Origin of the sequence: Xylanibacter muris (assembly GCF_013166605.1) — a bacterium.
Classification (GTDB): Bacteria; Bacteroidota; Bacteroidia; order Bacteroidales; family Bacteroidaceae; genus Prevotella; species Prevotella muris.
On record NZ_JABKKF010000005.1, the window covers coordinates 115,344 to 173,014 of the forward strand.

At 47.0% G+C, this 57,671-nt stretch carries 57 protein-coding genes and 2 pseudogenes (2 of these 59 cut by a window edge); 19 read left to right on the plus strand and 40 right to left on the minus strand.

The genetic code is table 11. From position 1 onward, the window contains the following. The 15 genes and pseudogenes from HPS56_RS06840 to HPS56_RS06905 form a co-directional block, all read left to right on the plus strand. Positions 1-1,008: the 3' portion of a hypothetical protein gene (locus HPS56_RS06840; protein WP_172275422.1), read on the plus strand. Its footprint begins 564 nt before the window's first position; 1,008 of the gene's 1,572 nt are visible here — the last part of the coding sequence; its start codon lies beyond the left edge, outside the window; the stop codon is at positions 1,006-1,008. Positions 1,009-1,011: 3 nt separating this feature from the next. Next, complete coding sequence (locus HPS56_RS06845; protein WP_172275423.1) at positions 1,012-2,400, plus strand: toprim domain-containing protein; 1,389 nt, start codon at positions 1,012-1,014, stop codon at positions 2,398-2,400. Next, a complete protein-coding gene (locus HPS56_RS06850; RefSeq protein WP_172275424.1) occupies positions 2,397-2,894 on the plus strand; it encodes a PH domain-containing protein in 498 nt (165 codons plus the stop codon). The genes HPS56_RS06845 and HPS56_RS06850 overlap by 4 nt, the downstream gene beginning before the upstream one ends. Beyond that, the gene (locus HPS56_RS06855; RefSeq protein ID WP_172275425.1) at positions 2,875-3,582 is read left to right on the plus strand and encodes a hypothetical protein; all 708 of its coding nucleotides are present in this window, start codon (positions 2,875-2,877) and stop codon (positions 3,580-3,582) included. Before HPS56_RS06850 ends, HPS56_RS06855 begins: the two co-directional genes overlap by 20 nt. Positions 3,583-3,596: 14 nt before the next feature. After that, positions 3,597-4,280: a hypothetical protein gene (locus tag HPS56_RS06860; protein ID WP_172275426.1), complete on the plus strand. Its 684-nt coding sequence runs from the start codon at positions 3,597-3,599 to the stop codon at positions 4,278-4,280. 12 nt (positions 4,281-4,292) lie between these two features. Beyond that, positions 4,293-4,958 (plus strand): hypothetical protein, encoded by a 666-nt coding sequence (locus HPS56_RS06865; RefSeq protein WP_172275427.1) that lies wholly within the window; start codon positions 4,293-4,295, stop codon positions 4,956-4,958. Positions 4,959-4,983: 25 nt separating this feature from the next. Continuing rightward, the gene (locus HPS56_RS06870; RefSeq protein ID WP_172275428.1) at positions 4,984-5,814 is read left to right on the plus strand and encodes a M23 family metallopeptidase; all 831 of its coding nucleotides are present in this window, start codon (positions 4,984-4,986) and stop codon (positions 5,812-5,814) included. Between the two features lie 23 nt (positions 5,815-5,837). Next, the gene (locus tag HPS56_RS06875; RefSeq protein ID WP_172275429.1) at positions 5,838-6,119 is read left to right on the plus strand and encodes a hypothetical protein; all 282 of its coding nucleotides are present in this window, start codon (positions 5,838-5,840) and stop codon (positions 6,117-6,119) included. Positions 6,120-6,128: 9 nt separating this feature from the next. After that, a pseudogene (locus tag HPS56_RS13530) lies at positions 6,129-7,227 on the plus strand (hypothetical protein); the annotation flags it as partial. A 128-nt stretch (positions 7,228-7,355) separates the two neighbouring features. Beyond that, positions 7,356-7,952 (plus strand): annotated as a pseudogene (locus tag HPS56_RS13535) (hypothetical protein); the annotation flags it as partial. 27 nt (positions 7,953-7,979) lie between these two features. Beyond that, complete coding sequence (locus tag HPS56_RS06885; protein WP_172275431.1) at positions 7,980-10,241, plus strand: MutS N-terminal domain-containing protein; 2,262 nt, start codon at positions 7,980-7,982, stop codon at positions 10,239-10,241. Positions 10,242-10,250: 9 nt separating this feature from the next. Next, entirely contained in the window at positions 10,251-11,807 is a 1,557-nt protein-coding gene (locus HPS56_RS06890) for a glucosaminidase domain-containing protein (protein WP_172275432.1), read from the plus strand. A 12-nt stretch (positions 11,808-11,819) separates the two neighbouring features. Further along, a complete protein-coding gene (locus HPS56_RS06895) occupies positions 11,820-11,996 on the plus strand; it encodes a hypothetical protein (protein WP_172275433.1) in 177 nt (58 codons plus the stop codon). An 84-nt stretch (positions 11,997-12,080) separates the two neighbouring features. Beyond that, entirely contained in the window at positions 12,081-12,692 is a 612-nt protein-coding gene (locus tag HPS56_RS06900; RefSeq protein WP_172275531.1) for a hypothetical protein, read from the plus strand. 5 nt (positions 12,693-12,697) lie between these two features. Next, positions 12,698-14,380, plus strand: a complete 1,683-nt coding sequence (locus HPS56_RS06905) for a zincin-like metallopeptidase domain-containing protein (RefSeq protein WP_172275434.1) — start codon at positions 12,698-12,700, stop codon at positions 14,378-14,380. Positions 14,381-14,477: 97 nt separating this feature from the next. On the opposite strand, the gene HPS56_RS06910 is transcribed toward HPS56_RS06905, so the two are convergent. From HPS56_RS06910 to HPS56_RS06965, 12 genes are all read right to left on the minus strand, one after another. Next, positions 14,478-14,852 carry a hypothetical protein gene (locus HPS56_RS06910; RefSeq protein WP_172275435.1) on the minus strand — a complete coding sequence of 125 codons (375 nt, stop codon included), beginning with the start codon at positions 14,850-14,852 and terminating at the stop codon, positions 14,478-14,480. A 10-nt stretch (positions 14,853-14,862) separates the two neighbouring features. Beyond that, positions 14,863-15,117, minus strand: coding sequence for a hypothetical protein (locus HPS56_RS06915; protein ID WP_172275436.1), 255 nt, complete (start codon positions 15,115-15,117; stop codon positions 14,863-14,865). Further along, complete coding sequence (locus HPS56_RS06920; protein WP_172275437.1) at positions 15,114-15,590, minus strand: hypothetical protein; 477 nt, start codon at positions 15,588-15,590, stop codon at positions 15,114-15,116. The genes HPS56_RS06915 and HPS56_RS06920 overlap by 4 nt, the downstream gene beginning before the upstream one ends. Before the next feature lie 438 nt (positions 15,591-16,028). Continuing rightward, positions 16,029-16,511 (minus strand): hypothetical protein, encoded by a 483-nt coding sequence (locus HPS56_RS06925; RefSeq protein ID WP_172275438.1) that lies wholly within the window; start codon positions 16,509-16,511, stop codon positions 16,029-16,031. Positions 16,512-16,971: 460 nt separating this feature from the next. Then, positions 16,972-17,553 carry a hypothetical protein gene (locus HPS56_RS06930; protein WP_172275439.1) on the minus strand — a complete coding sequence of 194 codons (582 nt, stop codon included), beginning with the start codon at positions 17,551-17,553 and terminating at the stop codon, positions 16,972-16,974. Positions 17,554-17,911: 358 nt separating this feature from the next. Beyond that, positions 17,912-19,324, minus strand: coding sequence for an OmpA family protein (locus HPS56_RS06935; RefSeq protein WP_172275440.1), 1,413 nt, complete (start codon positions 19,322-19,324; stop codon positions 17,912-17,914). Positions 19,325-19,377: 53 nt separating this feature from the next. Then, positions 19,378-20,835, minus strand: a complete 1,458-nt coding sequence (gene mobV / locus HPS56_RS06940) for a MobV family relaxase (protein WP_172275441.1) — start codon at positions 20,833-20,835, stop codon at positions 19,378-19,380. Positions 20,836-21,053: 218 nt separating this feature from the next. Further along, positions 21,054-21,899: a MarR family transcriptional regulator gene (locus HPS56_RS06945; RefSeq protein ID WP_172275532.1), complete on the minus strand. Its 846-nt coding sequence runs from the start codon at positions 21,897-21,899 to the stop codon at positions 21,054-21,056. Continuing rightward, on the minus strand, positions 21,889-22,479 hold the full coding sequence (locus HPS56_RS06950; protein WP_172275442.1) for a hypothetical protein: 591 nt from the start codon (positions 22,477-22,479) through the stop codon (positions 21,889-21,891). Before HPS56_RS06950 ends, HPS56_RS06945 begins: the two co-directional genes overlap by 11 nt. After that, positions 22,470-22,871 (minus strand): hypothetical protein, encoded by a 402-nt coding sequence (locus HPS56_RS06955; protein WP_172275443.1) that lies wholly within the window; start codon positions 22,869-22,871, stop codon positions 22,470-22,472. Before HPS56_RS06955 ends, HPS56_RS06950 begins: the two co-directional genes overlap by 10 nt. Further along, entirely contained in the window at positions 22,868-23,314 is a 447-nt protein-coding gene (locus HPS56_RS06960) for a hypothetical protein (protein WP_172275533.1), read from the minus strand. Before HPS56_RS06960 ends, HPS56_RS06955 begins: the two co-directional genes overlap by 4 nt. Before the next feature lie 27 nt (positions 23,315-23,341). After that, complete coding sequence (locus HPS56_RS06965; protein WP_172275444.1) at positions 23,342-24,391, minus strand: hypothetical protein; 1,050 nt, start codon at positions 24,389-24,391, stop codon at positions 23,342-23,344. A 238-nt stretch (positions 24,392-24,629) separates the two neighbouring features. Here HPS56_RS06965 and HPS56_RS06970 point away from each other — a divergent pair, with 238 nt between their 5' ends. Beyond that, positions 24,630-25,244 carry a recombinase family protein gene (locus tag HPS56_RS06970; RefSeq protein ID WP_172275445.1) on the plus strand — a complete coding sequence of 205 codons (615 nt, stop codon included), beginning with the start codon at positions 24,630-24,632 and terminating at the stop codon, positions 25,242-25,244. Between the two features lie 422 nt (positions 25,245-25,666). Here HPS56_RS06970 and HPS56_RS06975 read toward each other — a convergent pair whose 3' ends face one another. The 8 genes from HPS56_RS06975 to HPS56_RS07010 all read right to left on the minus strand — a co-directional run bounded on the left by HPS56_RS06975 (position 25,667) and on the right by HPS56_RS07010 (position 31,253). Further along, on the minus strand, positions 25,667-26,347 hold the full coding sequence (locus tag HPS56_RS06975; RefSeq protein WP_172275446.1) for a DUF1281 family ferredoxin-like fold protein: 681 nt from the start codon (positions 26,345-26,347) through the stop codon (positions 25,667-25,669). A 450-nt stretch (positions 26,348-26,797) separates the two neighbouring features. Beyond that, positions 26,798-27,055: an LPD11 domain-containing protein gene (locus tag HPS56_RS06980; RefSeq protein WP_172275534.1), complete on the minus strand. Its 258-nt coding sequence runs from the start codon at positions 27,053-27,055 to the stop codon at positions 26,798-26,800. A gap of 400 nt (positions 27,056-27,455) precedes the next feature. After that, the gene (locus tag HPS56_RS06985; RefSeq protein ID WP_172275447.1) at positions 27,456-27,839 is read right to left on the minus strand and encodes a single-stranded DNA-binding protein; all 384 of its coding nucleotides are present in this window, start codon (positions 27,837-27,839) and stop codon (positions 27,456-27,458) included. Positions 27,840-28,532: 693 nt separating this feature from the next. Further along, positions 28,533-28,790, minus strand: coding sequence for a DUF8466 domain-containing protein (locus HPS56_RS06990; protein ID WP_172275448.1), 258 nt, complete (start codon positions 28,788-28,790; stop codon positions 28,533-28,535). Between the two features lie 8 nt (positions 28,791-28,798). Next, positions 28,799-29,128, minus strand: a complete 330-nt coding sequence (locus HPS56_RS06995) for a molybdenum ABC transporter ATP-binding protein (protein ID WP_172275449.1) — start codon at positions 29,126-29,128, stop codon at positions 28,799-28,801. A 12-nt stretch (positions 29,129-29,140) separates the two neighbouring features. Continuing rightward, the gene (locus HPS56_RS07000) at positions 29,141-29,317 is read right to left on the minus strand and encodes a ribonuclease P (protein WP_172275535.1); all 177 of its coding nucleotides are present in this window, start codon (positions 29,315-29,317) and stop codon (positions 29,141-29,143) included. Positions 29,318-30,207: 890 nt separating this feature from the next. After that, on the minus strand, positions 30,208-30,795 hold the full coding sequence (locus tag HPS56_RS07005; protein WP_172275450.1) for a tyrosine-type recombinase/integrase: 588 nt from the start codon (positions 30,793-30,795) through the stop codon (positions 30,208-30,210). A gap of 128 nt (positions 30,796-30,923) precedes the next feature. Beyond that, positions 30,924-31,253, minus strand: a complete 330-nt coding sequence (locus HPS56_RS07010; RefSeq protein ID WP_216655768.1) for an SH3 beta-barrel fold-containing protein — start codon at positions 31,251-31,253, stop codon at positions 30,924-30,926. Between the two features lie 159 nt (positions 31,254-31,412). Between HPS56_RS07010 and HPS56_RS07015 the strand changes: the two genes are divergently transcribed. After that, complete coding sequence (locus tag HPS56_RS07015) at positions 31,413-31,679, plus strand: hypothetical protein (RefSeq protein ID WP_172275451.1); 267 nt, start codon at positions 31,413-31,415, stop codon at positions 31,677-31,679. Continuing rightward, on the plus strand, positions 31,666-32,565 hold the full coding sequence (locus HPS56_RS07020) for a hypothetical protein (protein WP_172275452.1): 900 nt from the start codon (positions 31,666-31,668) through the stop codon (positions 32,563-32,565). Before HPS56_RS07015 ends, HPS56_RS07020 begins: the two co-directional genes overlap by 14 nt. Before the next feature lie 2 nt (positions 32,566-32,567). Here HPS56_RS07020 and HPS56_RS07025 read toward each other — a convergent pair whose 3' ends face one another. From HPS56_RS07025 to HPS56_RS07120, 20 genes are all read right to left on the minus strand, one after another. Next, positions 32,568-33,584, minus strand: a complete 1,017-nt coding sequence (locus tag HPS56_RS07025) for a hypothetical protein (RefSeq protein WP_172275453.1) — start codon at positions 33,582-33,584, stop codon at positions 32,568-32,570. A gap of 26 nt (positions 33,585-33,610) precedes the next feature. Then, complete coding sequence (locus HPS56_RS07030) at positions 33,611-33,778, minus strand: hypothetical protein (protein ID WP_172275454.1); 168 nt, start codon at positions 33,776-33,778, stop codon at positions 33,611-33,613. A gap of 269 nt (positions 33,779-34,047) precedes the next feature. Further along, entirely contained in the window at positions 34,048-35,385 is a 1,338-nt protein-coding gene (locus HPS56_RS07035; protein ID WP_172275455.1) for a tyrosine-type recombinase/integrase, read from the minus strand. Positions 35,386-35,576: 191 nt separating this feature from the next. Beyond that, a complete protein-coding gene (gene guaA / locus HPS56_RS07040) occupies positions 35,577-37,121 on the minus strand; it encodes a glutamine-hydrolyzing GMP synthase (protein ID WP_172275456.1) in 1,545 nt (514 codons plus the stop codon). Positions 37,122-37,157: 36 nt separating this feature from the next. Beyond that, on the minus strand, positions 37,158-37,901 hold the full coding sequence (locus tag HPS56_RS07045; protein ID WP_172275537.1) for a nucleotidyltransferase family protein: 744 nt from the start codon (positions 37,899-37,901) through the stop codon (positions 37,158-37,160). 84 nt (positions 37,902-37,985) lie between these two features. Continuing rightward, positions 37,986-39,527, minus strand: coding sequence for a RapZ C-terminal domain-containing protein (locus HPS56_RS07050; RefSeq protein ID WP_172275457.1), 1,542 nt, complete (start codon positions 39,525-39,527; stop codon positions 37,986-37,988). Positions 39,528-39,653: 126 nt separating this feature from the next. Then, the gene (gene porE, locus HPS56_RS07055; protein ID WP_172275458.1) at positions 39,654-41,711 is read right to left on the minus strand and encodes a PorE family type IX secretion system protein; all 2,058 of its coding nucleotides are present in this window, start codon (positions 41,709-41,711) and stop codon (positions 39,654-39,656) included. A gap of 99 nt (positions 41,712-41,810) precedes the next feature. After that, on the minus strand, positions 41,811-43,871 hold the full coding sequence (locus HPS56_RS07060) for a DNA topoisomerase 3 (protein WP_172275538.1): 2,061 nt from the start codon (positions 43,869-43,871) through the stop codon (positions 41,811-41,813). Positions 43,872-44,453: 582 nt separating this feature from the next. Next, the gene (locus HPS56_RS07065; protein WP_172275459.1) at positions 44,454-45,626 is read right to left on the minus strand and encodes an MFS transporter; all 1,173 of its coding nucleotides are present in this window, start codon (positions 45,624-45,626) and stop codon (positions 44,454-44,456) included. Positions 45,627-45,703: 77 nt separating this feature from the next. After that, positions 45,704-46,351: a DUF1349 domain-containing protein gene (locus HPS56_RS07070; RefSeq protein ID WP_172275460.1), complete on the minus strand. Its 648-nt coding sequence runs from the start codon at positions 46,349-46,351 to the stop codon at positions 45,704-45,706. A gap of 157 nt (positions 46,352-46,508) precedes the next feature. Further along, positions 46,509-47,255, minus strand: coding sequence for a DUF1349 domain-containing protein (locus HPS56_RS07075; protein ID WP_172275461.1), 747 nt, complete (start codon positions 47,253-47,255; stop codon positions 46,509-46,511). Between the two features lie 128 nt (positions 47,256-47,383). After that, positions 47,384-48,151 carry a response regulator transcription factor gene (locus HPS56_RS07080; RefSeq protein ID WP_253952409.1) on the minus strand — a complete coding sequence of 256 codons (768 nt, stop codon included), beginning with the start codon at positions 48,149-48,151 and terminating at the stop codon, positions 47,384-47,386. Between the two features lie 235 nt (positions 48,152-48,386). After that, positions 48,387-49,598 carry an MFS transporter gene (locus HPS56_RS07085; protein WP_253952410.1) on the minus strand — a complete coding sequence of 404 codons (1,212 nt, stop codon included), beginning with the start codon at positions 49,596-49,598 and terminating at the stop codon, positions 48,387-48,389. Positions 49,599-49,653: 55 nt separating this feature from the next. Continuing rightward, positions 49,654-50,598, minus strand: coding sequence for a DMT family transporter (locus HPS56_RS07090; RefSeq protein WP_172275463.1), 945 nt, complete (start codon positions 50,596-50,598; stop codon positions 49,654-49,656). A gap of 76 nt (positions 50,599-50,674) precedes the next feature. Further along, positions 50,675-52,918: a S9 family peptidase gene (locus HPS56_RS07095; RefSeq protein WP_172275464.1), complete on the minus strand. Its 2,244-nt coding sequence runs from the start codon at positions 52,916-52,918 to the stop codon at positions 50,675-50,677. Positions 52,919-52,955: 37 nt separating this feature from the next. Continuing rightward, on the minus strand, positions 52,956-53,591 hold the full coding sequence (locus tag HPS56_RS07100; protein WP_172275465.1) for a lactate utilization protein: 636 nt from the start codon (positions 53,589-53,591) through the stop codon (positions 52,956-52,958). A 23-nt stretch (positions 53,592-53,614) separates the two neighbouring features. Then, positions 53,615-54,757 (minus strand): cytochrome d ubiquinol oxidase subunit II, encoded by a 1,143-nt coding sequence (cydB, locus tag HPS56_RS07105; protein ID WP_172275466.1) that lies wholly within the window; start codon positions 54,755-54,757, stop codon positions 53,615-53,617. A gap of 93 nt (positions 54,758-54,850) precedes the next feature. Next, positions 54,851-56,434, minus strand: coding sequence for a cytochrome ubiquinol oxidase subunit I (locus HPS56_RS07110; RefSeq protein WP_172275467.1), 1,584 nt, complete (start codon positions 56,432-56,434; stop codon positions 54,851-54,853). A gap of 18 nt (positions 56,435-56,452) precedes the next feature. Beyond that, complete coding sequence (locus HPS56_RS07115) at positions 56,453-56,683, minus strand: DUF4492 domain-containing protein (RefSeq protein WP_172275468.1); 231 nt, start codon at positions 56,681-56,683, stop codon at positions 56,453-56,455. A gap of 31 nt (positions 56,684-56,714) precedes the next feature. Continuing rightward, a complete protein-coding gene (locus HPS56_RS07120; protein ID WP_172275469.1) occupies positions 56,715-57,143 on the minus strand; it encodes a glycosyl hydrolase 53 family protein in 429 nt (142 codons plus the stop codon). A 358-nt stretch (positions 57,144-57,501) separates the two neighbouring features. Between HPS56_RS07120 and HPS56_RS07125 the strand changes: the two genes are divergently transcribed. Further along, on the plus strand, positions 57,502-57,671 hold the 5' end (the start) of the coding sequence (locus HPS56_RS07125) for a DUF8429 coiled-coil domain-containing protein (RefSeq protein WP_172275470.1). The gene runs 703 nt beyond the window's last position; only the first 170 of its 873 coding nucleotides appear in the window; the start codon lies at positions 57,502-57,504; its stop codon lies off the right edge, out of view.

The following is a 57,671-nucleotide window of genomic DNA, read 5'->3' on the forward strand; positions in this document are numbered from 1 at the left end:
CAGCGTGACGTGCTGCAGGACTTGCAGGCGGTCATCACGCCGATGGTCAGCCACCCGCGCAGTCAGGAGCCGGCACGGCCTTACAAGGAACTGATCACCTCTCCGGTCTATTTCTCCAACGAGAAATGGCAGGAGTGTCTTGCTTCGCACGGGCTTATCGTCGATGCCGAGGCACGGACGCTTACCGTACAATCCGAAAAGGCTTCAGCCGATATGGTGTACGACCTGACGGATGATGAGATTGTCGTGCTGACCTCCAATTCCATCGAGGAGCAACCCATAGAGAAACGGCTGGAAATTCTGAACAACGTTATAGGAGCCGATTTTTCCGAAAAGGTGACAATGGGGCATATCGACAGCGAACAGCGCATATCCATAGCCCTGCATCCCGAAGTGCAGCAGGATTTGGAACACCGGCAACGGCATGAACAGGAATTATTCGTGCCGCAGGAAACAGCCGGACAGCATGAGGATATGCAGAACGGAATCGGTGCGGCTGTGGACGGGCGTGACCTGCAGTTGCTTAATGAGGGCAAAGGCTGGTATCGGGAAGAAAAACACGGTCGGGAAGTCGAGGTCGGCGAGATTACCGTACAACCGGCAGAAACAGAGGGTAAGTATAAGATGACCGCCGTTATAGACGGACAGGTTATCAGTCACGAGATCACCCAACGGGACTACGACAAGTTTCTTGCAGTGGATGATTATCATCGGATGAAGCTCTTTTCCAAGATTTTCAGCGAAGTGGACATGAAGACACGCCCGGAAGCGCAAAGAGGCATCGGCACGAAAATCTTTGCCGCCCTGACCGCAGGTGCGGTAGTCGCAGCGGATGTCGCGCACGGCTTCCACCATCATCACCATGCGCCGGAGTTCTATGGTGAACGTTTCGGCGGCCCCCCGCGCCCGTACTTCAAGCCCGGTGTCGATACGCCGAGGGATGTGGCTATCCGATGCTTCGAGGCGGAGATGAACCGTGAAGTCAATGACATGAGAATGGGGAGGTAAGGTATGAGAGAGGGCGAACTGACTTATAACGATTTTTTAAGCAGGCTGAACATTCAGGACTTGCTTATAGATGCCGGCTACCACCTGAACCGCCGAGACGGTCTGCGCTATCCCTCGTATGTCCGGTTGGACAGCGACGGACGGCGCATCCGCAACGACAAGTTCATCGTGACGCAGCAGGGCAAGTGCTGTTTCAAACCGCAACAGCAGAAATCATATAATATCATTTCCTTTATCAAGGAGCATCCGCATTTCTTCGCGGAGTACCATGCAGGCATCTCTCCGGACAGGCTTGTGAACCTCGTATGCAACCGGTTGCTGAACCATCCCATAGCGGAACGGGAAACACGGATTGTCCGTCCAAAGCAGGACATCAAGCCATTCAATATAGAGGACTACGACATCCACAAGTTCAATCCGCAGGATCGGGCGACACAAAAGAAGTTCTATCCCTTCTTCAAGCATCGGGGCATCGACCTTTACACGCAATACGCCTTTCATCGGGATTTCTGTCTGGCGACGAAGCATCGTGCGGACGGCACGCAGTACACCAACCTGTCGTTTCCCATGACACTGCCGCAGGGTGACGGAACGGTTGTGGGCTTCGAGGAACGCGGACGGCAGCGCATGGACGGTAGCGGCAGCTATAAGGGCAAAGCCGAGGGGAGTAATTCGAGTCAAGGTCTGTGGATTGCCAGCCCTGCCCGGACACCTCTTTCGGAAGCCAAGCATATCTACTGGTTCGAGAGTGCCTACGACGCAATGGCTTATTACCAACTTCATCAGGCGCAGAACAAGGATTTGCGTAAAGCGGTATTCGTATCTACGGGCGGCAACCCGACAGTCGAACAGATGCGCGGTGTGCTTTCCGCCGCCCTTCCAGCCCGGCAGCATATCTGTTTCGATACCGACCTTGCAGGGATGGATTTCACCAAAAACCTGATGGATGAGAAATGCCGGGTGGTTCGTTCCATTATCGAGGAAACACCCGAACGCAAGCCCTATCTTGATACTGTTCCAAATGGCAAGGACTTGGACAGTGGCGACATCGAACGGCTGCCCAAGGAATTGCAGTCGAGTTATGGAAAGTACGAATCCGCCTGGGAAGAAGCCATGTCCATGCGTTCGAGCGGCCTCTGTCACCCGGACGACATACAGGATCAGGTAGATATAACGAATCGGCATTACAAGGAGTTCCGTGAGGGACTACGGGAGTTTCTCGGTTTAGACAAGGCAAAGGATGTATCCTGTGTCCGCGAACAGCCTACCTATCCCCACAAGGACTGGAACGAACAACTGTTGGCTGAACAGAAACAGGAAGAATCGGTCGATGAAACGCAGGACAGAGAGCGACAGTCCGAGGAAGAACAACAAACACGTTTTCACCGATGATGCCCAATCAGTCCATAGTACGCTTTCAGAGTATCGTGCTGCAACCGTACCGGATGCAATTCGTTATCGACGAACTGCCTGCCATTATCGTGTGTGCCGCAGGATGGATTTACGGAGGGATGGAGGAACAACCATTCTCTTCTTTTGCCGTATGGGTCGCCGTTTTGCTCTCCCTTGTGCTGCTGTACCGGTTCATCTATCTGCGCCGGATACGCTATTATATAGGCAGCGAGCAGATTATCAGCAAACACGGGGTATTGTCCCGAAAGACGGACTATATGGAGCAATACCGCATTGTGGATTTTGTGGAACACCAGAGCCTCATGCAACAGCTTTGCGGATTGAAGACGGTACGCATTTTCTCTATGGACAGGAACACGCCCCGACTTGATTTGGTCGGCATCAGGCGCAATCTTGATGTTGTGACGCTCATCCGCGAACGGGTCGAATACAATAAACGAAAAAAGGGAATTTATGAAATTACGAATCGCTAACCAGCATATCGTAGCCGTGCTTGTGGCGGCGCTTGCCGGTTTGCTGCCACAAGCGGCAAAGGCACAGATCGCGGCGTCCAATCCGTTGGAATGGATGGCGTTGGCAGAGGGCAACGAGGTGATAAACGGCCAAATCGAGAAGCAGATAAAAGGCCAGACGCAGACGGCATTGCTGCAGAACAGCATCGCCGCCGAGTTCAACCGCATCCACAAGTGGGAGAAGCAGTACAACAGCTATCTCAAGACGGCCAGCGGTTATGCGTCGTCACTGAAAGCCTGCACACACCTATATAATGATGGTGTAAGAATCTTCATTACGCTGGGAAAACTGGGTAAAGCCATCCGGAATAATCCGCAGGGCATCATCGCCGGCATGAGCATGAACAACCTGTATATCGAAACGGCGACAGAGCTGGTTTCAGTCTTCACGCTCCTGAATGAAGCGGTAGCCAAGGGCGGCAATGAAAATATGCTCACGGGTGCGGAACGCAGCAAGACACTATGGGCATTGAACGACAAACTTTCCGCTTTCAGCAGGAAGCTGCACCTGCTCTATCTGAGCATACGGTATTATACCCTCAATGACTTATGGAACAATGTGACGGCCGGAATGCTCGACCGCAACAACGGGGAGGCGGCACGTATGGCCATGTCCCGCTGGCGCAGGGCGGCCGCTCTCGCACGATAAAAACGGAACCGGATATGAAAAGGACAATTTGGATAGGTATTCTATTGCTGTGCATCGGTATCGGCAAGGTGCAGGCTCAGAACGACCCCGTGCTTGCCGGTATGATTCTGCTATATACCGATAAGGCAGAAAAAGAGCTGAAGAATCAGGAAAAGGTCATGCTGATGCAGACCACCGGCCATCTGTGGACAAAAGAGGAAGTGAAAGCCACGACCGACCTGCAGCGGGAGTTCAACAATTACCTGGACTCCTTCCGCTCGATTGTCTGCTATGCGGCGCAGATTTACGGTTTCTACCATGAAATATCGAGGCTGACGGACAACATGGGCGACTTTACCAGACAGGTAAGCCGGAACAGCCCCAATGCGCTGGCCGTAGCCCTTTCGACACAGCGCAATAAGATTTACCGGGAACTGATTATGAACAGCGTGGAAATCGTGAATGACATCCGCATGGCGTGCCTGTCGGATAACAAGATGACGGAAAAGGAGCGCATGGAAATCGTCTTCGGCATCCGTCCGAAACTCAAGATGATGAACAAGAAACTGCAACGGCTGACCAAGGCGGTGAAATATACCACGATGGGCGATATATGGAGGGAGATTGACGAGGGTTCCCGCCCCGTCACCGACAAACGGGACATCGTGGAAGCTGCCAAAAGACGCTGGAGGCAGATCGGAAGAAATGTAAGACCTTAAAAAAGAAGAAATATGGGATTCTGGAACACAGTATTGAAATACGGTGGCAAGGCCGCAAAAGGTGTCGGTACGGCAACGACGGCGACCGGCAAGAGTGTGGGCAAGGCAATACTGACCCCCTCGCAGACATTACGCGGCGCAGGTCAGGCCGTCAAGACCGCGACCATCGGCGGAGCGGTCGGTTATGTGGGTTGGGAAAAGCTGACCTCCGACAAAAGCGTCGTCCGTATCGTGAGCGATGCCGTTGTCGGCGAATCCGTCACGGACGCTATCGCAGGCACGGCAGACAATGTGCGTGAGATGAAAGACAAAGCCGGAGAAGCGGTTAATGCGGTAAGCGGTGCGGTGGCCGGTATCGACAACAAGCTGAACGGTGTGTCGAATTTTCTGCGCGGAGCTTCCGGCGGCGGTCTCTCCGATATGTTCGGTAATTTCTTCCGCAACCTCGGCAGCGGCAACGTATCGGGATTGAGCATTGCGGGGTTAATCGCCGCCGCATTCCTCATATTCGGACGCTTCGGGTGGTTAGGCAAGATTGCAGGTGCGTTTCTCGGCATGATGCTTATCGGCAACAATGCCGGTGTCTTTCGTTCCTCGGCTCCGGAGAGCGTAGCAAGAGGGCAATCACCGTCCGTTCCGGTCGAGGAACAGAGCCATAGCGTAGGTATGAGAAGATAGCATAACGAACCAACGACAATAAGGAATGAAATATACAGAAGAAATGATCCTGCACTCCGAAAGCGGCTACTGTATGCCTTTCGAGGAACCGCAGGGAAAGGATGTGGAGCTGTCGCTCGGTTACGGCGAGCAGACAGATTCCGCTACGGGAGAGAAATTCTTTCATCACGGCATCGACTTCAACGTGCGGTGCTATATGCTTTCGGCTATTGCCAGCGGTATCGTGTCGGGCGTAGGCAACGACCCCGTACACGGCATCTGTCAGACCATCCGCTACGGGGCGTATGAGGTGACATACGGGCACTTGTCGAACGTCTTTGCCCAGTTCGGGCAACGTGTCAAGGCGGGACAGACCGTAGCCCTGAGCGGTGAAAAACTGCATCTTGAAGTCCGCTTCAAAGGCGAGGAACTGAACCCGTTGGAGTTCCTGACCATGCTGTACGGGAATATCCGGGCCATGCGTCAAGCCGGAGGGTACGAAACGAATTCCTCATTCAATTCGGGCATGGCATTCCAAACTGATTACGAAAAGGATAAGAGGGAAATAGAGGAACTGATGCTGCGCTTCCTGCCGTATTACATGGAAGATTTGCAATGTGGAGCGTACAAATTGCCCGAACATACGGAACAGTCGCTCCGCCATATCTTTACGATGGGCGCGATGAAGGAGTATTTCTACGAGAATATGCCGAGTATGTCCAATCCGCTCGGATTGGGACACAAGGCGATGCCTCTTGCCTGCAAGGTGCAGAACCTGCTCATCGGGGACTTCCTGAACTATCTTGCTTTGCGGCATGATGTTTACCTCTCCACAATGGGCGGCGACGTAAAAAAAAACTTTATGACGAAGCCGTAACGTCCGGTGGTCTCATCGACCCGTTGGCGGAACTGGATATCGACATACAGAGTTTCGATATACCGAGGATTGTTTCGGTATATCCCGACCGGGCTGGCGTGCGGTGGTGGACGAAAGCATGGTTCAATAACCGCGAAGAGGGCGAAACCTCCGTAGAGATAGAACGGGAACAGGCCATACGCTTCATACACGACAACATTGAAAAGGACGCATGGCTGGAAGAGTTCTTTCCCCGCCAGATGGAGGTTTACCACAACGCCATCGAGCAGACGAAAGAACAACTGTTGAAACAAATAAATATATAAGGACACTATATGGATGGAATCAAGCATAGCCGGCAATTTGCGGAGATAGAACGCCTTGTGAGCGACTATTTCCAGTGCCACCTCGCACCCGTCATGTCGAAGACACAGGCTTACCTCACGAAGAAGCAGGGCGAGGAAATGAAGGAGTATTCCACCTCTTTGGGCGGCATCCTGAGCATGATGGCGTCTTCGGCACAACCGATGAGCGACCCTTACCATGTACTCAAGGTTACGGGCGAGTGGAACTCGAAAAAGACGGAGGATTACATCGAAATGTGCAAAGATAAGATTTCCAAGGCTGCCGATATACAACAGGATCTTGCATATCTGGCCGGGAAATGGCGCGATTCCGTCGTGCAGGAGGTGGGACGGGAACGGTACGACGCCCTGTCCGAACAGCTCGGCGGCGACCTTGCCTACGCATACATGGACTACCGTGTGGAACAACTGATGATTGACAAACTGGTCAAGGAACGTATGCCCAAGTCCTCGGCCGACTACATCATAAGAAAGGCAGCGCAGTCGAGCCTTCTCGGACTGTCACAAACGTTGAGCCGTTCGCCGCTTGCCGAAGAGATTGAAGCTCGCGGGGAAGCGGCCTACCGTCCCAGCAAACTGGAAAAAGGAGCCGGACACGTATTGGGCGCATCGGCGGATGCCGTCATGATGGGCGGCGTGGGTTCGTGGGCATCGCTCGCCAAGTTCATCGGTGCGGATGTGGCAATATCGGCTGTTGCCTCCCGCTTCGAGCCGAAGAAACCTGAAACGCTCTCTGTAGAGCAGTGCATCAGCAAAGGGGTGTTCGGTAGCAGGCAAAACGTGTTCGACGGTTTCCGTAAGGAAGCGGCAACGATACAGACCGGAAAGAGCGAGCTTATAACAGCAACCAATGAACAATTAAAGAAGAAAATACCGGTCTTGAATTTTGATTTTTCAGGATGGATGCACTCATGGAACAACAATCCTTTCGGGATAAACGGATTCAGTGAATTTAAGATAAGCGGATTCAATGAAAAGGAACATGGGAAAGATGCACCACGCTACAAGAATGTTCCTCTGGTTGTCGCACCGGGACAGGAAGAAGCCTACCTGAACGATTTGGCGAAAAAGAAAAGTACGTCGGCCAAAACCAAGCCGGAGCAGACGCAACCGGAAGCGGAACATAGGGAAAAGGTGGAAACAGAGGAACCACAGCCTGTTATTTCCCCAGAAAAAAATATACCGGGAGAACAGATGGAACAGGCTAACACGAACGGTTGGAGCGGACTGTTCGGTATGCTGGGATTAAATGGCATGGGCGACATCACGGGCAACCTCGGATATGTCATGGCCATGCTGCCTGATATTTTGTTGGGAGCGTTCACCGGCAAGACACAATCGTTACGCTTCGGGGACAACCTGCTGCCGATAGCGAGTATCGTGGCAGGCATATTTGTCCGTAACCCCTTGCTGAAGATGCTCCTTGTCGGGCTGGGCGGTGCGAACCTGCTGAACAAAGCCGGACACGAGGTTTTACAAGGGAGAGCGAAGGGAAAACTGAATGAGGATGCCGGGCACGATATGCAATACCGACGCTATGCCGATGAGCCTCTGAACCCTCGTATCGTAAACCCGATATTGCAAGGTAGTACCCTTATCACCACGATAGATCGTGTACCCTGCACCATCCAACTCACGCCGACCGTTGCGGATGCCTACCGTGCCGGTGCTTTGCCATTGAATACGTTGGCCAATGCCGTGCTTGCCAAAAGTGACCAGCTTCGCCGGATTGCATCGCAGAATTACGATGACGGACAGCAGGAAACCATCGTGCGCACGCGAGGCATCCAATAATTCCACGAACAATAAAAATATGATTATATGAAAGAAAAGTCACCAATCGAAAAGAAAGCCCAAGAGAAGCAAACAGACTTGCTGTCCAAGGCTTTGAGTGAGGCATCGAACGCCGGAGGGCACTGGCTGAACGCTTCGGGAAAGAAATTTCCACGCCTCTATCCGCAGGGTGTATCCGCCAGCCCGTTCAATGCACTGTTCATGGCGTTGCATTCGGACCGGTACGGATGCAAGACCAACCTGTTCACGCTCTACAGCGATGCCAAGACACGAGGCACAGCGGTAAGGGAACATGAACAAGGTGTCCCGTTCCTTTTCTACAACTGGAACAAATATGTCAATCGGAACAATCCGGAAGATACCATCGACCGTACTGCCTATCTTCAATTAAGCGAAGAGCAAAAAGCGCAGTTCAAGGGCATCCACAACCGGGAGATCCGCACGCTTTTCAATATCGACCAGACGACACAGCCATACGTGGACAAGGAGGGCTACGAGGAAGCGGTGGCACAGGACGGGACTGCCCAAGAAAGAGGCTACACAGAGGCGGACAACCGACGTCTGCGTAGCCGATTCAATGATTTTCTGCAGAAAATGCGGGACAATCTCGTTCCCGTGCGTTCGGATGGAAGCGGTATCCCTCATTACGAGACGGATAAGGATGCGGTCTATATGCCGCGTCAAAAGGATTTTGCGCATTACCACGACTATGTGCAGGAAGCGTTACGGCAGATCGTGAGTGCTACGGGACATCAGCAGCGGCTTGCACGGGAAGGCATGGTGATGAAAAACGGCATGGCTCCGTCGGAGGATGTGGTGAAATACGAACGTCTTGTCGTGGAAGTGGCTTCCGGAATCAAGATGCTGGAATTGGGGCTGCCTTCACGCTTGTCCGATGAAAGCCTTAAGACGGTGGACTATTGGTGTCGGGAGTTCAAGGAGAATCCATGCCTGACGGATGCGCTCGAAAGCGATGTGAACAATGCGCTCGAAGTCATCCGTAAGGCGGAACGGGGTGAGAAAATCGAGTATGCCACGATGCGCAACAGGCGGCAGACATCGACCATGCAGGAGCAGATGCCCAAGCACTATTTCGTGGCGAACGAAATCAGCCGCCATCCCGACAAAGAGGCGAAAAGTATCGTCCTCGTCATTGACCGGCAGAATAAATCTGCGGATGTCATCCTGCCAGCCGGAGCTTCCACAGAGACGGATAACGAGATTCCGGGCATGAACAAAGGACGTATCGAACGGGCTTTGCAGAAGGAGGGAGTCGAGCAGGTACATTTTTATAATAACAATGGTGCTTTGGGGTACAGACCCGATGACGGTTACTTCGCCGAGAAGTTGGTGACATTGGCCCGGTTGAAGAACCGCACGTTGGAAATGCTCTCCACGCTGGACGTTTCATCAGCCGTCAAACGGGCGAATGAGGTCGGTTTCGATGCCGTGCAAATGATTCAGGATGACAAGAACCGCTGGGCACTTTATATCAAGCCTGAAAACAAGAGCGGGTACAGCGTATATCCCGACAAGGAGGACGTGAACCGTTTTTTCTCCACGCTCAAGCAGGCGATGGATAACCTCGACAAGGTGCGCATGGAGCTGGCATACAAGTATTACGCTTTGGCAGAGGTCAAGCCCGACCTGAAAGTGGATTTGTTCGGCAGCCCGACATCGGAAATTGACCTGAACCGGATTCAGCGCGTGTCCGTCTTCAAGACCAAGCAGGATGGTATTCAGTGCGTGGCGACCATAGACGGACAGAAGCTGCAGCCCCGCAGCGTTACTCCGCAGCAATGGCAGCGGATGTGGGTGGCGGAGGACAAAAACGAATACAAACGACATCTGGCGGCTACATTGTTTGCCGATGTTCTGCAAAAGGGACAATCCGTCGGGGAACAGAGACAAGAAGAAAATGTACAACACCAGAATGAAACGGTGGTGGAAAATCATACGGAGGATACGAAAAACGAAGAAAATGTTTCCGTACAGCGTCAGTTCTGGGACAAACTCAAGGAAAAACATCCCGATGCCATGCAACTGATCCGCACGAATGAAGTGTACCGGCTCTATAATGAGGACGCTGTAAAGGGCGCAGAGATATTGGGAATCGCGATAAAGGAGAATCCGGAGCGTGGTTTTTCGTCTTTCGCAGAGTTCCCGAAGGAAGAGCTTGACAGCCACTTGCCCAAACTCGTGCGTGCCGGCCAGCGTGTCGCTATCTGTGAACAGGCCGCAGAGCAACAGGACATTGAGCAGGAAACCCATCGGGGGATTCGTAGATAAGGAGGGATTATGAGCAGAAATCAGGAATATGCACAGCAGTATGCGGAGTTTGCAATGGAACAGATGCGCCGGTATGGAATCCCCGCTTCGGTGACATTGGCGCAAGGAATTTTGGAGAGCAGCAACGGACGGAGCCGGCTGGCACAGAACGAGAACAATCATTTCGGCATCAAGGCTACGCCCTCATGGATTGCAGAGGGTGGCCGGTACGGTCTGTATTCGGATGACAAACCAAACGAAAAGTTTTGCAGCTATGACAGCGTGGGTGATTCATACGAACACCATTCCCGTTTTTTGAAGGAGAACAGCCGCTATGCCGGTTGCTTCAAGCTATCCCCGGACGATTACAAGGGCTGGACGCAAAGTATCGAGAAGGCCGGTTACGCCACTGGCGGCAGGTATGCCGAGAACCTGCAAAAAATCATCGAACAGAACGGCTTGCAGCAGTATGACCGGTTGGTCATGCAGGAGATGGTGGCTCAAGGCAGGGAGTTCGGTGTGGAGAACAATCCGCTCCGTACATCCGGGGAGGTGACGAATGCAAACGGCTACTCGTTCCCTGTCGAACGAAAAGAGTTCCTTTTCGTGACCTCACCTTTCGGTATGCGGCAAGACCCGATGGACGGCACGAAGCAAAAGATGCACAAGGGTGTCGATATACGGTGCAACGGTGACGCGGTACTGGCAACGGAGAACGGCGGCAAAGTTATAGCCGTCAATCACAATAAGAACACGCCCGGCGGCAAGTCGCTGACGATGGAATATGCCCGTGCTGATGGCAGCAAGGTACAATGTACCTATATGCACCTACGCGAGGTTTCCGTAAAAGTCGGTGATTCGGTTCAAGTCGGTGGGCGGCTCGGCATATCCGGCAACACGGGGACACGGACAACGGGTGAGCATCTGCACTTCGGAGTGGCAAACATTTATGCCGACGGAACACGCCGAGACATAGATCCTGCGGCGTATCTGGCGGAAATCGCCCAAAAGGGACAGCTCAAACAACAAATGCTGCATAACGGCAATGACCTGCTTGCCAAATATAAGAGAGCGGAAGCACCATCAGTTGAAAAGAATCTTTCACCCGACGAATGGATGAAGAAGCTGCTCTCCTCGGAGGACAGTGGCGTGGGCTTGTCAGGATGTAACGACCCGATTGTGGAAATGGCTATGACCGCTTTCGCCTCCCTTATGCTTCTGGCGACACAGATTGATAATCGGAACGAGGAAGAACAGAAAGCGGCAATATCGGCGGCGATGGACTCCCGGAACATCGACTTAATGCCGTTGTTACCGAATATGAAAAACTGCGACCTGACCATCGGCGAGAACGGCAAGGCCATTCTACGAGTGGATAATGGCGAACTGCGCGTCTCTCGTGAGCTGACTGCCGCCGAACTGAGCCGGTTATCGGCCACACTGAACAACCACACTCTTCCGGAAGAGACCAGACGGATGCGTGTAGCCGGTATGCTGAACACGATTATCCTGTCGGAGGCGGCCTCACAGAATTTCGAGCAAGGGATGTCCCAACAACAGGGTCAGACGGAGAACCTGAAAAGATAAAGGCATGGCGATATGATAAAATGCGTGATGATACAGCTATGCAAATGTCTGGCAGGGATTTCCATTCTTGCCCTGCACGTCCTGTTCTGCTATCATCTGTTCGGATGGATAGCGACGCTTGTTATCGTGGGCGTGCAACTGGTTCTCGCCGGATGGATAGTCTGGGCGATGATACGCGCTCCCGATTAGTTTCCATACACCACAGTTCAACATCAATAAACCCCATGTTTCACTTGTCGGATGATCCATGTATCATTAAAGACAGAAAAACAGATGATTAAATGTAATGTTACGGTATGCGGCATTATCGGCCGCGATGCGTCGATGCGCACGAATAAGGAGGGAAAGTCATTTCTGACCTTTCCGCTCAAGGTCATGGTTCCGGGAACGGGCGGCCAGAATATGAATATCGAGGTGGATGTCCGCAAGGACGGCAGTCAGGAAGATACCGCCGGCTATCGGAACGGCTCGCATGTCGAAGTGAGGGGTACGATGTATCTCAAACGCCGGGGTGAGAAACTCTATTTCAACCTTTTCGCCAATGAGGTGTGCAATGCTTCGGCGGATGACGCGGATGGAATCAAGGGCGAGCTGGTATTTCGCGGCAAGGTGGGTCAGAACATCGAGGAAAAAAGGGATAAGAAAGAACAGCCCTACACGGTGTTCTCGGCATTCAGCGCGGAGAAGGTTGATAACGGCTTCGAGTACCAGTGGGTACGCTTCTTCTGTTTCGGCTACGAGCGTGAAGAGTGGTTGCAGGCCGGTGTGAAGGTGGACGCCAAGGGGGAAATGAACCTGTCGGCACACAACGGTAAAATCAACCTGTCCTGCAAGGTGGAAGAGCTTGCCCAGCATGTATCGGATTCGTCTAACCACAATCAGTGACGCTTATGGCTGGGTACAGAAAAAAGAATGCCGACGGGCCTAACAGCGAAGACAAGGCTCTTGACCTGTTCGCGGAAATGATGATCGAGAAAATCGAGAGCATCCGCAAGGACTGGAAAAAGCCCTGGTTCACCGAGGGCGCGTTGCAATGGCCGAAAAATCTTTCGGGGCGCGAGTATAACGGCATGAACGCATTTATGTTGTTACTGCATTGCGAGAAAGAGGGATACAAAATCCCACGTTTCTGCACGTTCGACTGTGTGCAACGGCTCAATAATCCCGGCAAGGACGGAAAGGAACTGCCTCGTGTCTCCGTGTTGCGCGGCGAGAAGTCCTTTCCGGTCATGCTGACCACGTTTACGTGCATCCACAAAGAAACGAAAGAGAAAATCAAGTATGAGGATTACAAGAAACTCTCCGATGATGAAAAAAAAGAGTACAATGTCTATCCGAATATGAAGGTGTTCCGGGTCTTCAATGTGGCGCAGACCAATTTGCAGGAAGCACGTCCGGAATTGTGGAAAAAGTTGGAAGAGGAAAATGTGCGTCCGGCAATCGAGGGTGGCGAGCATTTCAGTTTCGCACCTGTAGATACGATGATAAAGGATAACCTTTGGATTTGTCCGATCACGCCGAAGCATCAGGACAGTGCCTACTACTCAATCACGAAGAATGAAATCATCGTACCGGAAAAAGAGCAGTTCAAATCGGGGGAATCATTCTATGGAACGCTTTTCCACGAGATGACGCACTCGACCGGTGCGGAAAGTGTACTCGACCGGTTCAAGCCAACTTCATTCGGTTCTCCGGAATATGCACGTGAGGAACTGGTGGCCGAACTCGGCAGTGCACTGGTCGCCCAACGTTACGGCATGACCAAGCATATAAAGGAGGACAGTTGCGCCTATCTCAAAGGGTGGCTCGATGAGTTGAAAGAATCGCCGCAATTCATCAAAACCACGTTGCTCGATGTGAAAAAAGCGGCCTCGCTGATTACGCAAAGGGTGGATAAGATTGCGCAGGAGTTGGAGCAGCACATCGGCGAGGAACAAGAGGTTGCCCCGAAAGAAAAGGTGTACTATTCTTCGGTGGTTTATCTCCAGTCCATCGATGACACGAGCCAACTCGACGAACTCAAGGACAAAGGGGACTATGAGGGATTGCTGACGCTCGCCAAGGAGTATTACGACGGCAACGGCATCAACGAGCAATACACGTATTCATCGCCTACGAACAACAAGGGTGACGACCTTCTTATCGAGGATAAGAATTTTGCCGTAGTGTACAATGGGAGTGTCGGAGGAACATACGAAGTGATGTTGAAATTCACGGAGCAGGAAGTTCGTGACCATATCCGGCGTTACGGTGTCGATCTTGCCGGAGAGATAATCAAAGAGGTTGCCAAGGATATGGCCGCAGAGCAGTTCTCCGCTATGGCACAGCAAAAGACACCGGCATTCGAGATGCCGAATGGTGACGTGCTGTATGTTGAATACAACCGGGAATCAGATACATTGGATGTAGGACAGGCTGCCAATGCAGGCATTATTGTTCAACATCGGTTTCCGTATGACCACAATGTCGAATTGGACGCCAACCTGCAAAAGGTAAATGAAAAGCTGAACGAGACGGAAGAATATCGGGAAGTGTTACAAGAGGCAGAATACAGCGGCGGAATGCGGCGTTAGAGGGCGATGTATAAGCGATGTGGAGCGGACTGTAAAAGTCTGCTCCACGTTTTTATAGCCTGCACCGATGCCATAGATACGATGCAGGCTGTTCATATTATTGGTTCAATAAGCAGTCAATCATTGACTGTAGGTCTGACAGGTCACAATATTGATTCCGTCCGCCGGTGTAGTCCTTTGCGTGCTTGGCTGTCCGTATAAGGAACGAACCGAGTTCGATTCTTACACCGCTGCCCATTCGGGAGAGGGTGGATGAGTGACTGATATAAACGAATTTACCGTTACGTTCAACAAAACAAGAGGTGTCGTAATGTCCTTTTGAATTGGATACCGTCGTTGCATCAACTGCTTTTGCATATTTGGAAATCTCACGCACCAAAGCGGTTTGGAAATTGCGGTATTCCTTTGAAACATAACTGCCTGCATCCGCAAGGACGGAAGATTGCCATTTGGTATAAAAATTCTGTGCCATATTGATTTTATTATTGATTATGTAAGTAATTTTTCCACTTCTCGCCGTCAATGGTCAGCTTTTTCAATTCCCAATCGTATTCCACTTCCGGCATATTGGTATAAGGGAAATGAACGGTATAGCCTATCTGTCCGTAAGAGCAATGCAGAGGGGTAACACAAATCTCCCAACCGAAATAAAGTTGCGGTGTGCAGTATTTCCGCCAGTCGAAACGACCTGCGGCAATATTGCCGCAAAGTCGTTTGAGTATGCCGTTTGTTGTCATTCCGCACCTCCTTTACTTAGAATTGTGAGTTGGTTCGGACGGTCAGGAAACCAATAGGCATCACTGTCTATATATACGCATCTGCCGCCATTCCAAGGCATTCTGAAAGCCAACACCTCTTTGGGACCGAATACCACTCCGTAATCATTCGTGAACGCCACCATATCGCCAACAGCCAAATCATTGTCTGTTTCCATCACCTCTGAAAGCCGGTTGAAAAACTCCATGCCTTCAGCTTCCCGTTCCGCTCTCCATTTCCGGAACTCCTCTTTGTGACTTCTCGGTGTGGGTATCGGTGATAATTCCGATGCAAATACTTCTGCTTCCGAAATGCCGCTTGAAATCAGAATAATGCTGTCACTATCCACTTCTTCAGGTGCGGAAATCACTTTATACTCTCCGTCAGACTTGCCATTGTCGGGGTCATTCCAATAAAGGAGATTGCCATTCTTGATGTAATCGTATTTACCCATTGTCTTTTGATTTGTTGATTTTTATTTTTCCCTTTTCTTGAAGCCTTTCGACTTCGCCCAAAGGGGGTGTTTCATGTGCGTTTCAAACGGAGGATGCAAGAACAATGGGCAAGGAACCGGAGATGAAATTTTATGAATACCGTAATCTGTGATTGCGGAAGGTTCCGTCAAATTTCATTTCAGGTAGCCGTAGCGATACTTGAACAGTGTTCGTCCGCCGTACCTTTGCACACGAAACAAGCTGGTGGCGCAGGTCGGGGCAACGAGAAGATTATACTGGTTAGAATCGGGGGACATTATGGATAAAAAGGTAGTGCAGTTGCCTACGGAGGCTCGATAGAGCATGATTATAAAAGGTGTCGGGCTACCCATACAGGATAGAATGAAACCACCCGTTGCAAAAACGGGTGGCTGTCGGATAGATATTGTTGGCAAATATCAGAAATGATAATCAATAACTCCCCCAATGTAAAGTATCGTACCTGGCTCAAGATTACAAACAAACTCCATGAACGCAAAGGATGGTTCGGCAAATGACTGGCATCCATCTCCGTCCAAATAGAAATGATAAGCGACATCCAAAGGGTTTTCGATTGCTTGTCTTAGATTATAGGACACACTCCATGTCAGCATATTTTCAGCAGTAAGAACTTCCGCTTTCTTCCGGATATTGGCGACATACTCCTCTTTCCATTGCTCTATACCGCCATTGTAACGCATAGTGTCTTCAGATAAAAGCTCGAACATACCTTTGGGTAGAGCTGAATTGACCAAATAGGCAATATCCTCTTTACGGCTTTCATCATCTATATCCGCACAATAATCGTAAAAACTGTTATCTCCTTGCTGAAGCGTGTCCTCATTCAGATAGTTGTTTTTTTCTATCTGCATTGTCGAAATTTGAAAAATCCTGCTGTGCATAATTTTGATGTTTAATTAGTTGAACATTGTTTTTATTTCCCTTTTCTTGAAGCTCTCGGCTTCTTGTCGGGATGATTTTTATGCAGGATACACAGAGGGGAAAGGACAATGAGACCAGTAAACAGTGAACGGGATGGAACGGAATACCCAAATCTGTGATTTGCGGAAGGCTGCCGGGAACATCCGGGAACCGTTAGCGCAGCGGTACTTGGCGACAGTCCGGACGCTGTACCTTTGCATATAAAATTCCACCGGCAAAGAGTGCCGATGGTGAGATAGAGATAGGGAAAAGACAGAATCGGAAGTATATAAAAGACAGTTCCTATATAAAAGGATTGACGGCTACGCAACAAGCAAAGTCTCTCCAACCTGTTATACGGATTGGAGAGACTTATGAAATAATGATTTGATGCTGAATGCGGTCTGCATACCGTCATTTCAGTTTCAGCATTTCTTCGAATCAGTCCGATACCGAAAATTCGTAGATGTTGCAGAAAGCATCGGGATTCTGGCTGTCCCATTGCTCGGTAATCGCAAGGATTTCCTCTACTGACTTGACGCATTGACCGCTGATTTCCTCGAACCATTTGAACATATCTTCTTTTTTAGAAAAATATTCCTTGTGCCAATTATCATCAGGCGTACATAGGTCGGCAATGTATTTGTCGGGAAAATATCTGCCTTCTGTATCGTTCGTCCAATATTCAGCCATGCCCGGTTCTTCCGACTGATAGAAATAGCGTAACGTCGGAAATTTCTTGCATACCAACTCGAAAGTTTCATCACACGGACACCAAGCCGTTTCTGTAGTGAATTTAAGAACATCGCCATCCATTTCGAGGTTACTCCAGTCTCCCCGACAACGGATTTCATTCCAATCTTCACCCAAAGCATCCACAAGGCAACCCAGCCATGTTGTTCCAAAACCGTTTGGAACGGACGGTTCTTTCCGTTCTTGTAATTCCATCATCAACTCGTAGAGATTTTTCACTTCTTTTGCATCGCCCTCTATGGCATACGATGCACTGCACCAATTCGGCATAAATGTAATTTTTAAGTTAGACTTTATTTTTCCCTTTTATCGAAGCTCTTTCGGCTTCCTTGTCGGGATTGATTTTTATGCTGAATCAACAGTGGGAAAAGGGCGAATAAGACAAATAAACAGCGGACTGATTCTACGGAATACCCAAATCTGCGATTTGCGGAAGGCTGTCGGAGAATCCGGATGCCGTTAGCGATAGCGGTACTTGGCAATCGGCCGAACACTGTACCTTTGCATACAAAATCTCACCGGACAAGAATAGCCGATACTGCGATTTGTGGAATAGCGAGGTACATAAAAAAGAGTGTCATTCCGCAGAACGACACTCTGGCTATTTATAACAGTTAATACAAAAGGTCTATTCCCCCTCGGTGAAAAACAGCTCCACTTTCGTGTGTCGGTTGGCTTCAACCGGTACATGGTCGGCTATTCCGCCTCTGCTCACCTTGATGATTCGTTCGACCGGAATACCGCGTCGTCCTAATTCCGCAATGATATAGTCTGCTCTCGACGTACTTAATGAATTATTGAGAACCGGAGTCCCCGTTGAACTGTCTGCCGCACCCGTTACTCTTACGGACAATCCGTATTTGTTCGCCACACGAGCCAGTTCATCGAGATTAAGCATCTGCGAGGCATCCGTCAAATGAACCGTATTCAGGTTGAAAAAGAAATAAACAGGCGAGCCGATACATTCTCCGACTTGCATGAGTTTCATATCTTCCGAATCGTTTATGGCCAATTCTTCGTGTGAGCGGTCATTATTGACATATCGGGTATTTGTCGAATCAAGTGGGGAAATACCGTTCCAGTGTCGATTTCTCATTCTTGCCATAAGTGAGTTCAGCCCGCTGTAATTATTCGTGGGATAACCTTGATGCTTGCCAATGTTCTCTTCCGTGATAAGACTGCCGTATTTGTCGAGTAGCCCCTCAATTTCTAAAATCTTCTTCAGTTCAATAAATGTCCGACGGTTCCGGTCGTTCAAGTCTGCATAACGCTTGTTTTCTTTCGATAGAAAGTTGGCATAATCCACGAGCCATTCGTTCTGACGGACGTAAGGCGTTGCGTCCACCGCACGTTTCCAGCCAATCTTTCCGAGATGAAATGTGAAGCCGGCTGTCAGCGACAGCATGTGATCACCGAGACGGTTCGGGTGTCCGTAGCCGTCGAAATCCTGAAAGGTGGTAGTGCCGGAAAGTTCCAGCATGGCACTTACCCGTCTGGAAATACGGTATTGTCCTTGCACCCCGTATGAGATAGCCAATGGGTTATGCCCGTTCGTGGCATTATGCAGAAGTCCGATTCCGGCAAAAGGTGCGAGATTCCAGCGCACTTGATCTTGCCGGGCATACCTGCGGCCGAGTACATTCCATAGCAAATCCGCATGGATATGGTGGTAGTCCTGAGTGGACAATGCACCATCCTTGAACTGCAAACCGCTGTAGTTGATACGTGCACCGACCGATGGCGTAAACCATTTGCCGACGGCAAGGCTGTACGAGGGTTTCAGGCGTCCGAAAAGGTCTTCACAACCGAGTGGCGTACCGAGAAATGCGGTCGTACCTCCGGCAATGCTGACAAACCAGTTGCCGGTACGGGACATCGGAAGAACCACTCCGTCGAGATGGACGGGTTGCATCGGTTGAAGTTCCTCCGTGATATTATAGAATGAGGGAGGTTGGACAGTATCTACCTGTACGGAGTGTACACCTGCGTGTGCCTGAAACGAGCAGAGCACAGCGAAAATAAGAATGAATTGTTTCGTCATATTCCAATGATTTTATTCGTTATACTTTTGATTTATCGTAAGATGCGTGCCACTTACCGTTTGGGCTTTTTGCCGATGGCCGGACGCATCATGCGGCTCGCCATCCTCATGCAGCGGAGTGCCCATGCACGGTTGTCCTCGTCCTCGTCACGTCCCCATTTCAGGTCGCTTTTACTGCCTCCGCCGCCACGAGTTTCGGCAAACGTGGTGGCATCATCGACCATCCCGAGGAACAACATCGTTGCACAGTGCATTATGTCTGCGCCCCGTTCCGCGATGGATTGAACGAGTGAGCCGTCGAATAGCTGCCGTTCCGACACGTCCATTTGTGCCGATACATTCCGGTATTCACCGACCACACTTTCCAACAATACGTCTTTGAGCAGGGTGTCCACTTTGGAGTGAACATCACGCGAATACTTGTAGGCTTCTTCCTTGAGTTCTTCGGTACGATCCTTAATGGCATCCATGTTCTCCTTGAGGTCGGTCAGTTGCCGGTCAGCGGCCTGTAGCTTCTGTTGTTTGTCTGCCAGTTGTTTGTTGATGCCTACCAACTCTTTTTCCAACGTTTGAATCCGGATTGCCAACTCTGCCGCATTACCGCTGTTCGCTTTCAAATCCCGTTCGGCTGCCGACAACAGAGCCTCTTTTCCCGCTTTTGACTTTTCAAGGTTATCGACCATTGTCGTAAGCCCTTTGACCCTGCGCTCTGCCAGACGGATGTCCGATTGAAGTTCGGAGAGTGCCTTCCGGTGACGGTCGATATTTTCCTCGATGGTTGTACACTCCTCGGAGAGCATACGGCGATACTCTTCGGTTGTCCTGTGGCGTGCGCCCGTTTCGGATATGCTCGTTCCTCTCGACATTCCCCATTTCGTATTGACTTCGGCGAAAAAGTCGGTATGGAGCTGTTTCATTCTCGCACTATATTCAAACTTGTCCTTTCCGGCGAATATCTCCTTGTATGCAAAACGGCCATCCTTAATTGGCAGAAGCGTACAATGCACGTGCGGATTCAACTCGTCCAGATGTACAATGAATGCGGCGATATTCTGTTCACCGTACTTGCCACTAACGAATGAGTACACGTCCTTTGCCCAACGTTCGATGTCACCCTCCCTTCTGATGCGTGTGTTGTCCGCACCTTCTTCAAAGTCCACCTGCTGCGTACCGAATGCGAGTTCGTGCATTCGTTTACGAGATCCGCCGAAAATGATATTTACCACCGTGCGGAACTTCGGTTCAGCCAATCCTTCGTTGGGGTCTTTGATTCCGCGACGGCTCAATATGTCCGCCATCCGTTCCGGGATGTTGCGGGTCGTGTCGATGGGACGTATCTTGCCTCCGGGTGCAATCTCGAAGTTCAGGTGTTTGCGCGTGGGGTCGTAGTTGCCTTTGCTCATGGCGTATTTCTCCGCACGTTCGCTACGATCACGCAGATGTTCGTTGCTTTGGGCGGCGGTGATGCCTTTCGACACATGCACATCGAGCACTTGTTTCTGATTTGTCATACTGTTTTTTGTTGTTGCGGACAATCCGCCGTGTCCCAGCTTGCTGCTTGTATGGACACTGCTCCCGCCGACGAATGTCGGTCGGGGTATTAGGCTCCCCCTTCCCTTTGTTTCGTGGCATACGGGCAAGCCCGTGTGTCTCCTATAACCGGCAGGATACCTGTAACGGGACAGAGGCGGATTGTTCGAGGTTATACAATCTGTTTCCGGTTCCCGATTTAATCCGCTGGCTCCTGTGTCCTTGCCAAAAGCGATAAAAAGGGTTTGCGAAGCGATTTGAGGCGTTCTTTGTCATCGTCCGTGTCGAAGGTCGTCTCACACGCTTCGGTATCGAGAATCAGCTCCGCAAGCTCTTTGGATGCCTCGATGAAGGATACCCATTCTTCATCGAGGTCATGACGAAAGAACTCAATGAGCGGCGAGCTGTCATCGAATCTCGATTTCCATAATACTCGTTGCAAGGCTGCGTGGGCAATACATCCCAAGGCGGTCTTACGAATCTCCTCTTCCTGTTTACCGGCGTGTGCCGATGCCGTGTCGATATGACTGTCCGGACAGTGACGGCTCTCGTATCCGGTCATTCCGGTCATCGCCTGATGGACGACCTGACCGCAGAGGTTGCCGACATCCGCAGAGGTCGTTTTGCCAACTATCCAATCGGACAATACCTCTTGCAGTTGTATGGCAAAGTCCGGCTGTCGCTGTATAACGAATGTGGCCGAAGACTGACCGGATTGCACGGGCATGGTGATGACTATGCTCTTTGCGAGCCTGGTGCGTTTTAATTGTCCGAACGCCTCCAATGTTTCCAGAAACGAGCGGACAGTGGCACGATGCCAATGCCACTCCGTCGCAAGGTCGGAAATGGTCACATGACACTGGCAAGGCTGAAGGTCGTAGTCCTGTTTCCTTAGAAAAGGGGAAATAAAACCTGCCAGCGATTTGTCCAGCAGGTCACTATAGGCTTCCGTCCGTGTCTTTCGTTCGCCGACTTTTTCTTTAAGGTAGTCGAACACCTTTGCGTCCGCCACTATGACGGCAGGGATTTCTTGCTTATTTTTCATTATTGTCCTGTTTTTGATGATTGTTATTTTGCGGATGAGCCGGATTGCCGTTATCCGCATTATGCGGCAACCCTGCGTGATGATTATCGTAATATGATTCGGACAGTGTTTGAGAATGCGTCACCCATTCGGTACGTTTTTCTGTGTCCTTGCATTCGGACATGACCCGAACAGAGGGATAGAACAGGGCAGCCAAAAGAAGAAAGGCAACAGTTACCGACAACGTGTACAAATGCGGTACGAATCCGATGACCACTGCGGCCAATGCAAAGATGACAAATGCACGAGGGCAATCCAGCAACTTGCGGAACCAGTTATCCGTCCGCTTGAACGAGAACATGGCGGCACAGACTCCGGTAGATAGCAGAATGCCAAATTCGCCGATATGACCGCACGCATATACATAGTGAAAAAGGAGCAGGCATATCAACCCAATTTGCGCATAGAGCTTGCGAGCCTTGTCGCTTCGTGCCATTGCCATGTAAAAGACTGCCATGCACCGTTTGTTGCTCTTGTACAATGTCAGCGACACCGCAAAGGGTATAGCACAGAAAACGAGTTGCAGGATATTCAGTAACATAGGTAGTATGGTTTATCTGGTATGTGAATGGGACGCACCATGAGTTCCAATTGGACAGTGCCATAAGTCGCCAACCGGATAATGGTTTCGGCATCTGCCGCAGAAAGGTACATCGCCGCCTTTTTGATGCGTTGTTTGAATTGGGGGGTCTGCTTGCGATAAGTTGCCAACGCCTTGTCCAGTTCATGCTCCGGAATATGCCATACTGTCCCTTCGGCATATTCACCTTGCGTTTTGAATGCACGCAACACCAGCGTGCGGGAAACGAGGTAGTCAGTCCTGTCGGTTCTCGAAATGATATTCTCCTTGTAAAGATTGTCATCGGCAACCTCTATCCACGTTCGGTAGGCGTTGATGCAATAGACCATTTGTCGGTACAGCGTGTTCCTCATATAAAATTCATCAGCACATCGGCCTTGTCTTTTTTATACTTCAAGAACCCGCCTTTGGAATGGAGTTCCAAATCGAGGCACAAGTCTCCGTACATCTGTTCCAAAGAATCATAGATCGTGACGATGATGCTGTTCACCTTGCCTTCGGTATCCGTCTTGGCGTTCATCTTGAACATCTGCCCGAAAGCCGGATTCGAGTACGCACAGGTGCTATGCCCGAATTTCTCGGAGCGCATAGGGATGTGGTGATAGAGCGTTATCAGCTCCATATCGTCCTCGAACATATCCATCACCTCGTCCAAGTCATAAGGATTGCGCAACGGAAACGTAAGCAGTACATAGTCACCGTAGAACTGCGGTTCCTCCATAGTCGTCACATCGAGCAACTGAGGCAGTTGCAAGGGAACGAACGTCATGAAGTCATCATAGAAGTGTCGTAACATAATCATATTGTTTTTCGTGTTATATCGTTACAGGGTGTGTATGAATGCCTCCAACAGCATTCCGGGCAATTCGTCCAGCCGGTTGTTCCCGGATTGCAGGATTTTACCCAAAACCTCGAAAGCGTCGGATGTCTGCATGGCAAGCGTGTCAAGATGCCGTCTCTCCTCGGATGAAAGCAATGCCATACAGAAGCCGTCCATTGAAGAATAAGGCTGGAGGAGCATCCAGATATAGGCTTGCGCCTGTGCCGGTGTCCTGACTTTTTTATCGCGGATGTCGTCGATACAGGTCTGGACATTCTGAATCAACCTGCGGTTGGTGCGCATGGCCAAATAGACCATCGCGTCCTGATAGGTGATGTTGTTCCGCTCGGCGGCAAGGAATACCTGTGAGCAGCATCGCTCCGTGTCATGTGTGATATCGGAAAGATCCACACCATCGAAATCGGACAGACGTGAGAGGAAAGCACGGAATACGGCATCCTCTTTTTCGATATAAATAGTTAGGTCGGCTATGCAGTGGATGCCGTAATCAATTGTTTGTGTCAGCACGTCCCGATAGGCAGCAAGAATACGTTGTCGATTCCCCGGATAGGCGGGATGGCTGTCCAACGAGGTAAAGAACGGGCGGATTGCTTCAGCCGCATGATGCAGTTCTGCATCTTTCAGATGCGGTGAGACCTGTTCCTTGACCAGCAGCACATCCTTATAAGTACAGGGGTTCGACAAAGCCAGTCGGGAAAATTCCATTCGGATGGAATCGTGCGTCCGTTCGCAATCCTCAATATGGACAGAATGGAACCGGGCGAGCGTGTCTCGTTCGAGATACCGGAAAACGGAATCCCTTACGGTTTGCCATTGCTTGAGGTGTTCGGCCAAGTCTTTAATGGAAAGGTTGTCCAGCTTGCGTACATCGGACAGATATTCCCTGTATGTTCCGGCAGGGTCGCTTTTGACATCCGCCAGACGTTTGCCATTTCCGCTATCGCAAGATGCACACATGAAAATGGCAATAGAAACAGCAATTGTTTTGGCTATAATCATGTGTCGTTTTAAGTTCGATTTTGATGTTTTCATACTATATTATTTCGTACTATTTTGCGCAAAACTATATATAATTTTCGATACTCCGTATCATTCCAATCGTATTTTGCGCATTTTTTAATATCGTACTTAATGGTATGATTTACAATGAAAATAAGTGAAAGAAAAAGAGTAATTAGAGGGCTTTTCTTGTTTTTTAATATAGTATGATTTGAACGCTCAAATAAAACTCGTATCTTTGCACTTATTATCATCGGAATTGTATATTGACATGGCAAAAGTTGGTTATATATTCAAGGCAAACTCCTATGATGCGTTTGACGCGGACAAGGAATGGATGCTCCAGTACGGTTGTGTACAAGTGATAGAGGAATCGGTCAAACACGAGACGCTTAGACCGAAGTGGAAACAACTCATGTCGAATCTTGAAAGAGGGGACGAACTGGTGGTGTCGAAATTCAGCAATGCCGTGCGCGGTTTGCGGGAACTGGCGGCCTTGATCGAGCTGTGCCGGATTAAAGTGGTGCGCATCATTTCCATACACGATAAGATTGACACATGTAACGAACTGTTTGCCGAGACGACACCTGCAGAAGTGTTGATGATGTTCGGGGCACTTCCGGAAGAAGTGGCCGTACTGCGAAAATCATCGGATAAGATTATGCGCCTGCAACAAAGTATCAACACGTCCATACTTACCAAAAAGAGTTTGAGTAAAGCGGAACGGGATAAGAAGATTGTGGATATGTATAACGACGGTTATTCAATCCGGGATATATGGAAAGAGAGCGGTGTCCGGAGCAAAAGTACAGTGTATGGAATACTCAATAAGTACAGGGTACAACTTAACAGAAAACCCGGACGTGTACCGGGGCTACGGAAATAGATAGGAGCAATACAATATCTGAATAGAATAATATATATTGAAAACCAGCTAATTATTTGCGTTATCCGCAGTTTTTTCGTACCTTTATATTGAGATGTATTAACTAAAATGAAAGAGTTATGGGAGATATTATAATTGTATTGTTGGTATTCTTCGTTGTTGGGAAACTCCTGAAAGGAGTATTCGGTGGTTTCAGCAAGAGCAGCTTCCGGGATGACAAATAAGCCTGCAAAGGTATTGGTAAATGAGGACAGTCGTGAATTTATAAAAGGACATGGAATGCGACAAATGGCAGTTTTGTCAGAATATAACAGAAATTATTCTTGTGAAAATATAAACGGAAAATTCCCGAAACAAGAATCCAGGATACATTGAAAAAAACGTATCCTGAATCCGTGTTGAGCATTATCTACATAGGATGCTTAAGAAACCCATCTGTAACCTTCGTCTGTCAGCTCAAAGTATTCGTCTATTCCCGGTTTTACATAAAACATGATTTCAAAGGCTTCGTTACTTCCATCTTCGGGTATAGTCATGTCGATTTCTCCATTTCGGACAATTCCTCTTCCTACATTGGAGCCTAAATCTTCATCGGCATAGGCATAATGAAATTCAACATCAGGGAATTTCTCGGAAAGTTTTTGTATGAGTTGTGGCACTCCACTCCAAGCTGTATCAAACCAAAGCACGTTCGGCTCGTCAAATTCCTGATTATAGGCATTCCATTTTGTACCCCATGTTGCGATAGACCATTCGTACCAAGTGGTATAACCGTATTTTTCTTGATTGTTCAGATATGCCGCCCCAAGCTGCAAAGTTTCTTTTCTGGTTTTTTCATCCTGATTTTCCATCCATTGAATCGTCCTCAATTCTTCTTGTGAATTGTTCGGCTTCCGTTGCATTGCGATGATATATCGCATACCAAATTCTCCACGACTTGACGCTTCTATCAGTAATTCTTTGGGCATCGGGATAATGTTGTTGAAGTCAATGTAGCAGGGCGTATTGTCTGCATCATTTTCTCCTTTTAAGAAATTCATTACGCTTTGTACGGTTTCTCTGTCTGCGTTTATTTCTAAACGGTTTGTTACATGATTAGGCATGATTCTGATTTTTGAAGTTGTTAATATGAGTTGTTATTTACCCTTTTGTCGGTTCTTTGTTGATTGAACCGCTTTGGGGTTTTATGGATGCGGTACACGGCTGTCGTTACAACTTCATACAGCGGCTTTTCTTGCCAAATTACTCTTACGCAGGAAGGAAGAATTTTGCAAGAAATACACTTCAAGCCACCGGATCAAGTGAGACGGCCGACCTTTGCATCTGATAAAAACAAACCGGTGATAGCCTGAAGAACAGAAGGGAAAGTAAGGGTTGGTCTAAAAGGAGAATGCTGCTTCGTAGGCTATGATAAGAGGGGAATGAAGTGAATTATAAAAGGATGATTGGTAATCGTTGAGAATTACAAGGGGGATTTTGTATTTCGGGCGTTTATCAACAAATGCCGCAACTTCTGTTCGGGATTGTTGCGGCATTTGCGTTTATACGGTCGTTTATTCATTCGTTACTACTCCCATTGCCTTGCTATATTCTTTAATTTTCTCTACCGTTATCCACATCGGTTTTTCATCATCTTTGAAACTCTCGTAAAGTTTCATCATAAACTCGATTTGCTCCGCTTCAGAGCCAGCCCATAAGCGTCGCGTATTTCTATTCCCATAGCCAAGATAATACTCGCAGTCTGCCTGTAAGCGTCCCAGCAACATATTTCTGAACTGCAAATCACGTTGTAATACTTCTTCTGTTGTCATTCCGCCATTGGGATATTTGTTTGCCATACTTGTATTCATTTTCGTTTTAATTAAGTTTTTTATTTTCCCTCTGATACATCCAGTACCGAAAGGGCGATTATTTTTCTGCCCACAGGATTGATGGTCGGACATGGCAAGGAGGATGCGGAAAATACGCTCTCCAACGAGTTGGGGAGGAAGATTTTCCGACAGCAAGCGCAAGCAGTCCTTGACAGGGCAGACAGACGTCAATAGACCTTTGCAGAGAAAATAAACGGCTTGCGGGATAGGAGTAAAAGGAAAGGGGCTGTCTCCCATACAAGTGATAATAAATTGGCTATAAAAGTATGATGTGCGGCAACCTGTAGTGAGCAAAGAAAAAGCGGCATGGTAGCCGCTTTTATTTGTATAAGGCAAGAGGTTATTTCTTGCCTTTTTTCTTCCCCTTCTTAACCGGTTCCTTGGGGGCTTCTTCCTTCTCGACAGTCGGATAGAACTTGACAGCCACCATCACGATGCGGTTGTGTTTCACACCGGCATTGTCGCTCCATTCTTCAGGTTTGAAATATCCCTCGACGGTAAGCATCGTGCCCTTGGTCAGTTGGTCGAACGACCCCGTGTTCTCGTTCTTGCGCCATGCCTCAAAGTTCATAAAGGCGGAAACGCGGTTGGAGTCCTCGCCGTTCTTCTCCAGTCGGCTTACTGCCAAAGAAAAACGTGCTACACTGGCGTTGGCGAACTGACGGATTTCTGCATCTTTACCTACGAATCCGGTTACAGAGAAATTGTTTTCAATCTTTTTCATAATGAATTGCTTTTAGAAGTTTTTAATCAATTTTTACGCTGCTCCAGAAAGTAGGTGCAGAAAAGGGATGCACCAAGGATAACGCATCAATACTCTTTATTTTTAACCGCAGGCAAAACCGCAAGGCTCGATAAAGGAAGATTGATGCGGTTACGCCATTGGTCAAGACTTCCGGAAGTCGTTCCCGGCTGCATACTATCTTTGCAACGGAAAAATGATGAAGACTTCGCCGGAAAGCCATTCCGAAAAAGAGCAGGGGACAGCAGCTTCGGGTTCGGTTACATGAAAGAGCATATCCGTCCGCTGACATTATGTAGTCTGTTTCGGCGGTAAGTCCGCAAGAAACGGCAGGATTGGAAATGGCGGCAGTTCGACTTGATTTGAGGCAGCAAGAAGAGGAGCACCAACTCTCCAAAACGTTGCATGACTGTGAGGGAATATCAACGAAGTCGCGACAAAAAGGCGTGGCAGCATATCGAGGTGGTTGTCATGTCCCGACTGGATGAGATGAAAGGAGCAGAGGGGAAGAAAAAGGCAATACCTGTCTTATCGACAAAGCGAAAGTCCGCTTTTCACGAATGACCGGTTTTACAAAAGGATATGGCGCAGCCAAAAAAGAAAGATAGGATTATACAAAAGGAAATGGCGGGTGGCTGAAATAGTCGTTGCCCATTTCAGCCTGTTCTCCCGTCTTCAAAATTCAGCCATGATTACCCGGTTCTCAAAAATTTTAGCCTGATCGCTGGGGCGTCTTTGACAGACCCACAGATGATGTGCCCCATAGCCGAATACGAAATAGTCATCAAGATGTGTTTCCGTTTTCAGACGTTCCATACTGCTACGCAATTCCGCTTCGTCGATTGAAAAAAGAACTGTGTTGATGATGCGGAAATAAATGTCCGTTGCTTCATCGCTGTAACGACAGAAGACATTTTCGATTGTAACTTTCATGCTCTTGGTTATTTGACTTCGACAATATTTTCAATTCTCCCGTAAAGTGAGGAACGCAAGGCTGTTTTGTCGATTGCGTAATATTCAGCTATATGCCCGTACTGTTTGACGAAATATTGCTTGAGAACATCCGAGAAATCGAAGTAATAGCCCATCAATGCAATGCCTTTCTGAAAACGGCAGCATCCTCTTACTTGTTCTGTAAGCCAATTTTTGTCATCACGGGTCAATTTGCCTCCATTATTGAGGCATTCTCGTAACCTGTAAACCTTGCAGTCTTTCAGTGTCGCTAATTCCGGCACATCCCATTTGACGAATTTGAACGCTATTTGTCCCATAACATCACCCTTTTAATCATAGATAATTACTTCATCACGGTATTCCGCTATCTCCTTGCCATTGCTAAGACGGACGACTATCTTATTGCCGTAATCTCCCACGACCGTTCCCTCTGTATATCCTTTGTATGGAACGAGTAGGCTGCAATGTGCGCCAATGATTTCGGTTACTTCTTCCGATTCATACATACGATTGCTGTTTTCTGTTGTCATTTGATTTTCTTTTTTATCCCTCATGTAGTATTTACTACTTTCGGGATTGATTGAAATTATGTCGCCTCATAAGGTGTCATGGCTCTTTATGCAGGGTTTCACAAGCAAATACTACCTCTGATTGCAGAGTGTGGAGATTTGGTCGTGAACCGTCAGGCTCCGACCTTGCACAAAAGAAAGACAGGACATATACCTTTGCGACACAATTCTCATCAGACAGACCGAAAGTCGGTACGCAATGGTGCTCCGATAAGAGGGAATAAATAAAATAGGATTGCAGCGAAAAGAGAAAATACAGGCTTTGGGATTCTCTTCTCTTTTGGCTGCATAAAATATACCGCTAAAAGAACTGAAGAAATGGTTTAGTTTAGGATATTAGTCATATATATGCTAAACTAAATAAAACTAAATATAGGCAGGTACATTTACCTGTCCGTATGTTTATGTCTTTATAAAAAAGCATATCTTTGCAAAACGGATGTCCCTTGAAAGAAAATCGAGGTTTGCACTTTGAGGTTTGCGATGTTTGTCAGAGGACGAAGATTATGCAAGAAAGTCGGAAAAATGACGTCGAGTGTGAACAACTGAAAGGAATGAAAAGTAGTGCAAGCAAAAAAGACGGGAAATCGCAAAAAAGATGTTTTTGTTCCTATTTTGTTTCTTTATTTCGAGAAACATTTATATAAAATTCTTATTTACAACGTGTTATTATATATCAAAATAACATTTCCTAGGTTTCTCCAATACGAATGAAGCGAAAACGCTTTCTATGTATGTCTGCTCACCCTTAGTGGGTTTGCAGATGCAAAGTTAGCAATTTTCTGTGAAAGATGCTCTATATATGGCTATTATTTAATAGGTGCTACTTAAAAATCCAGTAAATCGTATGTCTCTAACAGTTCTTTTTCCCTTAGCCCAAGATAAATTTTAGTGATTTGAACTGATGAATGATTAAACAGTTCAGATAATTTTACCAGTGCCATTTGTGCATTTTCGCCACTTGATTCAAACACTTTACGTCCAAATGCCTTTCTTAGACTATGACAAGAAAAGTTATCAATCTTGATGTTATACTTTTTTTTAATCTCTTTCAATCGTACATTGATACGTTGTGTTGACATCACCATATTCTTACGAGATAGGAAACAAGCCTCATCTAAATCTTTTATTTGAAGTGCCTCAAAACATTGTTGGATATGTTTTTGAAAGTCTGAATTGATTTTGATAATCCTGCGTTTTCCTGTCTTTTGCTCATTGAGAATAAACTTGTCATCATTCAAGAGCATTCCCCATGTGAGTTTGCGTATATCACTTACTCTTAATCCAAAGAAACAACCACAACCAATGAATAAAGACATTCTATAATCTCCATCTCTGTATAACTTACGGATGAGATTTAACATTACGTTCCATTCCAAGTAATCTGCTGTTGTATGGCTGTTTCTAACGCTCATTTTTGTGAATTTTAGTTGTTAGTGATTGATACTATTATCAAGTTTCTTATAACGTGTTGATTTTTTGATTATATTCAAAACTATGAATTAGTGAATGTTGGGGAGGCAGTACCACCTCCCCATTTTCATTAAAATACCTGCACCAAATTTTCCCAGCGGAAACTTCTCCATTCTCCAATCTCAACATCAAAATATGCTGTTGTCTTAAATGCCTCACGGCTTACACCTCTACCGTTAGTTTTAGCGTTGGCTATGTCACTTTGTGTTGTTCCCCATGCTTCTCTGTATGTACCATCTTTTTTCTTGAAAATGAAGTGTGCTACACCGTTAGCAAGTTTCACCTTGAGCGTGTCGATAAGCATTGCTTTCATTATTCCCATTTCGCTTGATTGTGTACGGGTTGCGATTACTGTTGCTCTATTGGCTGTTGCATTGTTGATGACGATTGCGTTTATCATATCTGTTATTATTTAATTATTACTTCTGTTTGACAATGCAAAGATATGACAAATACTAAATATATGCAATTGTTTCAAGCTAAAGAAATTTAAAATAATGACATTTATTTTATACTTGTAATTTTATACCTAACTTTGCATATTATAAAGAAGCAAACCATGCCAACAACATCAAGATTAGAGAAGGTGGAACGCTCTGTTATACACCTAGAAATAGATGGTATGCACCATTATTTTGGCAGCATAGCTAATATGTACGAATACTTTACACCTCAACAACTGGGTATAAGTTATGGTGCATTACGTAATTATGGTTTATCCAATGATAAGCCCTATACAAATTCCAAATGCACCATTAGAAAAGGTCAATTATTATCAAAATCAGGAAATAGAGGTCGTAAGAAACAAATAGATGAGGAAAAGTAAGATTATATATAATCCTCTGTTGTCGGTTAAAGAAAATGCCGAAAACAATCACGTCTCCATATCTGCTATTAGATGGTATATTCGCACAAATGGCATAGATAGGAAGCGTGATAATGCTATTGCCATATCAAAATCTATAGTCAGTTATAAAAAGAAATATCCAACAGCCACGATAAGTGAAATTTCTACTGCGTTATCACTTTCTGAAAATACAATTCGCAAATATCTTCAAAACGAAATTAACACATCAATTATTGATAAAAACAAACTATCAACTTTTGATTTATCAAAGCGAAAATTTATCATTTCATCAATATCCGATAATCAGGATGAAATTCTTTCAAATATACTGCGACTGCACATAAAACAGTATAGATTTGACTGCGATTTAACTTATAGTATTGGTGTATTCTACAAGCATATCCCACAGCCCCAATTAAAATTTGACAAGTACCCTCAAATGGATGATGTAAGACCGTTGGATGAATTTTATAATATAGAGGACGGTAGCTTACATTCCATTGTTATAGATTTGCCATTCGTTATTAAGGGTAAAGACGTTAACTATAAGTCTATGATGGCAGATAGATTCAACTGCTTTTCTAACGCTAAAGAACTATACGACACCAATACTTCAATGTTGCAACTGGCATATTCCAAATTATCCCAAAGAGGCATTTTAGTATTTAAGACTATGGATATTATATATGGTGGTGTTCAGCACTGGATAGCCAATTATGTGCAAAATACTGCTGTTGAGGTTGGTTATAAATTAATAGATATGTTTATTCTATATGCCAAAACAAAAGTGCTTACCAATATGAATACCACTCAACTACATGCTCGTAAGTTTCACTCATACTTTTTTGTATTTGAGAAGAAGTAGAATTATGATGCCAGTTTGCTATATACTTTCTCTATTGCCTCTTGTTGATGGTCATAGCTGATTATATCATTTTCCCATTGGTGAGTTATCCACTTTTCCGCCTTTACTGCAATTTCATCCCATCTATCATTGCTAACATACATATTCACATTTCCCAGTAGGTCATTTATTGTATATGCAAATTGTTGGGAGTTTGAAGGTGTTTTGATGTTATGAACATTAGAAATATGATACGTTTGTATCATATCGTCTGTTATCTTATCCAGTAGAATGTTCCAACCATCACTTTCATGTTTTATCATAGTCTCAGTTAGTTGGTGTTTATAATTGTCTATCTCTGTCGTTGGAAGATATTCACTAGCATACTCAATATCCTTTTGAATAGAACTATACATATCCAATGCTCGTATATAATCAGACTCATTAGTATAGTCAGCTAATAGTGAATCTAACCTATCTTTATAAGCATCATGTAAAGGAGATTTGGTTGAAGTTGTATTATCTATAGTAATATTGTTATTTATATTTTTAATGTTATCTATAGTTGAGGTACAATCTCGTACTGCTAAACTATTATCTTGTTGATACGATATTGTACTATCATTCTCTATCTGCTGATACAATGCTGTACTATCTTCAACACTCTTTTTAGTTGTTCTTTTTATCGTTTTTAGCATAGGGTCATTGATAAGTTGAGGTATAGGGATATCGTTGTACGCCTTAATTTTATTCCAATTTATACGGTAATAGTTTGCTTGCTTTCCTCCTTTACTGGATAAAATCTCAACAAATCCTTCTGATTGTAAGGTTTGTATCATCAATCTCACATCCTGCAAATTCTTCTTTCTGAATATATCTGCAAACTCTTTCACTGGTTTGTAAAAACTGCCATCACTACCAATCTTCTTATGCTCAATCCAATAACTTTCCTGTTGTATCAGTATTGCAAGCATTTTCAACAAATCACTATCAAGGGCATAAATAAGTTTTGTAGGTAATCTTGTAAATTGTACTGTCATATTCATTTCAATTTAAGTTAAACTTTTTATTCTCTCTCTTTGGGCTTATTGGGAACAGTTTTCCAATACTCACGCATCCCATTGGATATATTTTCTTTGTGAGTCATACTTTTACTTCTGTTTTTAAGTGATTGACTGATTTTTGCTTTTGTCATATCACTGAGTTCTCTGTACTTTCGTTTATTATCATTCATATTCTCAATTATGTTTTACATATATACCATAAATAGTACAAAGTACAAAAAGAATAGATGATTTAGTAAGTTAAATTTTAAAATCCAGGATTTTTTGAGAAACGTATAGCATTCCAAACGCCTCTATTATACCTACTTACAGTAGATCCTGAAAGCGTGGATACGTAGCAGTGAGTACATTGAAAAAGTGGATGTTAAATGATATAACACCCACTTAAACGATACTGAAAGGAAAATTGCCTACGTATAGATATATTACTGCAAATCTTTTAGTTGAAAAATTCTCTTGCCATTTCAACGTATTCTGATTTTTCGACACATATATATTTTCTGAAATTCTCTTCAGTTGTGTGTCCAGTAAAGTTCATTACAAGTCTTGCGTTTCGACAACGCAGATATAGGTTGGTTGCAAAACTACGCCTTGCAGTATGGCTGCTGATTAGTTCATACTTTTTCTTTTCTTCAATTACAACCTTACCACCAACATTCTTCTTTATATAAATGGTCTGATCTATACCTGCCAACTCTCCTATCTTTTGGAGTTGTTCATTAAACCTACTTTTATCTCTTGGAGTTGGGAATTTTCCATTATATTTTTTATATAGTTCAATTACGGTTGAAGTTAAAGGAACCAGTACTGTCGCACCAGTTTTATGGGTGTGTATTTCAACTGTTTTATTCTCTATATCCCAGTTAGATTTATTCAATGATGAGAGGTCTCCATATCTTATACCAATATGAGACGCAATAATAAAAATATCCCGTGTCTCCTCATATTTAGCGTTTGGATGTAGTTTTAATATCTCATCAAAATTCAAATTATAGATAGCTTCCAATTCAGCATCATTCAAATATATGTGTTGCACATCTGCGCCTTTAGATTTCCACGAATGAAAAGATTTGTCTGTTATCAATCCTTCTTCCTCAGCTTGTTTCAACCAAACTTTCATAACTGAAAAAGTCGCAGCTACCGTATTTGCTGAGTATTCTTCAACGCCTAACATCCACTGTTCCATCTCACTCTCAAAATTCTTATTGAAAATTGAGAATGATGATGCCACCCAATGTTTGTAATTTATAAAGCGTTCAAATCGTTTCAGCACGATTTTATGATGGCCGACAGTCCTATCTTCGATAATCTTGCTTGTTCTTCTGATGACCTTTTTAGGCATTTCCTCAACCACCTTCTTGAAATATTCCAAAGGAGTAAAAGTGTGTGCCTTTTCTTCTTGAATCTCTTTGCCTTTGATTTTGTCAATGGCTTCCTTTAATCGTGCTACAATACCGTATGTTCCAACTGCTGATGGAATTAATTTTGATTCGTAGTCTGCCAATACATCAGCATCAATCAGTGTGGAAACGTAGTGTTCAAATTGCTTTAGGAACTTGTTTATACGTTTCATTTCTCGCTGTTGAAGTTGTGTCTGTTTGGAAGAAATCAGAACACAATTATTTTCAGAGTCCCAATACTCAGGTACAACCTTGTACCCTAAGCTGATTTTCTTTCGCTTGCCACCAAGTGTAAACATGACATACAGTAAAGCGGGCTGAGTTTTGTCGGCTTCGCTTTTCAGAGCATAGTTCAATTTAATATTCTTCTTTGCCATATCTGATATTGTTTACACTGGCTAAATTACTCAATTTTTCTTTGTCATACAAGTCTCAGGGTACAATTTTAGGGTACGATTTCGGGATTCAGGTTGAAAAAACAACCACTTAGCGTTCAGTGGCTTACTTGCTAAGTGGCTGATTTATATTAGATAAAATAAAAATTGCGCTGATTGTCAATATGGGTAAATCATTCCCACTCTATTGTTGCCGGTGGTTTTGAGGAGATGTCGTAGCATACCCTGTTCACTCCGCGCACCTTGTTTATTATCTCGTTGCTCACCTTGGCCATGAAGTCGTAGGGGAGATGTGCCCAGTCGGCTGTCATGGCATCTGTCGATGTTACTGCACGCAGTGCCACTGGATGCTCGTATGTACGTTCGTCGCCCATCACTCCCACGCTGCGTACGGTGGAGAGTAGTACCGTTCCCGCCTGCCAGATTTTGTCGTAGAGGCGTTCGCCATCCTCGCAGATGTATTTCTGCATGTTGCTGATGTAGATGTCGTCGGCATCCTGCAGGATACGTACTTTCTCGCGTGTGATGTCGCCGAGTATGCGCACTGCCAGTCCAGGACCGGGGAACGGATGTCGCTTGATGAGCCTTTCCGGCATTTCGAGCTGATATCCGGCACGACGCACTTCGTCCTTAAACAGCCATTTCAAAGGCTCGCACAGTTGGAGGTGCATCTCTTCGGGCAGTCCGCCTACGTTGTGGTGGCTCTTGATTACCTTGCCGGTGATGTTGAGGCTCTCTATACGGTCGGGATATATTGTTCCCTGTGCCAGCCATTTCGCATCTGTGATTTTCTTTGCCTCAGCGTTGAACACCTCCACGAAGTCGCGGCCTATTATCTTGCGTTTCTGTTCAGGGTCGGTCACACCTTCGAGGTCCTTGAAGAATTTTTCGCTTGCGTCTACACCGATTACATTCAGTCCGAGGCATTCGTAGTCCTTCATCACTTGTGTGAACTCGTTTTTGCGCAACATGCCGTGGTCGACGAATATACATGTGAGGTTCTTGCCGATAGCCTTGTTGAGCAGTACGGCGCAAACAGAAGAGTCGACGCCTCCGGACAGTCCGAGGATTACCCTGTCGTCGCCAAGCTGTGCCTTCAGTTCTGCAACGGTGGACTCCACGAATGATGCGGGGCTCCATTCCTGCCTGCTACCGCAGATGTCTACCACGAAGTTCTGTAGAAGTTGTTTGCCTTGAAGGGAGTGGAATACTTCCGGATGGAACTGCACGGCCCATACGGGGTTGGAAGTACTGGCGTATGCGGCATATTTCACGTCGGCTGTTGATGCTATTACCTTGCAGTCCGAGGGTATTGCCGTAATGGTGTCTCCATGGCTCATCCATACCTGAGAATTTTCGGTGAATCCTTTAAACAGCGGGTTCTCGCTGTCGAAAGCCTGCAGGTTTGCACGTCCGTATTCGCGTGAATCGGCCTTTTCCACCTTTCCGCCGCAGGAATGTGATATGAACTGTGCGCCATAGCATATACCCAACACGGGAATCTTTCCCACGAACTGGCTGAGGTCAACCTTGAAAGCCTCCGGGTCGTGCACAGAGTAGGGCGAACCGCTGAGGATTACTCCGATTACTGAATCGTCATCCTTTGGAAACTTGTTATAGGGAAGAATCTCGCAGAAGGTATCCAGTTCGCGTACACGACGCCCGATGAGCTGTGTGGTTTGCGAACCGAAGTCAAGAATGATAATCTTCTGTTGCATATTGTATATGTTTATAAAGTTTGTAATGTCGTGATTTTATTCTTTGTTTTCAATCCTGTTCAGGAAAGTCTCGGCGTCTTTCAGTGTTTCTGCCTTTCCCACATCCATGAGCATCAGGTCTTCCTTGCAGCATCCGTGTATGACGGTCTTGTCGCAGCAACTGAGGTAGAAGTCCATTATGCCGAACTTGTCCGGCATGTCCTGCATGAGAGACGCTGTGTGGGGGGATATGATATGTATGCCTGAGAAGGCGTACATCCTGCAGTCTTCGGCGGACAGGTTCCTGTAAGGGCTGCGCACCTCGCCTGTTTCGGTATTCTTCCATCCCACGAGGCGCATTTCGCTGTCGAACAGAAGATATCTCTTTGTCTTTCTTTTGCTTACGAGCAATGTGGCACCGTATTGCCGGTTGGCATCGTAGAATTCTTTTAATGAGACATTGCTTAGTATGTCTACATTATGTATCAGTACGGGCTTGGTGTTGTCGAATAGCGGCATTGCCTTTTTCAGCCCGCCACCGGTATCGAGAAGCATGTCTGTCTCATCGGATATTCTTATGTCGGTGCCGAAATTATCGTTTGCCGCGAGGTATGAGGTTATCTGTCCGGCAAAGTGGTGTACGTTTACGACGATTCTCTCTGCACCGGCTTCCTTCAATTTCATGACCACTCTTTTTATGAGCGGTTCTCCTGCCACCGGAACCATTGCCTTTGGCATGGTGTCGGTGAGTGGCTTAAGCCTTGTGCCAAGTCCTGCCGCGAAAATCATTGCCTGCATAATGTCCTTGTCGTTGAGATTGTGGTATTTTCCGTCATGGATGTATGGAAACAGATTGGCACCGTTTCGTCATCAGTGCGGATTGAATTATTCTTGTTTTGCTTTCAGTGTCTGCGTTATGCCCTGTTCGCGGTGGCATACGGTCACTTCCACACCGAATGTCCTGTTTATGTGCTCGGCCAGATGCTGTGCACTGTATACGCTGCGGTGTTGTCCTCCGGTGCATCCGAACGAGAACATGAGGTCTGTGAATCCTCTCTGTATGTATCGCCTGACATGTGCGTCGGCCAGTTTGTATGCACTTTCGAGGAATGTTAGAATCTCACCGTCGTCTTCGAGAAAGCGTATCACCGGCTCGTCCAGTCCGGTGAGCTTCTTGTACGGCTCGTATCTGCCGGGATTGTGCGTGCTGCGGCAGTCGAAGACATATCCTCCTCCGTTTCCGCTTCTGTCCTCCGGTATACCCTTGCGGTATGAGAAGCTGAACACCCTGACTTTCAGCGGTCCCTTGCCGTCGTATTTTGAGAATGTGGCAGGTCCGTCCTGCGGGTGTGCCGCATATATGTTCTTTTCTGTTGTCCTGTATCCGTCACTCCTGTTTGCGGCAGCTGTCTCTATTTGTGTAAAGCGTGGCAACTCCGTCAGTCTGCGCAGCATATCCATCATATACGGATATGGGAAGCAGTTCATCTTGAGCAGTTCTCTCAGATTGTTTATTGCCGGGGGAATGGAGTCGAGGAAATGTTTCTTCTGTTCGAAATACCCCCTTAGGCCGTATGCCCCGAGCACCTGCAGCGTGCGGAAGAGTACGAACAGGCTCAGTCTTTCCACGAAGTGGCGTACCGAGGGAACCTCTGTATAGTTTTTCAGCGACTGGTAATACTCGTATACCAGTTCTCGTCTGAGTTTGTTCGGGTATTTGGCCGATGCCTGCCACAGGAATGATGCAAGGTCGTAATAGAACGGCCCTTTTTTCCCGCCTTGAAAATCGATGAAATACGGGTTGCCTTGATTGTCGAGCATTATGTTGCGTGCCTGGAAGTCGCGGTAGAGAAAGCTGTCGCACTTCTCTGCCGTCAGGTCTTTGGCGAACAGACGGAAGTTGGCCTCAAGCTTCAGTTCGTTGAAGTCGAGTTCTGTGGTTTTAAGAAAACAATATTTGAAGTAGTTGAGGTCGAACAGGACGCTGTCCGTATTAAATTCAGCCTGCGGATAGCAATTTCCGAAATCCAGTCCCCTTGAGCCTCTTATCTGTATTTCGGGCAGTGCCTTTATGGTTTTCCTGAGAAGTTCTTTTTCTTTGACGGTGTATCTTCCTCCTGCGTCGCGTCCTCCCGATATGGCGTCGAATAGCGAGACTGTGCCGAGGTCGGTCTGCAGGTAGCGCATCTCATCATGGCTTACCGCCAGGATTTCCGGCACTGGCAGCCGTCGTTTGCAGAAATGCCTGCACAGATAGATAAAGGCATGGTTTTCTTCGCGGCTTGTTCCGATTACTCCCACCACGCTTCTTCCTTCGCTGTCGCAAAGGCGGTAGTATTCACGGTTGCTGCCGGCTCCGGGGAGCTTTTCCGTTTCTGTTGGTGCGGCTCCGGCCCATTGTCTGTATAAATCCAATAACTTATGCATAATACTGTCTGCAAAGTTACAATTTTTATTTTAAATACAGCTGATTATGTCTGTATATTCTTTTTGCGTACAGTTGTCGTCCGGACGTTGTGCAGTGTGTTTAAGTCGTAGGGTGGTGATATCCTGTTATGGTGTCCATTCCTCTTCCGGCACGTTTGTTTCCCGGCTTTTGTCTTTAGGCGGATTTTTCAGGTTTCCGTCTTTGTCGAACATCCCGAACGTTGTCCGTAGTACGATGAATTCGGTGCGACGGTTAAGCTGGTTGCACATTTCCTGTTCTTCGGGCTTAAGTGTCTTGATGAACTCTTCTGTCAGTACGTCGTCCTCTTTGAGGAACGGATATGTCTCTGTCAGCTTTTTGCGTACGGTCTTGGGTTTGTCCTTGCCGTAGCCCACGGGACTGAGGCGTTCCTTGTCTATCCCGTGTTCTATTAGGTAGGTGACCACGCTTTCGGCACGTTTCTGCGACAACACCTTGTTGTATGCCTCCGGTCCGCGATAGTCGCAGTGTGCGCTGAGCTCGATGGTCACGTTAGGATTCTCGTTGAGAAGTTTTATTAGCTCATCGAGTGCGGCTGTAGATTCCGGACGTAGCGTTGCCTTGTCAAAATCGTAGAAGATGTTGTCTATGAGTACCGGCGCGGTGATGGATGCGAGCGGAAACTGAAGAACATATTCCTCCGACTGTGTCACCGGTTCCACCTTTAGTTGTTCCTTATGGTTGAGGAATCCCTTGCATGTGCCGAGGAAGACGTAGTCGACACCGGGTTTTATCTCGTGAACGAACGAACCGTCGCCCTTGACGCTCAGCTTCATGTTTGTTCCGTCGTTGCCTACCATGTATACAATGCCTTCCGGCAGTTCGTATCCGTCCTGTTCGTAAACCCATCCTTTCACGGTCTGTACTATCTCGGGGTTCACGAAGCTGTAGATGTGGTCCCATCCTTTTCCGTCACCGCGGTTTGACGAGAAGTATCCTCTGTTATGAAGTCCCTCGAACGTCATGCCGAAGTCGTCGCCTTGTGAGTTGAGCGGAAATCCCGGGTGCTCTATAATCCATCCTCCGCCAATTGTGTCGGGTTTTGCTATATAAATGTCGAGGCCTCCCATTCCTGGATGTCCGTCGGAGGAGAAATAGAGATCACCGTTGGGCCGGAATGTCGGAAACATCTCATCCCCTTCGGTGTTTATCGGCTCACCGAGATTCTCGACGCCTCCGAGGCCGTTCGATGTCAGTCTCACCCTCCATATATCCAGCCCTCCCATACCTCCGGGCATGTCTGACGTGAAATAAAGCCATTCTCCGTCGGGCGAGATGGCCGGATGTGCATAGCTTGACAGAGTGTCTTTGGTTATTTCCACCGTCGTTGCCTTTCCCCATGATGCGTCGCTTCGGGCGGATGTGCATATTGTGGCGTATCTCGGGTATGAAGGGTCTGTCTTGCACTGTGTGAGATACATTGTCCTGTTGTCGGGCGTGAATGCGCATGCGCCCTCGTCGAATTGCGAGTTCAGTTCTGTATCTATGGCCTGCGGCTTCTGCCATTTTCCGTTTTCGTCTTTTTGCGAGACGAATATGTCACCGCATTTCGTGCCGGTGATTCCGCTCAGCTCGTCGCCCTGTGCGTCGTTGCGTGTTGATGTGAAGAATAGCTGGTCGTATTCGTCGCCTGCGAGCATCGGAGAATAGTCCGCCCGGCGCGAGTTGAAGAAATTTTCCTTTTTTATGGTGTATTGCGAGCCTGCCTCTTTCCATTTCGGCGCCATCTGTGCCGAGCGCAGGCCTATGCGTGCCTGCTTGTGGTCGGGCATGCTGTCGAGAACGGAATGGAAGACCTTTGCCGCTTCCTTGTAGCTTCCGTTCTTCATGAGCTGTTTTGCCAGATGGAAGAGGTCTTCTGTACCGGCCTGCTTGTATCTGACAGCATTGTTGTATGCCGCGATGGCTTTCGGTGTATAGTTTATCCTGCGGTAGCATTCTGCCATTTTCAACGCGCGTATTCCTCTTGTGCCTCTTTCCTTGGCAGGTGTCGCCGAATACGCTTTCTTGTATTGCGCGGCCGCATCGTGGTATTCTCCGAGGGCATATAGCTTGTCGCCCTTCTTCATATACGAATCGGCTCCGCAACCGGCAAGCAGTATTGCCGTTATGACGGTTATTATGGCTGATGTTGTTTCTCTCATACCTTATTATAACGTTGAAAGCGTGTTAATATTATTGCGGATGCTATAAATTCATGTAACCGGTGTTCCTGCCGCGGATTATAGGGATGTAGGTTTCTGTCACGACGGTTCTCCGGTTAGCGGCATTCTCCATGTGCATCCCTCCTTCCAACGGCTGCATCCGTATGCCGTCTTTCCTTTTATTATATGTCCTTTGCCGCACAGCGGGCACGGATTGCCGGATGGGTCGGCACCGGTCAGAGGCGAGGGTTGTGACAGCGTGTCTTGCTGCGCAGGTGTGTCTGTCCGCGGCTTTGCCGTCTTCGCGGCTTTTGGTGTCTGTGCTGCTTTCGGGGCCATCTTCTTTTTCATGTCCTCTTCGGTCATGATTGTGACGTGGCGGTTGCTGTTGTCTGAGAGCACTTCGTTTACAATCTCGTTTATCTGCTGCTTGAGTTCCTCGATGAATGTTGCCGCATCATATTTCTCATGTTCTATGTCGCGCAGCTTCTTTTCCCATATACCTGTCAGTTCGCAGCTCTTGAGAAGTTCTTGTCTGATGGTGTCGATGAGTTCCACTCCCGTAGGCGTGGCAATAAGGTTCTTGCGCTCGCGCTTGATGTATCGTCGTTTGAATAGCGTCTCGATAATTCCTGCCCGCGACGACGGCCGTCCTATTCCGTTTTCTTTGAGTGCGGCTCTTAGCTCTTCGTTTTCCACGAACTTTCCTGCCGTTTCCATAGCCCTGAGTAGTGTGGCCTCAGTGTAGAATTTTTGGGGTGTAGTCCGTTTTTCGGTGAGGGTGGGGGTGTGCGGGCCGCTTTCTCCCTTGACGAAAGGCGGCAGTGTGCGCTCCTCGTCATCCTTGCGTGTGTCTTCCTCGTCGTTGTTTGTTTCTTTTTCGTATACGGTTCTCCATCCCGGGTCGAGTATTGTCTTTCCGGTTGCCTTGAACTCTATGTCATCCACTTTTCCTATTACGGTGGTGGTGGCGAAGCGGCAGTCAGGATAGAAGACGCTTATGAAGCGCCGTGCTATGAGGTCGTAGACGTGTTTCTCAAAGTCAGTGAGGTTCATTGCCGGTTGTCCGGTGGGGATTATGGCGTGGTGGTCGGTCACTTTCGACGAGTCGAACACCTTTTTGCTTTTTTTTAGTTGCTTTCCCGCCAACGGCTGTGTGAGCTGTTCGTACCCTCTCAGGCCGGTGAGTATGGCGGTACATTTCGGATAGATGTCGTCGCTGAGGAATGTCGTGTCTACACGCGGATATGTGGTCAGTTTCTTTTCGTACAGAGATTGTATGAGGTTGAGGGTCAACTCCGCGCTCATTCCGAACTTTTTGTTGCAGTCCACCTGTAGCGAGGTGAGGTCGTATAGCGGCTTCGGTGTTTCCGTTCCGTTCTTTTTCTCCACAGATACGATAGTGAACGGCTTTCCCGCTATTTGTGAAAAGAACCGTTCGCCTTCTTCCTTTGATGTGAATTTCCCCTTTGTGGCATTAAACACTGTATTGCGGTATTCCGTTGCAAGAATCCAATAAGGCTCGGGCCTGAAGTTCTCAATCTCTTTCTGTCTGCCGACAATCAGTGCGAGCGTTGGCGTCTGCACCCGTCCGATACTTAGTACCTGGCGGTTCTGCCCGTACTTAAGGGTGTAGAGACGTGTGGCGTTCATACCGAGAATCCAGTCACCGATGGCCCTGCTCAGTCCTGCGAGATACAGTGGGCGGTATGTCTCCTGGTCTTTCAGGTTCTGGAATCCTTCTATTATGGCCTCGTCGGTCATTGAGGATATCCACAGTCTTTTTACAGGGCATGCGGCCTTTGCTTTCTGCATGACCCACCTCTGTATCAGCTCTCCCTCCTGTCCGGCGTCACCGCAGTTTATTATACTGTCGGCTTTCTGCATGAGCTGTTCAATGATCTCGAACTGTTTGCGTATGCTATCCTGATCTATGAGTTTTATTCCGAAGCGCGCGGGCAGCATGGGCAGCGATGATAGCGACCATCTTTTCCACATTGGGGTGTAGTCGTCGGGCTCCTTGAGCGTGCAAAGGTGTCCGAAGGTCCATGTCACCTGATAGCCGTTGCCTTCCATGTAGCCTTGGTGAGCGGCGGTGGCGCCTAATATGCGTGCTATGTCTTTTGCCACGCTTGGTTTCTCTGCTATGCAAACAATCATTGTATCTTTGCTTTGTTGTTTTCGGGCTGCAAACTTACTCATTTTTTTTCAGATTATGGTATTTTTTTGCTTTCCGTTCTTTACCTTGTAGTAAAATGGCACTTCGAACCGCTTCATGTCGGATGGAAGTGCAGGAGCACGTCTACATAATCCGCGGCATGGCTTCTCCTTTTTTATGTGTATATTTTGTCAGTAATACTGTTAAGCGCGGTTTATAGCGGGAATATTCGGTTCGCAAGCCTTGATTGTGACGGACACGAAAACAGAATAATGAATGTTAAAAGTGTATGTAGGCTAAATACAAAGTGTATTCAGCCTACATACACTCTGTATTTAGCCTACATACACTTAAAGGATATGCTGATGGCTTATGACGTCTTGTGGGACTTTTTTATTTCTACAATCCTTTTATGGTGCGCCAATGACGTTCTGAGGATGATATTCCGGTGATTAAATGTAAAAAACAGGATTTGTAAATTATACAAGCAGTTTGGATACCACATAGCCGAGGCATGGAATGGCAACCCCGTGAACAGGTCGAAGCAGTTAAAAAGGAATCAGAGCAAATAATCAAGAAGTTTTTTACATAGTCCGTTTAGTCTGTAATATTATATACGAAACAACTGCGACAATTAAAGCAGAAACGGCAATTCCGACAAATGATATATATAAACCATATTGTTTCCCGACGAATCCTATTATTACCGGACCGAGGAGTATCCCCGAATATCCGAGGGCATTAATAAAACTGATAATGTTATGTACGGCCATCCCTTTGATGTGTGCCGCAAAGGAAACCAATTGAGGGACTACATTGGCGGCCCCGCAACCGACCATCGCAAAGCCAACGACAGCAGCAACAGCGCTATCAACAAGTACTACAGTCATGAAACCGACAGCAATAAACAATGCTCCTCCGGTCACAACAATTCTTTGTCCTAACCTATCTACTATTTTGTCTCCACAAAGTCTCATAATTGTCATTGCTACGGCAAAAGCTGTGTAGAAAAATCCGGCCATAGACATTTCAATGCCACGCTCTTGACTAACAAATATTGCCGACCAGCCCATTACCGCACCCTCCGAGGCATACATGATAAGGCACAGCAATCCAACCACGACAACCATAGGAGGAATATATAATTTGCCTTTTCTTGGTTTCTCAACAGTCGTGTCTGTCTCAAGTTCCTCTTTCGGTAACAAATCCTTGCACCCTAACACCAACGCAATAATTGTGACTACCATACAAATGACGACAGCCCATTTAGGTATGAATCCCAAAGTAAATAGTACGCTCATGGTGCCGGCACCAATCAGTGTGCCCAACGAGTAGCCGCCATGAAAGCTTGACATAAGATTCCTCCCCGTCTTGCGCTCTATGGCAATACCGTTCACGTTTGCCGCAACATCAATGGTTATGGTGCAGCCTCCGAAAATCATAAGCATCATGCCTGTCAGCCACACATTTATAAGCAGGCTTATCGCTAATAATGCAAATGCCATCAGCAGCCCTGACACATAAATAACTTTCTTCGCACCATAGCGATTTACAAAAAAGCCGGAAAGCGGCAGAGCGCAGATAGAGCCAAACCCACTGCACAGCATAAGCAATCCAAGAGAATCCTCATCTATTGCAAAAGCATTTTTGACATATGGTACAAGCGGTGCCCATGCAGCCTCAAGAACACCTATTATCATAAAGGCGACACGATTAGCGACAAGCAAATGTTTATGTCGGTTGTGAAGTATATTCATCTTAAGTTAATTGTCAACATCATATTGAGCAGGCAATCAATAAAATGATGCCTGCTCGCCTTTCATTGTATAGTAGTTTATTGGTTTGCGGTCTGTTTGAAACCTGTGTCTTCTGCTGACCAAGACTTCCATTTACATTCTCCGACCTCCATCTCAGAGAATTGTGCGGTGAATGAATGTTCGACAGGGCTTGCCGCATATATTCCGAATGAAATTTCTCCGTCACCCTTGTCTAAATGGAATGTGCGCATCTGGTGGAAAGTTATACCGTCAGTACTCGTTTCTATATAATAGTCGCTTTCTCTGCGGCTAAGACGATAATACATTTCTCTTATGGAAGATGGAATGTCATGTGTGGCCCAGTCGGAATATCCGTTGTTTGTCACCACACTGCCCAGTCTTTGATATTCCTCGTTCTCGTATTCAATTGACGCCTTCATCCAGTTATCACTGTCAAGATAGATTGCAATACCGCATTGGTCAAACAAGGCTGAACTGTTGAACGATGTCTTTACGGTGAAAGAAAAGAACTTGTTGGAGGTTTTCATTTGTAGCACCGGAGCATTGTCATTGCTGAACCCATAATAGGTGCGCTGCCATAGGTCGGTGTGAGGTTCTGAAACGATTGTAATCAAAGAGTCCGTGATTGTATATTGTTTGGGTTCACGAATCCAAAACAAGTTTTCCGCCACAAATGGCTTTAAGATTGTGTCTTTTTTTTCCATATTCGATTTGTTTGTTGTTGAAGATTGTTGTTTTTGCTCATTTTGACATGATAATAGCGTGCATGCAAGCAGAGACAATGCTATGATAATTTGATTTCTGTTCATTTGTTGAGATACTAAACCTGTTAAAGTCTGATTATAGTGTAAAGTAAGAATTTTATTCATCGTTTAGTTTGCCTATGCGAAAATTGGGGACAGCCTCTTGCTTAAGCGATACTTCTGTGAAATAGCAGGTGTGTTCATCGTCTTTAGGACTTTGGGAACTCAGACCAAGAAGCAGCTTTTCAGGAAAATCATTCTTGTAGAGACGAGCCATGTGCCATATTTTCCCATCTTCTGAAAAATAACTGCCAAGAGTGGTGCCATCGGAGGATAATCTCATATAAACATACGGACCGGTTATTACCTGGTGATTATTGTCATCGGAGGTACCTATAGTGCGAACTGACACTACGCGATGATCGCCATATTCATCCTGCTCGAAACATAGTTTTTGACAATGCGTATCATTCTCGTATGCGTATAACACACCAGCCGAATATGTTCCGGTTTCGGTGAAGTCCGGTTGTACTTTAGCCGTAAAAGTGAAAGGCTTGGTATTGTCAACCTCTGTGAAAACGACCGCAGAGCTGTTAACTACGCTTCCGTCCGGTGAACGAAAATAATCTGTTTGGGGGCCGGCTACAAATTTGATGGTGTCGCCCACGAGTGTGATGCCATTCTCTGCTCCGTTTTTAGACTTTGTAAAACGGATTCCGTCTACATTGATGTCACATGGAGCGAATTCAACGGTTTTCGCCATAACTTTTTTGCCAAAACTGCCTGTCTTTTTTTCCGACTCTTTTTGAGAGCATCCTGTAATTGCCATACTTGCGATGATTGCGGTAAATACTAACTCTTTCATTGTGATATTGATTTGATTTTGTATTTAAATTACAACTTTCTTGTGAATTATTCACGGTTGCAAAATTAGATAGAATACAAGATGTGCGCAATACTGATTTTTAACCAATCATGAAGTAGGCATGCACATTAAATAAGGTTCATTCTTAATGCAATTTCTACTGCCGCTGCGGTATTTGCGACTTTTAATGCCGCTAAAATATCCTGACGATGACGATTGACAGTATAAATTGAGATGTTTAAATTATCGGCAATCTGTTTGCTTGGCATCCCTTTGGCCAGTAAGGACAGTATTTCAAGTTGTCGTTGGCTAAGAATTTTACGGTCATTAGCTTCGTATATGTCTCGTCCGACCGTTTCCCCGGTCAATAGATTGACAATGATTCCATCTTGTCGGTTATGGGAAACGGGGTATGGAATGTAAGTGCATAGACCGAGTAAAACGCTTCCGTTGGCACTACAGCTGAGATATCTTGTTGTATGGAGTATTTTGACTTTATCATTGCCTCCGGTCCGGTAAAAACTGAGGATACATGAAGCAGAGAACTCTGTCTTTTCTTTTATTGAAAGTTCTTTTATAAAATTGAAGAAACGAAGCTCCAGTACATGGCGTTCAATAAGTTCATTTTCTTTTGCATGGCTGAATACTATGTCCTCAAAGGCAGAATTACTGTCTACCATATATTTGGGGAGATTCATTATAGTCTGGCCGAATTTCCCGGAATAAATATGGCATTCGTTGTTTTGAAAATCAGACACGACCGCTATGCCTTCTGTTGCTAATGCATAACCGTTCGCACATGCTCTTGCCTGAGCAAGTAAAAGCTCCTTGTTGTCCGATGTCTCAAACTGTTGCTTAGTCAAAAGCGATTTTAGTTCATGTTCTTGCTTCATCATGAATTGCTCCCTATTCACACCATTGCGGAGTAGTTTCATTTAACCTAATTTGCTACAAAGTTACCAAAATTTCCTGCACTGCGCAACAAAATATTGTTAAAGCCATTGCTTGATATGATTTCTTGGATAAGATCGGAAAGATGATTAAATAGCTAATATACAATATATTCTATTGCTATTATTTCTTTTTATGCGATTATTCTTTTCCGATAATAAGCCTATGTATCATTGGCTTTCAGCCTTTCACTTTACCCGTGTCCGGCAGAAATACCGTTACAAGTCCTGCCAGCGGCATATATGCGCAGAAATTGTATACGGATATTATTCCGCAGTCGTCGGCAAAGCTTCCGAGGACTGCCGAAGCTATGCCTGCCACACCGAACGAGAATCCGAAGAACATTCCCGATACGAGGCCGAGACGGTAGGGTAGCAGTTCCTGGGCATAAAGAAGAATGGCCGGGAATGCCGATGCGAGCACGAAACCTGCACAGAAACTGAGCACTGCCGTTCCGAAGAGTCCCGTATGGGGCATGAGGAGAGAGAACGGGGCTGTGCCGAGGATAGAGATCCAAATGACATATTTGCGTCCGATGCGGTCGCCGAGCGGTCCTCCCACGAGTGTGCCGGCTGCTGTGGCGAAGAGGAATACGAAGAGCAGAATCTGCGACATCTGAACCGTAACACCGAATTTCTCCATGAGATAGAACGTATAGTAGCTTGTGAGTGATGCCATGTATATGTATTTTGAGAATATAAGCACGGTGAGAATGAGTATTGCGAGAACTGTCATGCTGACCGGCAACGGCCTGCATTCGCGTACTTTCATGTCGCGGTGTCCTGTGCGGCTTTCTGTGATGAATTCTGCGAACCACCGCCGTATGGGCGATGATGTGATGTATGATATTACGGCGAATACGGCAAAGATGGCAATGTTGTGGCGGCTGTGTCCGGCTACAATCAGCGCCACGAGCAGCGGTCCTATGGATGTGCCTATGTGGCCTCCCACCTGGAATACCGATTGGGCCAGTCCGCGGCGTCCTCCCGATGCGAGACTTGTGATGCGTGAGGCTTCGGGATGCACGATGGAGGAGCCTGTGCCGACAGTGAATACTGACACGAGTACTGCAGCAATGCTCTCGGAGTATGCCAGTCCGATTATACCGGCAAAGCTCAGCGCTGCGGCAAGGGTGAGGCACCACGGTTTGGGCCTGTGGTCGAAAACGATGCCTACAACCGGCTGAAATACCGATGCCGCAAGCTGATATACGAGAGTGATGAGGCCTATTTGCGCGAAGCTCAGGTTGAGGTCGGCTTTCAGAATGGGATATGCAGCCGACACCACAGACTGCACGAGGTCGTTTAAAAGATGGGCCATACTCAACGCTATGAGTACAGGCATGGCCATCTTGCCGGCCTGCGGAATGTTGTTATCCTTTGTCATTGTCATATATTATATAGTGTTTGTTTTTTTCTGTATGTGGCTTTTGTCAAGGCTCGTATGCTTATAAACGAGATTGTGGCTTGCCAGGTAGCCGTGGAAACAGTTTTCTTATTCTCACAATGTGTTTTGTGATGCTTCCTCCGGCTACCACCGCGCTTACAGATGTTATGATAAGGATGAACCCGAGACATTCGCGTATGGTTATGCTCTCACCGAAGACTGCTATGCCTATGAGTACGGCTGTCACAGGTTCGAGAGCTCCGAGTATGGCCGTTGGAGTCGAGCCGATGTATTTCACGGCTGCTGTTGTGCACAGGAAGGATATGGCTGTGGGGAATACGGCCAGTGCCGCGAAGTTTACCCATAGATGCCACTTCTCCAAGGGAGGTATCTGCAGTCCGCTGCCAGCATATAGTCTTATGACAAAAAGCCCGAGGCCGAAGAGGAGGACATAGAACGTTACTTTCAGCGTGGCCACATCCTTGAGGCGGCCGTGGTTCACGGCAACCATGTAGATGGCGTAGGAGAGCGATGACAGAAATACAAGTCCTGTGCCGGTGAGGCTGAGCACAATGCCTCCCTCACCGATGCATAGCAGGGCGATTCCGGCCGATGCCCCTGTCAGACACAGGGCTGTCTGCAGGGTGAACCTTTCCTTGAACACTGCGGTCATGATCACCGCCACGAGTATCGGATATATGAAAAGCAGTGTGGAGGCTATGCCCACGTTCATGTAGTTGTAGCTCTCAAACAGGGTCAGCGATGAAAGTGCCACGAGCAGTCCCATTGCCACGAGCGGGAATATGTCCTTGCGGTTTATCCTGAAATTCCGGCCCCGCGTCTTCAGCATAATCCCGAGCAGGGGGATGGCGAACAAGTATCTGAAAAACAGCACGGTGTCTGGGGAGAGACCTTCCGCGTAAAGCGGCAGGGCAAACAGCGGGTTTGTGCCGTAAGACGCTGCGGCACAGCCTCCGAGTATGTATCCGATTGTTTTTATACCCATTTTCATGGTATTGTGTGTAAGTGAGGAAAAATACAGATATGAGTGCGGCATACATCCTGGTGTATGCTCAAATGTGTTATCTGGCCTTGATACGGCTCCACTCCGGCGGATTTTTCCCTAACAGGTGGCGTACGAAAAAGTCGTAGCGTTTGTGTTCTCCGAAACTTTCACCGATAGTGTGGCGTGCGCCCGGTATCACTACAAGGTCGAAATCCTTTCCTGCCTTTATCAGGGCGTTGGCCACCTGCATGGTCGATGCCGGATCGACGTTGTCGTCAATCTCCCCTACAACGAGCATAAGCGGACGTGTCAGCAGGTGTGCGTTCTCAACGTTGGAATTTTCCTTATACTGCTCGCCCACCGGGTAGCCCATCCATTGTTCGTTCCACCAAATCTTGTCCATGCGGTTGTCGTGGCATCCGCATGCGGAATATGCCGCCTTGTAGAACTCGGGATGAAAAAGTACGGCCGCCATGGATTCCTGCCCTCCGGCCGAACATCCGTATATGCCGACACGTGATGTGTCCATGCAGGAGTATTTTTCTGCGGCGGCCTTTATCCATGCGATGTGGTCGGGAAGTCCTGCGTCTTTTAGGTTCCGGTAGCATACGTTCTCGAAATCGCGTGAACGGAACGACGTGCCCATGCCGTCTACCATCACCACGATGAATCCAAGTTCGGCTATTCCTGTCATGAAATAGTTGTAAGCCGTGAATGATTTCGGTACATACTGGTCACCGGGACCCTGATAGATATATTCCAATACGGGGTATTTTTTCTCAGGGTCGAAATTCGTAGGGCGTATGATTATTCCCCACATGTCCGTGATACCGTCACGTCCTTTTGCCGCGAATACTTCCGGCGGCCTCCATCCTTCAGCTGTCAGCCTGCTGATGTCGGCAGTTTCCAACGGCATGGTCTCCGAGCTGTCGGAAGTGTTGCGCAGTACCGTCACAGGAGCCTTATCAGCCATAGAATATACATCTACAAGGTATTTCATGTCATCGGACAGCCATGCCTTGTGTGTGCCTTCCGCCGGAGTGAGGCAGGTCAGGCCGGTTCCGTCGAAGTTTATCCGGTAATAATAAATAAGGTACGGGTCTTCCCCGTTACGCATGCCGTTTGCTGAGAAATAAATCTGTCGTTTGTCTTCATCGACGCGCACAACATCGCGCACATACCATTCGCCTTTTGTTATCTGGTGTGAGGGTGCGGCTGTCTTTCTGTCGTACATATAAAGATGGTTGTGGTTGTCGCGCTCACTCATCCATATAATATGTTTCCCGTCCTGCAGGTCGTGGCGGAAACGGCGCGAGTAGTTTACATATTTCTCTGCCTTTTCCTCTATCAAGGTGCGTACTTTCCCTGTTTCGGCAGACATCTCCAGTACACGGTATACCTTATGTCCGCGCTGGTTGTACTCAAATGTCACGCCACGGCTGTCGCGGTTCCAGTAAAGCCCCCACAGGTAATATTGGCTGTCGAACAGGTCTGTTTCGGGAATCAGCCTTTTCCCCGTCACGATGTCGAAGACACACGGTATCCTGAAAGGCAGCTCGTCTCCGGGTTTTGCGTATTCCTGTTTGTGGAGTTTCGGTTGCAGCTGGTCTGTCGGCGATGACTCTACATAGTATATATATCGTTTTTCCGTCGGCCGAATCTTACATGCGGCCACTTTCCTGCTGTCGGGCGACCACTGTATGTATGATGAATAGTAGTTGCCTTCTGTGCCGTCGAAGCTGAGCTGTATTTCCCGCCCTCCGTTTGTCGGCCGCACATAGATGTTGTTTTCTTTTATGAACGCGATGTTTTTCCCGTCGGGCGATATTGCCGGGGCTGCTCCTTTCTCGTCATCGCGCTCCGACCAATGACGTTGTCTGCCGTGATAGCCTCCTGCCGTTCCCTGTTCGGTGAGCCGGTTTCTTTTCACTGCATACATCCACCGTTTCCCGTAAGAGACGAAGTGTAGGGTGTCTGCCAATCTGTTTACGGACAAATGCTCTATAGGAATATTGCCGGGGGTGATGTCATTGCCAGTTGCAGTGGCGAGAGCCTTGGCCAGCCTTGTGTGGCTGAAAAGTTCTCGGCGTTGTTTCCTGTCTGCGTCTACGGCAACGTAAAACCGGCCGTCGGGGGTGTTGCGTACATACCAGAATGTGTGTGTGCCGCTAATCCACTGTGGCCTTACATCGGAATACATTACCTTGGCGGCGCTGAATTTCTCCGGTATGGAGAAAGCACGCCTGTAGTCTTCTTCTGTTCCTTGTGCAGATGCGTTTCCACATACTGCCAGTAATGCAAATATAAGTCTGTATATCATTAAATGTTTGATTTTGTGGTTTTAGGCCGGTTTTGTATCAGTATCCCAAGTCTTCTCCGATAAGGATCACCTTGTGTTTGCCGTGCGGAGAATTGCGTAGGAAATGAATGTAGTTGCATATACAGTCCGCTGAGTTGCAGTTGTGGCATATACCGTCTGTGCGGCAAGGGGTGTCGATATCAAATCTTGCCGTGTTTATAGGCGAGGCTGTAGAGCGCGCGCGTTTTAATGCCGCATCACAATCTCGGCATACCTTGTTGAGCCCTATGACAAATATCACATTCTTCGGACCGAATGTGATGGCGGCCACGCGGTTTCCGTTTCCGTCGATGTTGACAATTACGCCGTCTTCGCTGATTGCGTTTGCCGATGAAAGGTAATAGTCCGTTGTGAATGCCTTCAGATATATCTCCACTGCCTCTTCACGGTCGGCGGCAAGGTCTCTGTCGTAAATCCTGTATGTTCCTTTCTCATGAAGGGCTTTGGTAAGCCCCGTGTCGCGTATGGTCATCGAGCCTCCCCACGTCACTGTGCTGCCGTCAGGTATAAGTTCCTTCACTTTTTCTATTGCCTCTGCCGATGTGTCGCAGTAAAAGGCTTCGATATGTCTGCGGCTGAGATTCTTTATCATTTTCTCTGCCAGCTTCCTGTTTCTTTGTTCCTTCGGTGTCATTTTATCTAAGTGCTTTTGTGTTTCTAATAAGCTTCTCCTTCGGAAATCTCCTTTTTGTCTATCTTACGTCTGTCCATGACGTGCCAAGCATGCACTATATATGCCAGTACAAACGGTATGAACAGGCTGACAACGGCCATTGTGTATAGGGTGAACTCACTGCTGCAACTGTTGGCTATGGTAAGCGAACTCTGCAGGTCTATGTCTGAAGGATAGTATGCCGTGTTGTTCCATCCGGCGCACAGCAGTATGCACAGCACAGTGAGCACCGTTCCTGCGCCTGCGGGCCATATTCCCCTTATATAGCTTTTGCTTACTATCGTGCGTATGATTCCGTATAGTACCATTGCCACTCCCGCGAGCATGATTATCAGCAGATACCACATGTCTGTGAAGTTGTGCAGATATTTGTACGGCTCGATGAAGATGACTCCCGTCTCAGGTTCAACGGCATATCCGTCTTTGACGAACACATGTACGAGGAAGGCGACGAACAATATCACGAATGGAACGGAATTGCCGATAAGAAGCACGCTTCCCCTGCACCGTATGTTCTCGTCTTCCACATTATTCATAATATACAGTATTCCGAGAACGCGGGCGAGGAACAGGACTGCGAAGCCTAAAACAAGATTCCACGGATTCAAAAGGGCATCGAGGCCATGACCGGCGTTTCCCCAATAGCTTATTACAGGCATGATGCCGCTTATGAGGTTGTCTTTTTCCACGATAAAGCTTGAGCCGTTGAAGAATGTGCCCACGGCACCTCCGAGAAGCAGCGGGCCGATGATGCCGTTGATTATAAGAAACCACTGGAAAGTGCGTTTGCCGAGAATATTTCCCAACTTGTTCTGGAACTCATAGCTTACGGCCTGTACGACGAACGAGAAGAGGATAATCATCCATAGCCAGTAGGCTCCTCCGAAACTTGTGCTGTAGAAAAGCGGGAAGGAGGCGAAGAACGCTCCTCCGAACGTTACAAGTGTAGTGAACGTTATCTCCCATTTGCGGCCGGTGGAGTTGATAATCATTCTTCTTTCTTCCTCATCTCTTCCTAATGAAAACATAAGTGAGTTTGCTCCCTGTACGAAAAGAAGGAACACAAGCAGGGCGCCAAGCAGTGATACGAGGAACCACCAGTATTGTTGCAGAAATTCGTATGTCATAATGGTTATTCTATTTTGTGATTTTTATATATTGTCATGACATGTGCCGCCATAGATGGATGTATGGCCGTACACATGTGTCATACATTGTCTTTATTCTCTATCCGGCCCTTTTTTTATTGCCTTTATAAGTATGCTTATTTCCACGGCAAGCAATGTTGTGAACAGTGCGAGGAATATCATGAAAGTAATCATGATGCTTCCCGAACCGATGTTGCTCACTCCTACCCATGTGGGCATCATGTCCTGAATGGCCCAGGGCTGGCGGCCGAATTCCGCCACAAGCCATCCGCATTCGCTTGCGATATAGCCTAACGGCAGGAGCGCCATGCCGGTGATGAGCATCCATTTTGCAGTCACATCCTTTTTTCTGTATGCGACGAGCAGCATAGCCATGAAGAATACTACAAACAGAGTGCCGAGACCGACCATTATTCTGAAAGAGTAAAAACATAGGGGAATGTATGGCACGAGCTGTGACTTTTCTTTTATGAAACCGTATCCGAAGTATGGCATCTTCTCATTCAGTACTCTTTTCAGTGCTTCCCTGCGCTGGCATCCGTCACCGCCGAGCTGGTTTTGACGCTCAAGGGCGTTCAAGTGGCGGAACTCCTGCAGGGCAATCACTGCCTGACGCCCGTTCTTTATTTTTTCGTCCATTGTCATTTCCTTTGTTCCGTCGGCTTTGGGATATCCTCCTTTGAGAATATCGTTCACACCGGGCACATATCCGTGGATGTCTCGTGTGGCGAGAAATGACAGCGCGTAAGGGATGGATATGCGCATCGGAGGTTCACCGCCTTTCTCGTATTCCGGTTGTGAGAAAGGGTTTACGAGGGCAATGGCTGTCAGTCCTTGGTCTGTGCCTCCGTCATAGAGTGCTTCCATGGCGGCAAGTTTCATCGGCTGCACCTTTGAAATCTGATATGCTGAGCCGTCACCGGTGTGTATTGCAAGCAAGGATGCAGCCAGTCCGACAATGCTTCCGATCTTGATGCTCTCTATTGCAAGTTCTTTCTCACGCTTTCTGAAGAGGTAGTAGCAGCTTACAGCCACAACAAACAATGCACCGATAATCCATGCGGATGTCACTGTGTGGCAGAATTTGTTGACGGCAAACGGTGATAAGGCCACTTCTGCAAATGATGTCATTTCATTGCGCATGGTGTCCGGGTTGAACGTACATCCCACAGGATACTGCATCCATGCGTTTGCCACAAGTATCCACCATGCGGAGAACGTAGCCCCTATTCCGGTCAGCCATGTGGCGGCAAGATGGAATCCAGCCGATACCTTTTGCCATCCGAAGAACATCACAGCCACGAATGTGGATTCCAAAAAGAAGGCTATAATACCCTCTATGGCAAGGGGCGCGCCGAAAATGTCGCCTACAAACCATGAATAGTTGCTCCAGTTCGTTCCAAATTCGAATTCAAGGATTATTCCGGTGGCAATGCCCATGGCAAAGTTTATTCCAAACAGTTTTTGCCAGAAGCGTGTGGCGTCTTTCCAGAATTGCTTTTTTGTGCGGTAGTAGCATGTTTCCATGATACCCATGATTAGTGCCAGGCCAAGCGTCAATGGCACGAACAGCCAATGATATATGGCTGTAAGCGCAAATTGCGCTCTTGCCCAATCGATTGCGGCTGTGTCGATGTTTAATAGAAAGTCTGTCATATTATTATTGTTTTTAGATTATTTCTTTATGGTGTTCTTTTTTATAACTTCTGTGGCTACAAAATCGGCCTCATTCCCCTCTTTACTGTTGGAACCGATAAAGTCGGGAAAGAAGAATATTTTCAGTATGGCGAATATGATGATAAGTTTTATTATGATTATTTTCCATAGGGTTTTTCCTATACTCATGTTACGGAATCCGTCCGCGTATAGGTTGTATACATTATATATAATATGTCTTATCCGCATTGTTTTATTGGTTTTAAGGATTGTTTTTCCTTTATGTCCATGCATCGTTGTGATGGAAATCTATTATAAGGCGGAAGTCGAGAGCCTTTGCACGAAGCGCTTTTGCGAGCACATCCTGTTTTCTGTTGAAACCCTCTGCCGGGTTCACCCATACGTGCAGGCGTATGGAGTTGACACCAAGCTCCCGCATACGCATCATACACTCTTTTTGTTTACCATCCTTGTTATAGAAATTCTTTTCTACAGCCTCCAACTTTGTTATCCAGCTGATATCAGCATATTTTGCAAATCCTTTCATGTTATATGGCGGATTATCCGGTATGTCCTGTGAGACTGTCGACGTATCTGTCGGTGTGGCAGGAATTTGTTCTTTCGGATGATCTGTGTCATTGCTGCATCCTATAATACACAATATGCCTGCTACTATGGCAAGAAAAATCTTTCCGGCTATTTTTTTCATGGCAGATATCTTTATATTATATAATGTCGAGTTGATGATGCAAAAGTACAAAATATATGTCGGTTCTGAATAAGAAAACCTTATAAAATTTGGTAATCATGGTAAATGGAGAGATATATGATGAGACTAATCGGGGTATGGAAAGATTTTCCAATTTGCAATGGGTGTTTTTATACAATGTATTTATGATATATGAAAATTAGTCTGTCTGACGTTTATTTATTATAATTTTGTTCTCTTTTTCCATAATAATCTTAAAAAACAGAACAGTAAATTATCTGAAAAGAGAAAACTTTTTGCTTTTCCAACTAATTGTCATAAATTTGCACGGTTAAATTTATTATAAATATAATTTAAGATGAATAAGAAAATAATAATACCTTTAATTCTTGTTATTCTATTGCTTTTGGGCGGTGTGGCCTATCTTGGTATTGGTTTGAAAGAACAGAAACAGGCTAATGAGGACATGCAGGCTCTTGCCGAACTCGACAGAAAAGAGATGGAGAACGAGTATGAGCAGTTTGCCCG

Bases quoted from the DNA above. Each gene is read 5' to 3' on its own strand.
- HPS56_RS06980 (WP_172275534.1), bottom strand. From the start codon at position 27,055: ATGACAACAGAAGAAGTATTACAACGTGATTTGCAGTTCAGAAATATG.
- HPS56_RS07050 (WP_172275457.1), bottom strand. From the start codon at position 39,527: ATGCATAAGTTATTGGATTTATACAGACAATGGGCCGGAGCCGCACCA.
- HPS56_RS07080 (WP_253952409.1), bottom strand. From the start codon at position 48,151: ATGATGAAGCAAGAACATGAACTAAAATCGCTTTTGACTAAGCAACAG.
- HPS56_RS07065 (WP_172275459.1), bottom strand. From the start codon at position 45,626: ATGAATATACTTCACAACCGACATAAACATTTGCTTGTCGCTAATCGT.
- HPS56_RS06865 (WP_172275427.1), top strand. From the start codon at position 4,293: ATGGGATTCTGGAACACAGTATTGAAATACGGTGGCAAGGCCGCAAAA.
- HPS56_RS07005 (WP_172275450.1), bottom strand. From the start codon at position 30,795: ATGAGCGTTAGAAACAGCCATACAACAGCAGATTACTTGGAATGGAAC.
- HPS56_RS07035 (WP_172275455.1), bottom strand. From the start codon at position 35,385: ATGGCAAAGAAGAATATTAAATTGAACTATGCTCTGAAAAGCGAAGCC.
- HPS56_RS07000 (WP_172275535.1), bottom strand. From the start codon at position 29,317: ATGTATGAATCGGAAGAAGTAACCGAAATCATTGGCGCACATTGCAGC.
- mobV (WP_172275441.1), bottom strand. From the start codon at position 20,835: ATGACAAATCAGAAACAAGTGCTCGATGTGCATGTGTCGAAAGGCATC.
- HPS56_RS06910 (WP_172275435.1), bottom strand. From the start codon at position 14,852: ATGGCACAGAATTTTTATACCAAATGGCAATCTTCCGTCCTTGCGGAT.
- HPS56_RS07030 (WP_172275454.1), bottom strand. From the start codon at position 33,778: ATGAATGATAATAAACGAAAGTACAGAGAACTCAGTGATATGACAAAA.
- HPS56_RS06965 (WP_172275444.1), bottom strand. From the start codon at position 24,391: ATGAAAACATCAAAATCGAACTTAAAACGACACATGATTATAGCCAAA.
- HPS56_RS06890 (WP_172275432.1), top strand. From the start codon at position 10,251: ATGAGCAGAAATCAGGAATATGCACAGCAGTATGCGGAGTTTGCAATG.
- cydB (WP_172275466.1), bottom strand. From the start codon at position 54,757: ATGACATACGAATTTCTGCAACAATACTGGTGGTTCCTCGTATCACTG.
- HPS56_RS07020 (WP_172275452.1), top strand. From the start codon at position 31,666: ATGAGGAAAAGTAAGATTATATATAATCCTCTGTTGTCGGTTAAAGAA.
- porE (WP_172275458.1), bottom strand. From the start codon at position 41,711: ATGAGAGAAACAACATCAGCCATAATAACCGTCATAACGGCAATACTG.
- HPS56_RS06975 (WP_172275446.1), bottom strand. From the start codon at position 26,347: ATGCCTAATCATGTAACAAACCGTTTAGAAATAAACGCAGACAGAGAA.
- HPS56_RS06925 (WP_172275438.1), bottom strand. From the start codon at position 16,511: ATGCACAGCAGGATTTTTCAAATTTCGACAATGCAGATAGAAAAAAAC.
- HPS56_RS06900 (WP_172275531.1), top strand. From the start codon at position 12,081: ATGATTAAATGTAATGTTACGGTATGCGGCATTATCGGCCGCGATGCG.
- HPS56_RS06870 (WP_172275428.1), top strand. From the start codon at position 4,984: ATGAAATATACAGAAGAAATGATCCTGCACTCCGAAAGCGGCTACTGT.
- HPS56_RS06850 (WP_172275424.1), top strand. From the start codon at position 2,397: ATGATGCCCAATCAGTCCATAGTACGCTTTCAGAGTATCGTGCTGCAA.
- HPS56_RS07120 (WP_172275469.1), bottom strand. From the start codon at position 57,143: ATGAAAAAAATAGCCGGAAAGATTTTTCTTGCCATAGTAGCAGGCATA.
- HPS56_RS06860 (WP_172275426.1), top strand. From the start codon at position 3,597: ATGAAAAGGACAATTTGGATAGGTATTCTATTGCTGTGCATCGGTATC.
- HPS56_RS06915 (WP_172275436.1), bottom strand. From the start codon at position 15,117: ATGACAACAAACGGCATACTCAAACGACTTTGCGGCAATATTGCCGCA.
- HPS56_RS06990 (WP_172275448.1), bottom strand. From the start codon at position 28,790: ATGAAAGTTACAATCGAAAATGTCTTCTGTCGTTACAGCGATGAAGCA.
- HPS56_RS06955 (WP_172275443.1), bottom strand. From the start codon at position 22,871: ATGAGGAACACGCTGTACCGACAAATGGTCTATTGCATCAACGCCTAC.
- HPS56_RS06885 (WP_172275431.1), top strand. From the start codon at position 7,980: ATGAAAGAAAAGTCACCAATCGAAAAGAAAGCCCAAGAGAAGCAAACA.
- HPS56_RS07015 (WP_172275451.1), top strand. From the start codon at position 31,413: ATGCCAACAACATCAAGATTAGAGAAGGTGGAACGCTCTGTTATACAC.
- HPS56_RS07090 (WP_172275463.1), bottom strand. From the start codon at position 50,598: ATGGGTATAAAAACAATCGGATACATACTCGGAGGCTGTGCCGCAGCG.
- HPS56_RS07110 (WP_172275467.1), bottom strand. From the start codon at position 56,434: ATGACAGACTTTCTATTAAACATCGACACAGCCGCAATCGATTGGGCA.
- HPS56_RS07070 (WP_172275460.1), bottom strand. From the start codon at position 46,351: ATGGAAAAAAAAGACACAATCTTAAAGCCATTTGTGGCGGAAAACTTG.
- HPS56_RS06950 (WP_172275442.1), bottom strand. From the start codon at position 22,479: ATGTTACTGAATATCCTGCAACTCGTTTTCTGTGCTATACCCTTTGCG.
- HPS56_RS06985 (WP_172275447.1), bottom strand. From the start codon at position 27,839: ATGAAAAAGATTGAAAACAATTTCTCTGTAACCGGATTCGTAGGTAAA.
- HPS56_RS06930 (WP_172275439.1), bottom strand. From the start codon at position 17,553: ATGCCGAATTGGTGCAGTGCATCGTATGCCATAGAGGGCGATGCAAAA.
- HPS56_RS07085 (WP_253952410.1), bottom strand. From the start codon at position 49,598: ATGACAATGACAAAGGATAACAACATTCCGCAGGCCGGCAAGATGGCC.
- guaA (WP_172275456.1), bottom strand. From the start codon at position 37,121: ATGCAACAGAAGATTATCATTCTTGACTTCGGTTCGCAAACCACACAG.
- HPS56_RS06970 (WP_172275445.1), top strand. From the start codon at position 24,630: ATGGCAAAAGTTGGTTATATATTCAAGGCAAACTCCTATGATGCGTTT.
- HPS56_RS06945 (WP_172275532.1), bottom strand. From the start codon at position 21,899: ATGAAAAATAAGCAAGAAATCCCTGCCGTCATAGTGGCGGACGCAAAG.
- HPS56_RS07010 (WP_216655768.1), bottom strand. From the start codon at position 31,253: ATGATAAACGCAATCGTCATCAACAATGCAACAGCCAATAGAGCAACA.
- HPS56_RS07025 (WP_172275453.1), bottom strand. From the start codon at position 33,584: ATGACAGTACAATTTACAAGATTACCTACAAAACTTATTTATGCCCTT.
- HPS56_RS06935 (WP_172275440.1), bottom strand. From the start codon at position 19,324: ATGACGAAACAATTCATTCTTATTTTCGCTGTGCTCTGCTCGTTTCAG.
- HPS56_RS06960 (WP_172275533.1), bottom strand. From the start codon at position 23,314: ATGTTACGACACTTCTATGATGACTTCATGACGTTCGTTCCCTTGCAA.
- HPS56_RS06855 (WP_172275425.1), top strand. From the start codon at position 2,875: ATGAAATTACGAATCGCTAACCAGCATATCGTAGCCGTGCTTGTGGCG.
- HPS56_RS06995 (WP_172275449.1), bottom strand. From the start codon at position 29,128: ATGGGACAAATAGCGTTCAAATTCGTCAAATGGGATGTGCCGGAATTA.
- HPS56_RS06845 (WP_172275423.1), top strand. From the start codon at position 1,012: ATGAGAGAGGGCGAACTGACTTATAACGATTTTTTAAGCAGGCTGAAC.
- HPS56_RS07095 (WP_172275464.1), bottom strand. From the start codon at position 52,918: ATGATATACAGACTTATATTTGCATTACTGGCAGTATGTGGAAACGCA.
- HPS56_RS07060 (WP_172275538.1), bottom strand. From the start codon at position 43,871: ATGATTGTTTGCATAGCAGAGAAACCAAGCGTGGCAAAAGACATAGCA.
- HPS56_RS07075 (WP_172275461.1), bottom strand. From the start codon at position 47,255: ATGAAAGAGTTAGTATTTACCGCAATCATCGCAAGTATGGCAATTACA.
- HPS56_RS07115 (WP_172275468.1), bottom strand. From the start codon at position 56,683: ATGCGGATAAGACATATTATATATAATGTATACAACCTATACGCGGAC.
- HPS56_RS06905 (WP_172275434.1), top strand. From the start codon at position 12,698: ATGGCTGGGTACAGAAAAAAGAATGCCGACGGGCCTAACAGCGAAGAC.
- HPS56_RS06895 (WP_172275433.1), top strand. From the start codon at position 11,820: ATGATAAAATGCGTGATGATACAGCTATGCAAATGTCTGGCAGGGATT.
- HPS56_RS06920 (WP_172275437.1), bottom strand. From the start codon at position 15,590: ATGGGTAAATACGATTACATCAAGAATGGCAATCTCCTTTATTGGAAT.
- HPS56_RS07100 (WP_172275465.1), bottom strand. From the start codon at position 53,591: ATGACACCGAAGGAACAAAGAAACAGGAAGCTGGCAGAGAAAATGATA.